The sequence below is a fragment of the Mycolicibacterium sp. P4_G11 genome (assembly GCF_056555145.1).
The window spans coordinates 1-57,671 of record NZ_JBFUJW010000013.1 but is presented as its reverse complement, the minus strand read 5'-3'; the positions used below and the strand labels follow the sequence as shown (position 1 = coordinate 57,671).

At 66.8% G+C, this 57,671-nt stretch carries 46 protein-coding genes and 1 pseudogene (1 of these 47 running past the window's edge); 23 read left to right on the top strand and 24 right to left on the bottom strand.

Features of this window, described 5'->3' with window-relative positions:
• The 4 genes in view from AC1U2B_RS24910 to AC1U2B_RS24895 are tightly spaced (at most 41 nt apart) and all read left to right on the top strand, a layout consistent with a single transcriptional unit that may run on beyond the window.
• Positions 1–161: the final stretch of a FadR/GntR family transcriptional regulator gene (locus AC1U2B_RS24910; RefSeq protein ID WP_480218899.1), read on the top strand. Its footprint begins 610 nt before the window's first position; the window shows 161 of its 771 coding nt (coding positions 611–771); its start codon lies beyond the left edge, outside the window; the stop codon is at positions 159–161.
• Between the two features lie 41 nt (positions 162–202).
• Positions 203–1,825, top strand: a complete 1,623-nt coding sequence (locus AC1U2B_RS24905) for a class I adenylate-forming enzyme family protein (protein WP_480218898.1) — start codon at positions 203–205, stop codon at positions 1,823–1,825.
• On the top strand, positions 1,812–2,588 hold the full coding sequence (locus AC1U2B_RS24900) for a class II aldolase/adducin family protein (protein ID WP_480218897.1): 777 nt from the start codon (positions 1,812–1,814) through the stop codon (positions 2,586–2,588). Before AC1U2B_RS24905 ends, AC1U2B_RS24900 begins: the two co-directional genes overlap by 14 nt.
• 15 nt (positions 2,589–2,603) lie before the next feature.
• Entirely contained in the window at positions 2,604–3,872 is a 1,269-nt protein-coding gene (locus AC1U2B_RS24895; RefSeq protein WP_480218896.1) for an amidohydrolase family protein, read from the top strand.
• Here AC1U2B_RS24895 and AC1U2B_RS24890 read toward each other — a convergent pair.
• Positions 3,848–5,194: a dipeptidase gene (locus AC1U2B_RS24890; RefSeq protein ID WP_480218895.1), complete on the bottom strand. Its 1,347-nt coding sequence runs from the start codon at positions 5,192–5,194 to the stop codon at positions 3,848–3,850. The genes AC1U2B_RS24895 and AC1U2B_RS24890 overlap by 25 nt on opposite strands.
• 48 nt (positions 5,195–5,242) lie before the next feature.
• Here AC1U2B_RS24890 and AC1U2B_RS24885 point away from each other — a divergent pair, with 48 nt between their 5' ends.
• On the top strand, positions 5,243–5,881 hold the full coding sequence (locus AC1U2B_RS24885; RefSeq protein ID WP_480218894.1) for a LysE family translocator: 639 nt from the start codon (positions 5,243–5,245) through the stop codon (positions 5,879–5,881).
• Positions 5,882–5,968: 87 nt separating this feature from the next.
• On the opposite strand, the gene acpS is transcribed toward AC1U2B_RS24885, so the two are convergent.
• The 4 genes from acpS to AC1U2B_RS24865 all read right to left on the bottom strand — a co-directional run bounded on the left by acpS (position 5,969) and on the right by AC1U2B_RS24865 (position 18,223).
• Positions 5,969–6,361 carry a holo-ACP synthase AcpS gene (acpS, locus tag AC1U2B_RS24880; protein WP_020102278.1) on the bottom strand — a complete coding sequence of 131 codons (393 nt, stop codon included), beginning with the start codon at positions 6,359–6,361 and terminating at the stop codon, positions 5,969–5,971.
• Between the two features lie 43 nt (positions 6,362–6,404).
• Complete coding sequence (locus AC1U2B_RS24875) at positions 6,405–15,632, bottom strand: fatty acid synthase subunit beta domain-containing protein (protein WP_480218893.1); 9,228 nt, start codon at positions 15,630–15,632, stop codon at positions 6,405–6,407.
• A gap of 539 nt (positions 15,633–16,171) precedes the next feature.
• Positions 16,172–16,897, bottom strand: a complete 726-nt coding sequence (locus tag AC1U2B_RS24870; RefSeq protein WP_071289652.1) for a DUF1906 domain-containing protein — start codon at positions 16,895–16,897, stop codon at positions 16,172–16,174.
• Between the two features lie 123 nt (positions 16,898–17,020).
• The gene (locus AC1U2B_RS24865; protein ID WP_480219026.1) at positions 17,021–18,223 is read right to left on the bottom strand and encodes a low temperature requirement protein A; all 1,203 of its coding nucleotides are present in this window, start codon (positions 18,221–18,223) and stop codon (positions 17,021–17,023) included.
• A 158-nt stretch (positions 18,224–18,381) separates the two neighbouring features.
• Here AC1U2B_RS24865 and AC1U2B_RS24860 point away from each other — a divergent pair, with 158 nt between their 5' ends.
• Positions 18,382–19,083, top strand: coding sequence for an IspD/TarI family cytidylyltransferase (locus AC1U2B_RS24860; RefSeq protein ID WP_480218892.1), 702 nt, complete (start codon positions 18,382–18,384; stop codon positions 19,081–19,083).
• 183 nt (positions 19,084–19,266) lie between these two features.
• Here the strand turns inward: AC1U2B_RS24860 and AC1U2B_RS24855 are convergent, their stop codons facing one another.
• From AC1U2B_RS24855 to AC1U2B_RS24830, 6 genes are read right to left on the bottom strand one after another with little or no spacing between them, the layout of a single operon-like run.
• Positions 19,267–19,905: an IspD/TarI family cytidylyltransferase gene (locus AC1U2B_RS24855; protein ID WP_480218891.1), complete on the bottom strand. Its 639-nt coding sequence runs from the start codon at positions 19,903–19,905 to the stop codon at positions 19,267–19,269.
• A 9-nt stretch (positions 19,906–19,914) separates the two neighbouring features.
• On the bottom strand, positions 19,915–20,721 hold the full coding sequence (locus AC1U2B_RS24850; protein ID WP_480218890.1) for an ABC transporter permease: 807 nt from the start codon (positions 20,719–20,721) through the stop codon (positions 19,915–19,917).
• Positions 20,718–21,866 carry an ABC transporter substrate-binding protein gene (locus AC1U2B_RS24845; RefSeq protein ID WP_480218889.1) on the bottom strand — a complete coding sequence of 383 codons (1,149 nt, stop codon included), beginning with the start codon at positions 21,864–21,866 and terminating at the stop codon, positions 20,718–20,720. Before AC1U2B_RS24845 ends, AC1U2B_RS24850 begins: the two co-directional genes overlap by 4 nt.
• Positions 21,863–22,582: an ABC transporter ATP-binding protein gene (locus AC1U2B_RS24840; RefSeq protein ID WP_260940260.1), complete on the bottom strand. Its 720-nt coding sequence runs from the start codon at positions 22,580–22,582 to the stop codon at positions 21,863–21,865. Before AC1U2B_RS24840 ends, AC1U2B_RS24845 begins: the two co-directional genes overlap by 4 nt.
• The gene (locus AC1U2B_RS24835; protein ID WP_480218888.1) at positions 22,558–23,580 is read right to left on the bottom strand and encodes an acyl-CoA dehydrogenase family protein; all 1,023 of its coding nucleotides are present in this window, start codon (positions 23,578–23,580) and stop codon (positions 22,558–22,560) included. The genes AC1U2B_RS24840 and AC1U2B_RS24835 overlap by 25 nt, the downstream gene beginning before the upstream one ends.
• Complete coding sequence (locus tag AC1U2B_RS24830) at positions 23,577–24,101, bottom strand: DUF4242 domain-containing protein (protein WP_480218887.1); 525 nt, start codon at positions 24,099–24,101, stop codon at positions 23,577–23,579. Before AC1U2B_RS24830 ends, AC1U2B_RS24835 begins: the two co-directional genes overlap by 4 nt.
• Before the next feature lie 92 nt (positions 24,102–24,193).
• Here AC1U2B_RS24830 and AC1U2B_RS24825 point away from each other — a divergent pair, with 92 nt between their 5' ends.
• Entirely contained in the window at positions 24,194–24,799 is a 606-nt protein-coding gene (locus tag AC1U2B_RS24825) for a TetR/AcrR family transcriptional regulator (RefSeq protein WP_480218886.1), read from the top strand.
• A 7-nt stretch (positions 24,800–24,806) separates the two neighbouring features.
• On the opposite strand, the gene AC1U2B_RS24820 is transcribed toward AC1U2B_RS24825, so the two are convergent.
• A complete protein-coding gene (locus AC1U2B_RS24820; RefSeq protein ID WP_480218885.1) occupies positions 24,807–27,659 on the bottom strand; it encodes an MMPL/RND family transporter in 2,853 nt (950 codons plus the stop codon).
• A 195-nt stretch (positions 27,660–27,854) separates the two neighbouring features.
• On the opposite strand from AC1U2B_RS24820, the gene AC1U2B_RS24815 reads away from it, so the two are divergent.
• Together AC1U2B_RS24815 and AC1U2B_RS24810 are read left to right on the top strand one after the other, a co-directional pair.
• Positions 27,855–28,472 carry a hypothetical protein gene (locus tag AC1U2B_RS24815; RefSeq protein ID WP_480218884.1) on the top strand — a complete coding sequence of 206 codons (618 nt, stop codon included), beginning with the start codon at positions 27,855–27,857 and terminating at the stop codon, positions 28,470–28,472.
• 90 nt (positions 28,473–28,562) lie between these two features.
• Positions 28,563–29,864: an acyl-CoA dehydrogenase family protein gene (locus AC1U2B_RS24810; protein WP_480218883.1), complete on the top strand. Its 1,302-nt coding sequence runs from the start codon at positions 28,563–28,565 to the stop codon at positions 29,862–29,864.
• 15 nt (positions 29,865–29,879) lie between these two features.
• Here AC1U2B_RS24810 and AC1U2B_RS24805 read toward each other — a convergent pair whose 3' ends face one another.
• The 4 genes from AC1U2B_RS24805 to AC1U2B_RS24790 all read right to left on the bottom strand — a co-directional run bounded on the left by AC1U2B_RS24805 (position 29,880) and on the right by AC1U2B_RS24790 (position 34,345).
• Positions 29,880–30,911, bottom strand: coding sequence for an amidohydrolase family protein (locus AC1U2B_RS24805; protein WP_480218882.1), 1,032 nt, complete (start codon positions 30,909–30,911; stop codon positions 29,880–29,882).
• Positions 30,912–30,984: 73 nt separating this feature from the next.
• The gene (locus AC1U2B_RS24800) at positions 30,985–31,968 is read right to left on the bottom strand and encodes a VOC family protein (protein WP_480218881.1); all 984 of its coding nucleotides are present in this window, start codon (positions 31,966–31,968) and stop codon (positions 30,985–30,987) included.
• Positions 31,965–32,834, bottom strand: a complete 870-nt coding sequence (locus AC1U2B_RS24795; RefSeq protein ID WP_480218880.1) for an alpha/beta fold hydrolase — start codon at positions 32,832–32,834, stop codon at positions 31,965–31,967. The genes AC1U2B_RS24800 and AC1U2B_RS24795 overlap by 4 nt, the downstream gene beginning before the upstream one ends.
• Entirely contained in the window at positions 32,831–34,345 is a 1,515-nt protein-coding gene (locus AC1U2B_RS24790; RefSeq protein ID WP_480218879.1) for a bifunctional 3-(3-hydroxy-phenyl)propionate/3-hydroxycinnamic acid hydroxylase, read from the bottom strand. Before AC1U2B_RS24790 ends, AC1U2B_RS24795 begins: the two co-directional genes overlap by 4 nt.
• Positions 34,346–34,425: 80 nt before the next feature.
• Here AC1U2B_RS24790 and AC1U2B_RS24785 point away from each other — a divergent pair, with 80 nt between their 5' ends.
• The 4 genes from AC1U2B_RS24785 to dmpG are packed head-to-tail and all read left to right on the top strand — an operon-like array spanning position 34,426 to position 37,825.
• A complete protein-coding gene (locus AC1U2B_RS24785) occupies positions 34,426–35,052 on the top strand; it encodes a TetR/AcrR family transcriptional regulator (RefSeq protein WP_480218878.1) in 627 nt (208 codons plus the stop codon).
• A complete protein-coding gene (locus AC1U2B_RS24780) occupies positions 35,052–35,840 on the top strand; it encodes a 2-keto-4-pentenoate hydratase (protein ID WP_480218877.1) in 789 nt (262 codons plus the stop codon). Before AC1U2B_RS24785 ends, AC1U2B_RS24780 begins: the two co-directional genes overlap by 1 nt.
• A 15-nt stretch (positions 35,841–35,855) precedes the next feature.
• On the top strand, positions 35,856–36,812 hold the full coding sequence (locus tag AC1U2B_RS24775) for an acetaldehyde dehydrogenase (acetylating) (RefSeq protein ID WP_480218876.1): 957 nt from the start codon (positions 35,856–35,858) through the stop codon (positions 36,810–36,812).
• Positions 36,809–37,825: a 4-hydroxy-2-oxovalerate aldolase gene (dmpG, locus tag AC1U2B_RS24770; protein WP_480218875.1), complete on the top strand. Its 1,017-nt coding sequence runs from the start codon at positions 36,809–36,811 to the stop codon at positions 37,823–37,825. Before AC1U2B_RS24775 ends, dmpG begins: the two co-directional genes overlap by 4 nt.
• Here dmpG and AC1U2B_RS24765 read toward each other — a convergent pair.
• Genes AC1U2B_RS24765 through AC1U2B_RS24755 form a run of 3 tightly spaced genes read right to left on the bottom strand, consistent with a single transcriptional unit; the run spans position 37,822 to position 40,548 of the window.
• Positions 37,822–38,970, bottom strand: coding sequence for a thiolase family protein (locus AC1U2B_RS24765; protein WP_480218874.1), 1,149 nt, complete (start codon positions 38,968–38,970; stop codon positions 37,822–37,824). The two genes, dmpG and AC1U2B_RS24765, sit on opposite strands and share 4 nt — an antisense overlap.
• The gene (locus AC1U2B_RS24760; RefSeq protein WP_480218873.1) at positions 38,963–40,198 is read right to left on the bottom strand and encodes a CaiB/BaiF CoA transferase family protein; all 1,236 of its coding nucleotides are present in this window, start codon (positions 40,196–40,198) and stop codon (positions 38,963–38,965) included. Before AC1U2B_RS24760 ends, AC1U2B_RS24765 begins: the two co-directional genes overlap by 8 nt.
• A 50-nt stretch (positions 40,199–40,248) precedes the next feature.
• Positions 40,249–40,548 carry a hypothetical protein gene (locus tag AC1U2B_RS24755; RefSeq protein ID WP_480218872.1) on the bottom strand — a complete coding sequence of 100 codons (300 nt, stop codon included), beginning with the start codon at positions 40,546–40,548 and terminating at the stop codon, positions 40,249–40,251.
• 137 nt (positions 40,549–40,685) lie between these two features.
• Between AC1U2B_RS24755 and AC1U2B_RS24750 the strand changes: the two genes are divergently transcribed.
• Together AC1U2B_RS24750 and AC1U2B_RS24745 are read left to right on the top strand one after the other, a co-directional pair.
• Positions 40,686–41,420: a response regulator transcription factor gene (locus AC1U2B_RS24750; protein ID WP_480218871.1), complete on the top strand. Its 735-nt coding sequence runs from the start codon at positions 40,686–40,688 to the stop codon at positions 41,418–41,420.
• A complete protein-coding gene (locus AC1U2B_RS24745; RefSeq protein WP_480218870.1) occupies positions 41,420–42,559 on the top strand; it encodes a sensor histidine kinase in 1,140 nt (379 codons plus the stop codon). The genes AC1U2B_RS24750 and AC1U2B_RS24745 overlap by 1 nt, the downstream gene beginning before the upstream one ends.
• Positions 42,560–42,581: 22 nt before the next feature.
• Here the strand turns inward: AC1U2B_RS24745 and AC1U2B_RS24740 are convergent, their stop codons facing one another.
• A complete protein-coding gene (locus tag AC1U2B_RS24740) occupies positions 42,582–43,268 on the bottom strand; it encodes a hypothetical protein (protein ID WP_480218869.1) in 687 nt (228 codons plus the stop codon).
• A gap of 52 nt (positions 43,269–43,320) precedes the next feature.
• Positions 43,321–43,941, bottom strand: a complete 621-nt coding sequence (locus AC1U2B_RS24735) for a TetR/AcrR family transcriptional regulator (protein ID WP_480218868.1) — start codon at positions 43,939–43,941, stop codon at positions 43,321–43,323.
• A gap of 95 nt (positions 43,942–44,036) precedes the next feature.
• Between AC1U2B_RS24735 and AC1U2B_RS24730 the strand changes: the two genes are divergently transcribed.
• Together AC1U2B_RS24730 and AC1U2B_RS24725 are read left to right on the top strand one after the other, a co-directional pair.
• Entirely contained in the window at positions 44,037–45,194 is a 1,158-nt protein-coding gene (locus AC1U2B_RS24730; protein WP_480218867.1) for a serine hydrolase domain-containing protein, read from the top strand.
• 218 nt (positions 45,195–45,412) lie between these two features.
• A complete protein-coding gene (locus AC1U2B_RS24725) occupies positions 45,413–45,694 on the top strand; it encodes a hypothetical protein (protein WP_480218866.1) in 282 nt (93 codons plus the stop codon).
• 105 nt (positions 45,695–45,799) lie between these two features.
• Here the strand turns inward: AC1U2B_RS24725 and AC1U2B_RS24720 are convergent.
• Positions 45,800–45,925, bottom strand: a pseudogene (locus AC1U2B_RS24720) (SDR family oxidoreductase); the annotation flags it as partial.
• Positions 45,926–46,050: 125 nt separating this feature from the next.
• On the opposite strand from AC1U2B_RS24720, the gene AC1U2B_RS24715 reads away from it, so the two are divergent.
• Positions 46,051–48,393: a Nal1-like putative serine protease gene (locus tag AC1U2B_RS24715; RefSeq protein ID WP_480218865.1), complete on the top strand. Its 2,343-nt coding sequence runs from the start codon at positions 46,051–46,053 to the stop codon at positions 48,391–48,393.
• 154 nt (positions 48,394–48,547) lie between these two features.
• Here the strand turns inward: AC1U2B_RS24715 and AC1U2B_RS24710 are convergent, their stop codons facing one another.
• The gene (locus AC1U2B_RS24710) at positions 48,548–49,570 is read right to left on the bottom strand and encodes an alcohol dehydrogenase catalytic domain-containing protein (RefSeq protein ID WP_480218864.1); all 1,023 of its coding nucleotides are present in this window, start codon (positions 49,568–49,570) and stop codon (positions 48,548–48,550) included.
• Positions 49,571–50,020: 450 nt separating this feature from the next.
• Between AC1U2B_RS24710 and AC1U2B_RS24705 the strand changes: the two genes are divergently transcribed.
• The 3 genes from AC1U2B_RS24705 (at position 50,021) to AC1U2B_RS24695 (ending at position 52,476) form a co-directional block, all read left to right on the top strand.
• Entirely contained in the window at positions 50,021–50,725 is a 705-nt protein-coding gene (locus AC1U2B_RS24705) for a helix-turn-helix domain-containing protein (protein WP_480219025.1), read from the top strand.
• A gap of 126 nt (positions 50,726–50,851) precedes the next feature.
• The gene (locus AC1U2B_RS24700; protein WP_480218863.1) at positions 50,852–51,250 is read left to right on the top strand and encodes a hypothetical protein; all 399 of its coding nucleotides are present in this window, start codon (positions 50,852–50,854) and stop codon (positions 51,248–51,250) included.
• Between the two features lie 71 nt (positions 51,251–51,321).
• Positions 51,322–52,476 (top strand): hypothetical protein, encoded by a 1,155-nt coding sequence (locus AC1U2B_RS24695; protein WP_480218862.1) that lies wholly within the window; start codon positions 51,322–51,324, stop codon positions 52,474–52,476.
• A 34-nt stretch (positions 52,477–52,510) separates the two neighbouring features.
• Here the strand turns inward: AC1U2B_RS24695 and AC1U2B_RS24690 are convergent, their stop codons facing one another.
• Positions 52,511–53,248, bottom strand: a complete 738-nt coding sequence (locus tag AC1U2B_RS24690) for an SDR family NAD(P)-dependent oxidoreductase (protein WP_480218861.1) — start codon at positions 53,246–53,248, stop codon at positions 52,511–52,513.
• A gap of 132 nt (positions 53,249–53,380) precedes the next feature.
• Between AC1U2B_RS24690 and AC1U2B_RS24685 the strand changes: the two genes are divergently transcribed.
• Both AC1U2B_RS24685 and AC1U2B_RS24680 read left to right on the top strand, forming a co-directional pair.
• Positions 53,381–55,162: a penicillin-binding transpeptidase domain-containing protein gene (locus AC1U2B_RS24685; RefSeq protein ID WP_480218860.1), complete on the top strand. Its 1,782-nt coding sequence runs from the start codon at positions 53,381–53,383 to the stop codon at positions 55,160–55,162.
• 48 nt (positions 55,163–55,210) lie between these two features.
• Entirely contained in the window at positions 55,211–57,574 is a 2,364-nt protein-coding gene (locus AC1U2B_RS24680; RefSeq protein WP_480218859.1) for a lysylphosphatidylglycerol synthase domain-containing protein, read from the top strand.
• Positions 57,575–57,671: the final 97 nt, after the last annotated feature.

The window sequence follows — 57,671 nt, the reverse complement described above, 5'->3', positions numbered from 1 at the left end:
CCCTGGAAGACCACCGCAAGCTCATCGATGCCATCGAGGCCGGTGACGCCGAACGAGCCCGTGAACTCGCCGCGACCCACCTGCTGGATGCCCAGCACTATCCGGGTTCGGCCGGGGTGGTCGACCCCGCGATGGTGCGGACCCGCACCCGTTCTTCCTGAAACCTTGACAAGGTGCCCGCTTATTTTCATATGATTTGAAGATGCGGCCGACCGAGGCGACCATCACGGAGATGACACCGGTCACGAGTTCGCCCGCCTTCACCGCCGAGGACGTCGCACGCTTCCATGCCAACGGCTGGTGGACCGACACCACGATCTCGGATGCCGTGCGCGCCAACGTCACTCGCACCCCCGACCGCACCGCGTACGTGGATCACCCGGACCGGTCGCTGACCTGGCGCGAATTCGATTCCGCCGCAACCGCTTTGGCCGGGCAGCTCACCGGCGCGGGCGTCCGCCCCGGGGACCGGATCGCGGTGTGGCACGGCGACACCATGGCGATCCACGTGCTGTTCGTGGCGATCGAGCGGTGCGGCGCGGTGGTCGTCGGTGTCGGTGCGCGCGCCGGCATTCGCGAGGTGACGGCCATCCTGCAGAGTGCGCAGCCACGGCTGCTGGTCACCGATCCCCCGCGCCAGACTCAGGCCCACACCGTGGCCACTGCCATCGGTTGTCCGCTGCTGACATTGGACGAGTTGTCCGTCGGAACCGACCCGGCGGACCTGAGCCCCGATACACAACTCGGTCCCGACGACGTCTTCCTCATCAACTCGACGTCGGGCACCACCGGGCTGCCCAAGTGCGTGGTGCACACCCAGAACCGTTGGCATTACTTCCATCAACAGGCTGTCGCCAACGGCCTACTGACCTCCGATGACGTGTTCCTGCCAGTCATCCCGACCCCGTTCGGCTTCGGACTGTGGACCACCCACATCACCCCGATCCTCTTGGGCACCACCAACGTGCTGCTCGACCGCTTCACTGTCGCGGCGGCGTGCGCGGCCATCGAACGGCACAAGGTCACCGTGTTGTGTTGTGTCAGTACTCAATTGACCATGATCATGGCCGACCCGGTGGCCCGCGACTACGACCTGAGCTCACTGCGGGTGGTGTTCACCGGCGGTGAGGCGCTGCCGTACCGCCCCGCCCACGAGTTCGAAAAGCTCACCGGTGCGACGATTCTGCAGTTCTACGGCTCAAACGAGACGGGCCTGCTGAGCGGCACCACGGTGCACGACTCGCTCGAGCACCGGCTGCGCACCGGCGGCCGGATCGTCGCGGACATGGCCGTCCGCCTCTTCGACGGAGACACCGACGTCACCGACACCGGCCGGGGCCAGCCCGCGTGCCGCGGCCCGGCGACCAGTCTCGGCTACCTGGGTGGCACCGACCACGACAAGCTGTTCACCGCCGACGGCTGGATGCGGATGGGCGACATCTGTGAGATCGACACCGACGGCTACCTGCGGGTGACGGGCCGGACCTCCGACTTCATCGTGCGCGGCGGCAAGAACATCAGCGCCGCCCAGGTCGAGGACGTCGTCACCACCCATCCGGCAGTCGGGCTGGCCGCGGCGGTGGCCATGCCCGATCCGGTGTTCGGCGAAAAAGTCTGCATCTACGTCGAATTGATCGGCTCGGCGACTCTGGACCTCGACGAACTGTGCGCGCACCTGCTGGCCCAGGACGTCTCGAAGGAGCTGCTGCCCGAACGGTTGATCGCGGTCGACGAACTGCCCCGGTCCTCGGGCGGCAAGGTCGCCAAAGGCCAACTGCGCGAAGATATTCGAACCCGGATGGGAGACGGACATGACCGCAGCTGAAAAGCCGCGCCGCGGCGGACTCGAAGTTTGGGCGCCCTCGGTGACGCCGCAGATCGGTGTCGACCTCACTGACGAACAGGCCATGGCCATCGCGTTCCGGCACCTCGCGAGCATCGGTTTCGCCGAGAACCTGGCCGGGCACATCACCTTTCAGCCCGACAGCCAGACGGACATGTACGTCAACCCGTGGGGCCTGTGGTGGCAGGAGGTCTCCGCCTCCGACATCTGCGTCGTCGACGAGGACGCCCGCGTGCAGCGGGGCCGCTGGGACGTCACTCCCGCCATCCACATCCACACCGAGCTGCACCGCGCCCGCCCGGATGCGCGCGTGGTGATCCACAACCACCCCTACTACGTGTGTGTGCTCGCGGCGCTGGGGCGGCTGCCGGAGCTGGTGCACCAGACCGGATCGCTGTTCCTGGACGACCTCTGCCTGGTCGACGAGTACGACGGTGAGGTCGACAGCGCCTCGCGCGCAGCCGAATTGGCTGCCCGGATCGGAACTGCGAACGTGACCATCCTGGCCAACCACGGCGTCATCGCCACCGGCCGCAACCTGGCCGAGGCGGTGTACCGGGCGGCCTCCATCGAGCGGGTCTGCAAGCTGGCCTATGACGTCATGCTCACGGGCCTGAAGCCGACCGAGATGAAATGGTCCGACATGGTCGGGATGAAGGCCTCCCTGATCGAGCGCGCGGCCGACGTGTACTGGGCCGGCGCGGCCCGCATGACCATCAAATCCGATCCGTCCGTTCTGCAGTAAAGGTGTTGGTACGACATGAAATCCATTGACGATCTGGCCACCAACCTCGACTTCACCGTCGCCAAGACCGGCGAGGACCGCACCGTCACACTGCTGCCCGACCCGCCGCGCGCCCCGCGCCGGTACACCGTGATCTCGGTCGATGACCACATCGTCGAGCCACCCGACACGTTCACCGGACGGCTGCCGAGCAAGTTCGCCGACCGGGCGCCGCGGGTCGTGGACACCGCGGGCGGCGGCCAGACCTGGGTGTACGACGGCCAGGAACTGCCAAACGTCGGGTTCAACGCCGTGGTCGGCCGGCCGGTGTCCGAGTACGGTTTCGAGCCGGTCCGGTTCGACGAGATGCGCCGGGGCGCTTGGGATATCCACGAACGCGTCCGGGACATGGACCTCAACGGGGTGTACGCCTCGCTGAACTTCCCGTCCTTCCTGCCCGGGTTCGCCGGCCAGCGGCTCCAGCAGGTCACCACCGACCGCGACCTGGCGATGGCCTCGGTGCGGGCCTGGAACGACTGGCACTTCGACGTGTGGGCCGGCTCGTACCCGGACCGGATCATCCCCTGCCAGCTGCCGTGGCTGCTGGATCCCGAAGTGGGCGCCAAGATGATCTACGAGAACGCCGAACGCGGCTTCCACGCCATGACTTTCAGCGAGAACCCGGCGATGCTGGGGCTGCCGACCATCCATTCGGGCTACTGGGATCCGATGATGGCGGCCTGCGCCGACACCGGCACCGTCGTCAACCTGCACATCGGGTCGTCGGGCTCCTCCCCCTCCACCACCCCGGACGCGCCGCCGGACGTGCAGGGCGTGCTGTTCTTCGCCTACGCCATCTCAGCGGCAGTGGACTGGTTGTATTCCGGTCTGCCCAGCCGGTTCCCTGACCTCAAGATCTGTCTGTCCGAGGGCGGCATCGGCTGGGTCGCCGGACTGCTGGACCGGCTGGACCACATGCTCAGCTACCACTCGATGTACGGAACCTGGGAACGGCTCGGCGAAAAGCTCACGCCGGCCGAGGTTTTCACCCGCAACTTCTGGTTCTGCGCGGTGGAAGACCAGTCGTCGTTCGTGCAGCGGGACCGCATCGGCGTGGACAACATCATGCTCGAGGCCGACTACCCGCACTGCGACTCGACCTGGCCGCACACCCAGGCGACCATCCACGAGGAGATCGGCACCCTGCCTGCCGATGTGATCCGAAAGATCACCTGGGAGAACGCCTCACGGCTCTACCAGCACCCGGTGCCCGAGTCGGTTCAGTCCGACCCCGAGTCGTTCTGACCGAGCGCACCGAATAGCAGCGCCTCGGAGATCGCGGCTTTCTCCAGCACCCCGAGGTGCAGGCTCTCGTTGATGCTGTGCGCCTGCGTGCCGGGGTCCTCGACGCCGGTCACCAAAATCGTTGCGTCAGGGAATGTCTCGGCGAACTCGGCGATGAACGGGATCGAGCCACCCATGCCCATGTCGACCGGCACGGTCCCCCACGCCTGCGCGAACGCCGAGCGGGCCGCGTCGTACACCGGGCCGCTGGCCTCGATCGCGTAGGGCTGCCCGACGTCGCCGGGCGTCACGGTGACCTTGGCGCCCCAGGGGGCGTGGCTCTCCAGGTGACGGGTCAGGGCGGCCAAATGGGCCAGCGCGTCGCCGCCCGGGGCGACCCGCATGCTGACTTTCGCCCGGGCACATGGGATCAACGTGTTCGACGCCTTGGCGATCGAGGTGGTATCGATGCCGATGACGGTGATCGCCGGCTTGGCCCAAAGTCGCTGCACCACAGAGCCGGAACCGATCTGCTGCACGCCGTCGAGCAGACCGGTCTCGGTGGCCACCCAGTCCGGGCCACGGTCCACGTCGGCCGCGGTGCCCTCGTAGAGGCCCTCGACCGCGACGTTGCCGTCGTTGTCGTGCAACGTCGCCAACAACCGCACCAGCGCGCTCAGCGCGTCGGGCACTACCCCACCCCACAGCCCGGAGTGCAGGCCGTGGTCCAGCGTCGCGACCTCGACGACGCAGTCGGCCAGTCCCCGCAAGGACACCGTGAGCGCCGGGATTTCGGTGCTCCAGTTGTCCGAATCGGCGATGACGATGACGTCGGCGGCCAGCAGGTCCTTGTGCGCGCTCAACAATGCCCCGAGGGACGGCGAGCCCGATTCCTCTTCGCCCTCGACGAATACCGTCACGCCGACGGGCGGGTTGTTGCCGTGTGCTCGCATGGCGGCCAGGTGCACGGCGATGCCGGCTTTGTCGTCGGCGCTGCCGCGGCCATAGAGGCGGCCGTCGCGCTCGGTCGGTTCGAAGGGCGCCGAGTCCCACTGCGTGACGTCGCCTTCGGGCTGCACGTCGTGGTGCGCGTACAGCAGCACGGTCGGGGCGCCTTCCGGTGCCGGATGACGGGCGATCACCGCGGGAGCCCCACCCTCCTGGACGATGTGCACCTCACGGAAACCCGCATCGGACAACAGCTTTGCGGTCAGCGCGGCGCTACGATGCACCTCGCTGTGCCGAGCCGGGTCGGCCCATACCGACTGGATGCGGACCAGGTCCTCCAGGTCGGCACGCACCGACGGCAGCACCTCACGGACGCGGGCGACGAGATCAGCCATGACGTCGAGCGTAGTGCGCCCCATCGCCAAGCCGCGTATCGTCACCGCATGCCGTCGATGGGTCATCTGTTGGCGTTCGGGCTGATCTCGTTCTTGGTGATCGTCGTACCCGGCCCGAGCGTCCTGTTCACCGTTGGCCGGGCGCTGACGGTCGGACGACGCCAGGCGTTGCTGACAGTGGCCGGCAATGCGATGGGCGCCTATGTGCAGATCCTCGCCGTGGCTCTGGGCGCCGGTGCACTCATCTACGCTTCGGCGCTGGCCTTCGGCATGATCAAATCGATCGGCGTCGCCTACCTGATTTATCTTGGCGTCCAAGCCATCCGGCATCGGCACGCCCTCGGTGAGGCGCTCACCGGTGGCAAGTCCTCGATCAGGCCGCTCCGGGTGCTTGCCGACGGGTTCGTCGTCGGAATGACCAATCCCAAGACGATCGTGTTTTTCGTCGCGGCACTACCACAGGTGGTCGACCCCGCCGCCGGGCACGTATCGACTCAGATGCTCATTTTGGGTGTCGTGTTCCTCGCCATCGCGGTGACCTCCGACAGCATTTGGGCTTTGGCGGCCGGGCTGGCCCGAGACTGGTTCGCGCAGTCGCCGCGGCGCATCGCGGCCATCGGCGGTGCCGGCGGCCTGGCCATGGTCGGCCTCGGTGTCAGCCTTGCGGTCACGGGCCGCAAAGACTGACCGCCCGCTCCCGCTGGCGAGCAGACGCAAATGCCCCCGACACACCGAGGTGTCAGGGGCATTCACGTCTGCTCGCGCAGAGAAGAACTAGTCCTGCTCGAGGACCGCGACGGCGGCCGCGGTGTCGCCTTCGTGGGTCAGCGACACGTGGATGGCCACGCCCTTGAGGTGCTCGGCGATCTCGCCGGACAGCCGCACCTTGGGCCGGCCCCACATGTCGGTGACGACCTCGATGTCGCGGTGGATGCCCTCGGGCAGCACCGGACGCTTCGAGAACCGCGAGCCCGACCATGCCTTGATCACAGCCTCCTTGGCCGCCCAGCGGGCTGCCAGGTGCCGCGCCGCCGACGAGCTCTTGTCGGCGGCGTCACGGCGTTCACCTGGGGTGAATGTCTCCGCGAAGACGGTGCCCGGTTGGTCGACCTGCTCGGCGAAATCCGGAATCGAGACCAGGTCGATGCCCACACCCAGGATGCTCATGGGCAACAACCTAGCCGGTCGATTCCGCGCATTGCGCAATGGCTCACGAGCGGGCGTACCAACCGTCCTCACCGAGGCGCGCATCGGCGTTGAGCAGCATGTCGGCTTCCTGACGCTTCTCCGGCGCATCGTGGTTGAAGCGACGGTCGGCCGGCTTCTCGTACAGCGGACGCCCACCGGCGATCGCCGAGGCCAACCGGTGCTGACCAGCCAGCACCCGCTCACCCGAGCGGCGCAGGTAGTCCTCGCGCTCGGCCGGGTCGAGGGCTGCCACCAGCGCCTGCGGGTGGACCAGGGCGATCAGGCCCGACACGTGACCGAAGCCGAGGCTGGTCACCAGACCGGCCTTGAGCGGCAGGCGGTCGCCGAACTTCAGCGCCTCGCGCACCCACACGAAGTGCTGCGCGTTGGCCAGCTCGTCGTCCACACAGTCCAGGCTGCGGTTCGGCGGGATGACGCCGTCGCGCAGGACCTGGCACAGACCCAGCATCTGGAACGCCGCGGCGCCACCCTTGCTGTGTCCGGTCAGGCTCTTCTGGCTGACGATGAACAGCGGGTTGCCCGGGGACCGGCCCATCGAGGCGGCGAGCCGCTCGTGCAGCTCGGTCTCGTTGGGGTCGTTGGCCAGCGTCGAGGTGTCGTGCTTGGAGATCACCGCGATGTCGTCCGGGGTGACGCCCAGCTTGGCCAGGTCGCGCACCAGCTGCGACTGACGTCCACCGCGGCCGGCACCCAGCGCACCCAGGCCGGGGGCCGGGATCGAGGTGTGCACACCGTCACCGAACGACGACACGTAGGCGACGACGGCCTGGATGGGCAGGCCCATCTTCACCGCGAGGTCGCCACGGGCCAGCAGGACGGTGCCACCGCCCTGGCCTTCGACGAAGCCGAGACGACGACGGTCGTTGGCGCGCGAGAACTTCGAGTCGCTGATGCCACGGGCCCGCATCATCGCGGTCTCGGCGGTGGCCGACATGTCGCCGAAGCCGATGATGGCTTCCAGCGTCAGGTCGTCGTAACCACCGGCGACCACGAATTCGGCCTTGCCCAAACGGATCTTGTCGACACCTTCTTCGACGGACACCGCCGCGGTGGCGCACGCGCCGACCGGGTGGATCATCGCGCCGTAGCTACCGATGTACGACTGCACGACGTGACCGGCGAAGACGTTCGGCAGGACTTCCTGCAGGATGTCGTTCGGCTTGTTCCGGCCCAGCAGGTTGCCGTGGTACATGGTCTGCATCGAGGTCATGCCGCCCATACCGGTGCCCTGCGTGGAGGCCACGAGGCTCGGGTGCACCCAGCGCATCAGCTCTTCCGGGCTGAAGCCGGCGGACAGGAACGCGTCCACCGTGGTGACCAGGTTCCACAGCGCCAGGCGGTCGATCGAGCTGGTCATGTCCGGCGTGACGCCGTAGACCTGCGGGTCGAAGCCGGTCGGCACCTGGGCGCCGACGGTCCGAGACAGCTCGACCTTGCGCGGCACACGGATCTCGGTGCCGGCCTTGCGGGTGACCTGCCAGTCGCTGCTGTCCGGCACCGGCGCGATGACGGTGTGCTCCGGATCGAACTGGTGGAACGCCCGGGCGTCGGCCTCGGCGGACACGACGAAGGAGAAGTCCTTGTCGAGGAACACCGAAACCAGTAGCGGCGAAGCGTGATCGGAGCCGAGGGCGCCGTCGTCCACCCACTGGCGGATACCGACGCGCTCGAGCACGGTCTCGTGGTAGCGCTCGACCAGCTCGGACTCGTCGACCAGCTCACCTGTGGTGGTGTCGTACCAACCCGGCTTCGGGTCGTCTTCCCACTTGACCAGACCAGTGGTCCAGGCCAGCTCCAGGACGCCGGCGGCCGATAGCTCGCCGGAGACCTCCATCTCGAAGCGGGTGCGCGACGAGCCGTACGGGCCGAGTTCGGCACCGGAGACCAGCACGACCATGTCGGCCGGGTCGATGTCCAGGTCGGCCCACTCGGGAGCCGGCGCGGCCTGGTAGCCACGCGGCGGCGACGGCAGTGCCGAGATGGTGCCTTCGAGGTCCTCCTCGTCAACGACAGCCTCGGCCACCATCTCCTCGCGAGCCTTGGCGGCCAGTTCGGCCATGTCGAGCTCGATGTCACCGAGGCCACCGGTCAGGTCGACCTGGATGGGCTCACGGGATGCCGACACCTTGGCGTCGATGCTGCACAGGTTCAGCAGCATGGCAGCCATCTCTTCGGTGGTGTACGTGATGACACCGGCCTCTTCGACAGCACCGACGATGGCGTCGTTGTGGCCCATCAGGCCGGTGCCCTTGGTCCAGCCGATCAGCGCGTGCGCCAGCGAAACTCGCCCGGACCACGAAGTTTCCGCCTTCCAGCGGGCGACGACCGCGTCCAGCGCGGCCTTCGACTCGCCGTAGGCGCCGTCGCCACCGAACATGCCGCGGTTCGGCGAACCGGGCAGCACGACGTGCAGACGCGAGGCGATGTCGCGGTCGGAACCGATGCGCGAGAGCCCGCCGATGAGCCGCTGCACGGCCCACAGCAGAACCTTCATCTCCATCTCGGCGCGGGCGCCGGCCTCCGACAGGTCGCCCGCCACGCGCGGCGCGGCGAACGGGAACAGCAGCGTCGGGGTCTGCGCGTCCTTGAGGTGGATGGCCTTGGGGCCCAGGTTCTCGACCTGCTCGGTACCGACCCACTCGACCAGCGCGTCAATATCGTTGTAGGAGGCCATGTTTGCCGGCACAACCCACAACTGCGCATCGAACCGGGCGTGGTCGCGGTACAGCGTCCGGTAGAACGCCAACCGGTCGTCGTCCAGCTTGGACGTGGTCGCGATGACCGACGCGCCACCGGCGAGCAGCTGGCCCACCACGGACGCCGCGATCGAGCCCTTGGAGGCACCCGTGACGACCGCGACCTCGTTGGCGTAGCGGCCCTTGCCGGGGTTCTCCGCACCGGCGGCCGCGCGGCCGTACAGCGCGGCGTGCAGGGTGCGGCCGGCGGCGAGGGCCTTGCCCTGCCACCAGCTGGCCTGCGTGGCCACGACGTGCCCGGCACCTTCGAAGCTCTCGGAGAGCTTGGCCCAGTCGGCGTTGACGGCGTCCTCTTCGAGCAGCCAGATGCGCGCCAGGTCCTCACGGGCGCTGGCCCAGCGGTCGTCGAACAGCACAGCCTTGCGGCCGTCGAACGACGGAGCCACCAAACGCGGCCAGTCCGAACCCAATTCGGCGGTCACGAGGTCGATCAGCTCGGAGTCGGTGGCCTCGGGCGCCGATACGGGGGTCTGCAGACCCAGCTCGCCCAGGATCAGCCGGGCGGCGCCGGCCAGCACACCGTTGGGGCCGGTGACCTTCTCGGCGAACTCGTTGAGCGCTGCCGAGTCGACGACGCCGCCACCGGCACCACCGGCGGACGGCAGCGACACGGCGATGCCCTTACGAGCGCCGACCGCGGTGACCGCGGCATCGATGACCTTGTCGACGGCGTTGGCGTCGGCCAGTGCACCGGTGTGCAGGCCGCCCATGTCACCGCCACGGACGCTGCTGCCCTCGCGGGTGCCCAGCGCCACCTCGGCGGTGACGTGCTTGGCCCAGCCGGGGCCCAGTTCCCAGGCCTTGCTGACGCGCTCGGCGATGTACGCCGGACGCTTGCCCGAGGGCCCGAGCACCGTGCGCAGCTGGTCGTTGATCGCGTCGGAGAGGACGGGACCGAACGGCTTGTAGGTACGGGCCAGCTTGGTGACCTGTCCCTTCAGACCCGACAGGTCGGCTTCCGCGGCACCGTCGATGGCGCCGAGGTTCAGCTCCGAACCCAGGTCGACGAGCAGCTGGTTGCGTCGCGACGAAGCACCGTCGGTGATCGACTCGATGGAGTCCAGCGGCTCGATCTGGTCGATGCGCATCTTGGCCGACAGCGCGATGAGCGCCATGGTGGCGTCGGCGGCGTTGTAGGTGATGTCGTCCGGACGCGGGCCACCGGCGGCGGCCACCGGAGCGGCGGCCGGAACCGGTGCTGCCGCAACGGCTTCCGCCGGCGCCTCAGCAGCGGCAGCAGGAGCCGCAGCGTCGGCAGGATCGGAATCGGGCTCGGGATCGGTGTCGGTAGCGAACAGCACCGCGGCGTCGCGCTCGACGTTGAGGATCTCGGTGGTGTTGTGCGAGTACTCCGGCAGCTTCAGCGTGTTGGTGGCCAGGCCGGCAACCGTCGGCATGGTCTTCACGCCGACCTCGACGAACCGCTCGACACCGAGGCCGCCGGCGGCTTCCTCGATGAACAGCAGGTCCTGCGTCTCGATCCAGCGCACCGGGCTGGCGAACTGCCAGGCCAGCAGCTCCATGACGACCTTGCGCATCAGCTCGGACGGCTTCTCGTTCCGCCAAGTGTCGTAGTCGGCGAGGATCTCGTCGAGCGGCTCGGCCGGCACCAGGTCGCGGATCTCCTGGATGAAGTCCTTGTCCAGGGTGAACGGCCGCGGCACCAGGTTCGGGATGTACTTGCCGACCAGGATCGACGGGTCCTGCCCGTGCGGCATGACGCGATCGAGCGCGCGGCGGAAGTCGTTGACGCCGACCCGCAGCACCTCGGAGTGGAACGGCACGTCGATGCCGGGCACCAGGATGAATGACCGCTTGCCACCGGTGATTTCGCGGCGACGCTCGATCTCGGCCTCGAGGGCGTCTAGGCCGCGGACGGTACCGGCGATCGCGTACTGCGAACCACGCAGGTTGAAGTTCACGATCTGCAGGAATTCGCCGGTCTCTTCGGCGATCCGGGCGACGAAGTCGGTGACGTCATCGTCGTCGAGGTCGATCTGCGACGGCCGGATGGCGGCCAGCCGGTAGTCGGAGCGGCCCTTGGCGTCACGCGGGACGATGTCGTGCATCTTGCTGCCGCGGTGGAACACCACCTCGAGCAGCGCCTCCAGCTCGTACACGCCGGATACGCAGGCCAGCGCGGTGTACTCACCGACGGAGTGGCCGCAGGCGATGGCGCCCTCGACGAAGGCACCCTGCTCACGCATCTCGGCCACCTGGGCGGCCGCGACGGTGGCCATGGCCACCTGGGTGAACTGCGTCAGGAACAGCACGCCGTCCGGGTGGTGGTAGTGCACACCGCTGGCGATGATGCTGGTCGGGTTGTCGCGCACCAGGTGCAGCACCGAGAAGCCCAGGACGTCGCGGGTGAACTTGTCCGCGGAATCCCAGATCTTGCGGGCGGCCTTGGAGCGGGCACGGACCTCCATGCCCATGCCCTTGTGCTGGATGCCCTGGCCCGGGAAGGCGTAGACGGTCTTGGGCGCGGCCAGCTGAGCGGACGCGGCCATCACCAGTTCGCCGCCGACCTTCGCGGTGACCTCGATGATCTCGGCGCCGCGGTCGATGCCGACGCGGTCGACGCGGAACTCGATCTCGTCGCCCGGCAGCACCATGCCCAGGAAGCGCGAGGTCCAGCCGACCAGGCGCGCCGGCGGGGTGGCCCGGCCGTCGGTGGCGGTGACCACGTGCTGCGCGGCGGCGGACAGCCACATGCCGTGCACGATGGGCGATTTCAGCCCGGCCAGCAGTGCGGCGGCGCGGTCGGTGTGGATCGGGTTGTGGTCACCGGACACCACGGCGAAGGCGCTCATGTCGACCGGCGCGGTGACGGTGACGTCGCGGCGACGACGACGCGGGGTCTCGGTGGCGTTGTCGGTGATCGCACCGCCGGCGCGGACCGGGTCGGTCAGCTCGGCGGCACCGCTGCGGCCACGGATGGCGAAACGCTCTTCCAAGCGGGCCAGTTCCGTGCCCTCGGCGTCGGTGATGCTGACAGTGACGGGGACGACGCGGCCGACCTCGGTGTCGTACGCCGCGGAAGCCGTTGCGGTGACGGTCAATTCGGCGCGCTCGGCCGGCATCGGGGCCAGCAGCTGCGCGGCGTGGTCCAGGTGGACCAGGCTCAGCAGACCTTCGACGACCGGGATGCCGTCGTCGGTGACGGCAGCGCCGATGACCGAGAACACGGCCGGCCAGCAGCGGCCGACGAGGGCGTCGGGCACCAGGGTCAGGCCCGGCGCCAGCGGGGCGCCGAAGGTGGCGGTGACGCCGGTGTGGTCGGCGACCTCTTCCGGGTCCCAGTCGGCGGTGACGGTGGCGACGTTGTCGGCGACGACCGGCAGCGAGTCCACGCCGTCGGCGCCGGCGGCGATGGCGAGCACGGCACGCATCGCGGCCGAGGCGTCGTCGGTGGTGACGACCGGCATACCGCCGTCGACGGTGGCAGCGGGCAGCGTGAAGTGGATCGCGATCCAGACACCGGACAGCGGCACGTTCAGGGTGACGGAATCACCGTCGAGCTCGAGCCGGGCACCGGTGGACGGGTGTGTGGCCGAACGGTTTTCGTTGACCTGCCACTCGCTCGGCGCGCCGATGCGGTGCACCGGGTTGATCGCGGTGCGACCGGCCCACAGCACGTCGGGCGAGTCGAGGACGACGGCCAGCGGGCCGGTGATGTCGGCGCGGGCCTGACGGCGGGACACCGCCGGAACCGGCTTGACGCCGGCGGCCAGCACCTCGTCGATGGCGGCCTGCTCGAAGCGGTCCAGCAGGTCACCGACGGGCTCGTCGACGCGGGTGATGCCGGCGACGGCAGCGGTGCCGGGGATGACGCAGACCTGGTCGGCGTCGTAGCGGGCGTCGTGGGCCTGCCACAGCGAGTCGCTGCGCCACCAGCGGCGCACGTCCTTGTCGATGACCGGGACGAAGTTGACGGGCTTGCCGAGGGTCTTGCACAGCGTGGTGAAGAACGGGATGTCCGCCGGGTGCAGGCGCAGGGTCTGCGCCTCGGGGTACCGGGCCAGCAGCTCGGCGATGGCGCGCTGCGGATCCTCAAGCAGCGCTTCGCCTTCCGCGGTGGCCGGGAACAGCGTGTCGATGGGGCCGGCGTCGGCCGGGTTCAGGCGAGCCTCGGCGCGCTGCAGCATCTCCTCGAAGCGGTCGCGCCAGGAGATGTCGAGCCACTGCGAGTGGTCGCGCTTGGTGTCGGCGGTGCTGCTGCCGTCGCCGATCGCGAGCTCGACGTAGCGCTGCAGCCACTGCTGGTAGGTCATGTCCGCGACGTCACCGAAGTACGGCTTGGCGGTGTTGGCCATGGCGGCGATGATCTCGTCGCGGCGCTCGGCGACGGCCTCGGCGTCACCGGCGACCTCGTCGAGCAGGCGGCCGCAACGCGACGCGGTGTTGTCGATCTCGTGGATGTCCGCACCCAGCTGGCTGCGGCCAGAAGCCATGCCGCCCTGGGCCTTACCGGCGCCGACCCAGTGATCGGTGCCCTTGGTGTCGACCAGCAGCTGCTTGACCTGCGGCGAGGTGGTGGCCTCCAGGGTGGCCATGGCGGCGGTGCCGACCAGGATGCCGTCGACCGGCATCAGCGGGAAGCCGTAGGTCTCGGCCCAGCGGCCGGACAGGTACTCGGCGGCGCGCTCGGGCGTGCCGATGCCACCACCGACGCAGATGGTCAGGTTGGCCTGCTTGCGCAGGTCCGAGTACGTGCTGACGAGCAGGTCGTCGAGGTCCTCCCACGAGTGGTGGCCACCGGCGCGGCCGCCCTCGACGTGGACGATGATCTCGCGGCCCGGGACCTCTTCGGCGATCTTGATGACCGACTTGATCTGGTCCAAGGTGCCCGGCTTGAACACCACGTTGGTGATGCCGATTTCGTGCAGTTCCTCGATCAGCGCGACGGCTTCCTCGAGCTCGGGGATGCCGGCGGTGACAATGACGCCGTCGATCGGGGCACCCGACTGGCGGGCCTTCTGCACGATGCGCTTGCCACCCAGCTGCAGCTTCCACAGGTACGGGTCCAGGAACAGCGAGTTGAACTGGATGGCGCGGCCCGGCTCGAGCAGCTGGGTCAGCTCGGAGACGCGGTTCTCGAAGATCTCTTCGGTGACCTGACCGCCACCGGCGAGCTCGGCCCAGTGGCCGGCGTTGGCGGCCGCGGCGACGATCTTGGCGTCGACGGTGGTCGGGGTCATGCCTGCCAGCAGGATCGGCGAACGGCCGGTCAGACGGGTGAACTTGGTGGACAGCTTGACGTCACCATTGGGCAGCTCGACAGCCGTCGGCGCGAAGCTGGACCACGCGGGCTGCACGACCGGGGCGGCGCCGACGGTGAACAGCGATCGCTGGCCGGCGCGGGTGGCGGCGGGCACGATGCCCACGCCGAGGCCGCGGATGATCGGCGAGGTCAGTCGGGTGACGGTGTCGCTCGGCCCGAGGTCGATGATCCAGCGGGCACCGGCCTCGTGCATGCGCTCGACCTCGGCGACCCAGTCGATGGGCTTGACGAAGATGGCCTCGGTCATCGCGTGGGCCAGTTCGGTGTCGATGCCGCACTTGGCGGCCCAGCGGTCGACGACCTCGATGCCGTCGGCCAGGCGCGGGGTGTGGAAACCGACCTCGACCTGGACGCCCTGGAAGACAGGGCTGAAGACGGCGCCGCCGCGCAGCTTGTTCTTGCGCTCGGCCTCGTCCTTCTCGGTGATCTTGCTGCAGTACAGCTCGAAGCGGGCCAGCTGCTCCGGGGTGCCGGTGATGACGACGCTGCGACGGCCGTTACGGATCGACAGGACCGGCGGCAGCACGGTGCGCACGTCCTGCGAGAAGTCTTCGAGCAGCTCGGCGATGCGCTCGGGGTCGACGTTGGTGACCGACACCATCGGCGACTTGTCGCCCCGGCCGACCATGCCGCGACGACGCGACACGAGGGAGCCGGCGGCACCAATGAGCTGGAGGAGCGCGAGGAGCTCGGCGTCGCGGGTGCCGTTGGCCTTGAGCGCCTCGGCGGCGATGATGCCCTGCGAGTGTCCGGCGACCGCGACCGGCGGGGTGCCGGCCAGGTCCAGGCCCTGACGCTGCACGGCGCGGATGGCGGCCATCTGGGCCAGCAGGATGCCGGGGCCGGAGATGGCGGCGGTCGTCAGCTGCTTGGCCGACGGCAGCGGCTCGTCGGCGGCGAGGGCGCGCACCCACTGCATGGGTTCGAAGCCGATGGGCCGCACGACGACGAGCTCGCGCGCGACGGGCTCGAGCAGCAGGGCCGCTTCGCCGACGATCTCGCTGAGCTCAGATTCGATACCGGCCGAGCTGACGAGCTCTTCGAGGTTCTCCAGCCAGGAGGCACCCTGGCCGCCGAACGCGACGGCATACGGTTCGCCGGCATTGAGCAGGTCCACCAGAGCGTGGGCGCTCGCCGCCACTGCCTCGGTGTTGCCACTGGTCACTTTGCGGTGCTCGTTGATCGTCACTTCGTCTCTCCCTCGTTGCCGCGCGAACCGTCAGATGCTGCATGGTCTTGGTAGTCGGCCCTGGGGCGACGCGATGCGACGTCGGATCACGTGAGGCCCGTGCTACGTCTGGCGCCCGAGTTTTTCGGGTGCCTGAGAGCCGGGCCGACTGCACTAAGAGTGTCATAAGATTCGCGGCGCTTTTCGGCCGGAAATGGTTACCAACGAGTTCTACGGATCGGTAACCACCCGGCTGGGTAACACCGCGTCCTGGGACCGCCTGTACCCAACAGGACAAACGTCCTGTTGGCGGGTGGTTACGGTCGAGTAGCAACAACATCGCTGATCAAAGCGGTATTGTTATCAAATCGTTACCGCGTTTGCGACGGCGCCGAACCTTACTAATGAGTAGGAAAAGACCCGGTCCAGAAAACACTCGACATTGACGGTCTGTGTGTCTATACGCGCGGTAAGTTACCGCGCGGCCATTTGCTGGGCTTGTTTGCCGTTTTCTTAGAGCTGAGCGCCAGCTAACTACTGAGCAGTAATCTGCGCGACCGTCAGTCCCACTGCCCGAAGCGGGGCTTGAGGATGTGGTTGAGGTCGACCCCGACTCCTCCGACGTGTTGCTTGTCGATCTCCACCTGATGCAGAGCCGCCGCCGGATGCGCGGCCCCGCCGGGCGAGCCCCAGTTGTGCTGCCAGAAGTACGAACCCAGGCCGTCCTGCACGGCCCACTCGATGGTCTTGGAGTTGGCGTACACCCCGACCCGCTGGTGGCCCAACACCGATTCCCAGCCGCGGAGATAGGGCGCAACCTGCGCTTTGTACTGCGCCGGAGTCGGATCGTCGTCGATGGATGCGTAGATCGGCGCACCGACCGGGCCGCCCGCCGCGGTGTGCAACTGGAATCCGCGCTGGGCGTGCTGCACGCCGGCGGCGTGGCCCCCGAGCCAGTCGGCGGTGGATTCCTTGCCGTACTGATAGCAGGAGACGATCTTCAAGCCGCCTTTGTAGAGGTCCCGCGCCTCGGGCAGCAGGATCGGCTTGCCCAGCATCCACTGCCCACCCGGTCGCCGGTCCGAGACATAACGGATGGCTCCCAGCGCCCCCGCCGACCGGATATCGGCCGCGCTGAGCACCCCCGCCGCGTAGTCCAGCAACACTCCGTGCGGGGCCGCTGAGGCGGTCGTCGCGCCGAGCACCGATTGCAACCCGGCCCCTAGGCCGAGTGCCGCTGGGGCGGCTGCAGCGTATTTCAGCAGGTCACGACGCGAAATTGCCACGAGTCTCAGGATATGACAGCTACCCCTTCTGAACCGTTAGCCACACCCGTGCACTCTTGCCCCAGTCGCACCCGCCCAACGCGAAGAAAGTCGCCACATTCGTGCGATTTCTCGCCATCTCCTTCACGCTCCACGCGCAACCGCATCGGCGACGTGCCGGTGCCCGATGATCTCGAACCCGGCCACGCTCACCATCGGCGCCAGGCTCGCCACCAACAGGCAGAAGGTCATGGGCACCCCGACGGCCGCGAGCACGACCGTCGCCACCAGCACCACCGCGGTCAGCACCAACAGCAGCAGGTGAAAGGCGTCCACCGTCCTCAGCATCATCGCGTACAGCACGTAGACCAACGCGATGTAGATGCCGACCGGGATCACCACGCTCAGCACCGTCGCCACCGACCCCAGCGCCGAGTGGTGCTGGATGAAGTACGCGGCCGTGTGCAGACCGGCGCCGGTCGCGACGATGGCGCCGTACAGCGGCATGTGCAGGTAGGCGAACCAGAATCCCCGTTCGCGGTGCGCGTGCAGGACGTCGGCCCCCGGCACCGTGAAGTACACCCACCACATGCCGAAGGTCAGCGCCGTACCCGAGATCGCCAGGAGGACCGCGTCAGCGGACCAGCCATGCTCCCCGACGACAGCCGAGAGCGAGGCGACGGTCCCGACGACGCCCTCCCCGAGCGCGATGATCGCCAGCAGCCCGTAGCGTTCGGCGATGTGATGGGCGTGCCACGGGGTGCCGCCGCGCCGTATCTCGGCGACCATCGGACCGCCCAGTTCGATGAGTCCCAGCAATACCCAGATGCTCAGCGTCACCGGCACATTCGTCGGCAGGAACACCGTCCCGATCCAGCCCACCTGGACCACCGACACGATCGACACGTACGTCATCGCCGCTGACCGGCGTGCCGGGTCCTGCCGTGCCGCACGTAACCACTGCCCCACCAAGGCAATTCGCATCACCACGTAGCCGGCGACCAGCACCGCGTTGTCGACGTGGTGGCCGTGCTCGATCGACGCGTAGAACGCCGGCAGACCGAGCGCCAGGACCAGCACGCCGACCATCTCGACCATGGTCATCAACCGGAACACCCAGTCGTCGGTGTCGTACGCCGAGGCGAACCAGGTGAAGTTGATCCACGCCAGGATGATCGCGAAGGTGGCGAAGACGAATGCCGTGATGCCGGCACCGACGTGACCCGCGGCCAGCATGTGCGCCAGTTCCGATGCCGCCACCCCGAACGCGACGACGAAGGTCAGGTCGAACAGCAGCTCCAGCGGCGTCGCCACCCGGTGCTGCTCGTGCGGGTCGCGTCCCCGCATCGGCGTCAGCCGATGGGCCCGCACCGCGCTGTGTGGGTCAGGAGCGTGCTGCTGCACCCCGTCCATGCCATGTCCCTTCAGCAAATCCTGGCGGCGTCCGGGCCGCGTCACGGTAAGCCTGCCGCAGATCCCCGCTCCCGTCCCACTACCGTGAAGACGTGTCCGCCCCCCCGATCGCCGTCGGCGTGGTTCTCGCCGCCGGTATCGGATCGCGGGTCGGGGCCGACGGCAACAAGGCCTACCTGAAATTGGCCGGCCGCAGCATGGTGGCGTGGTCGGTCGCGGCGGTGGCTGCCAGCCCGGAGGTCGCCCGCACCATCCTGGTGTTCCGGCGCGGCGAACGCGACCAGGTCGTGCAACTCATGGCCGACGAACTCCCCGGCACCACAGTCGAATTCGTCGAGGGCGGTGATTCCCGGCACGGCTCGGAACACAACGTGCTGAGCTACCTGGCCGCGGACATCGATGCCGGGACGGTCGACGTGGTGCTGATCCACGACGCCGCCCGCCCACTCGCCGGTGCCGACTTGATGGACACCGCCGTCACCACCGCGCGGGCGCAGGGCGGCGCCATTCCGGTGCTGCCGTCGGGTGACGTGCTGCGGATGACGGCCGACGGCCTCAGTGCCATCGACCAATCCCTGGTCCGGGTGCAGACGCCGCAGGCGTTCCTGGCCACGCCGCTGTGGCGGGCCTACCAGGACGCGGCCGCCGCCGGCTTCGAAGGCACGGACACGTCGTCATGCGTGGAGCGCTTCACCGACATCGAGGTCCACGCGATCGCCGGGTCGGCCCAGAATTTCAAGGTGACGTTCGCGCACGACGTGCAAGTCGCCGAGCGGCTGCTCAGCCGGCGGTGACACCGAGGGCGGCTCTCGAACCGTCTCAGGTACCCACATTGCCACGGGCTCCTATGCCGAACGTGACGGCTAACGGTGACAACACACCGAGCGGCTCCGCGGTAAGCCGCACATTCGACGTAGGAACCGGCACCACACCTCACTACTCAAAGGTCGTCCCGCTGAACCGCGGCGAACGCCTGCTCAGCCGGCGGTGACGATCGCCTCCAGCAGTCGCCGATCCTGCGCGAGGTCGACGGCGAATGCGTTCGGGTCCCCGTCAACGGTGCCGACCCGCAGTCCGGCGGAGGTCAGCACGGCGAGGTCATCGGTCCGCGGGAGTCGGGCCAGGGCCGTTGCCGAGAACGCCCGCGGGTACTGCGCGGCGACGAGCTCCGACCGGTCCACGTTGCCGAGCACAATGTCGTGCGCCGCAATGCTTTTCACGCTGTCGGTCATCGGCAGGACCGGCAGTACGACGTCGTGGTCCGCCAGCCCCGCCGCTACGCGGACCGCCAGATCAGCGGGAGCGAGCGGATACCGCACGTCGTGCAGCAGAACCCCGTCCCCGACGCCGAGCGGCCACCTGTCGCACGCTCTTTCGCCAATTTCGTGCCATAACTGGCCATTCGGCGCCGCGATGACACGCACGTCGCTGAGGTCGTGCGCCGCAAGGCATTCGGTGGCGGCGTCCGCCAACTCGTCAGCGGCCACCACCCTCACCGGCGCCACGTCGCGCACCGCCCGGACTGCCCGGACCAGGGCCGGTTCACCGGCGATCGGCGCGGTGAAGTCGGCCGGCGCCAAGCCGGCCGGCACGATGACGATCGCCGACACACTCACCGCCACACCCTAACTCCGGTTGGGCGGCAGCCCTCGCCTGTCCGACGAAGTGAGCCGGCGCGCGATCAAGTCCAGTACGAAGCCCAGCGCGCCGATCACCACGATCACCGCCACCACCTGGTCGTAGGCCAGCTGGTCGCGGGCGTTGAGCACCTGATAGCCCAGACCCGAACGCACACCCAGCATTTCCGCCGGGACCAACACCACCCAGGCAATGCCCAGCGCGACGCGGATGCCCGTCTGCAACTGCCCCCGGATCGCCGGCAGCACCACGGCCGTCACCAGTTCCCACCGCGTGGCATGGAACGACCGCGCCACATCCAGATAGCCCGGCTCGACGGCGCGCACGCCGGCCACGGTGTTGATCAGCACCGGCCACACGGCCGCCACCGCGATGAGGAAGATCACCGGCTCGTTGCCGATGCCGAACACCGCCACGGCGATCGGGGCCCATGACAGCGGCGAGATCATGCGGACGAACTGGACGATCGGCGCCGTGGCTCGCTCGGCCGTGGCGCTGAGTCCGAGCAGCAATCCGGCCGGAATCCCGATGACCACCGCCACCGCCAGCCCGATCACCAACCGCCACAGGCTGATCCCGATGTCCGGCAGCAGGACACCTCGGGAGAACAGGTCAACGATCGCGGGCGCGACGCGCTGTGGCGCGGCCTGGCGCAGCAGCGAGTGCGGGGCGCTCAACACGGTGGTCGCCAGCCACCAGAGACCGATCGCGAGGGCGACGGCAGCCACCGGCGGAGTCCAACGGCGTACCGCCGCCGGTGGATCGATCACCACGCGGACGGGTGTTGTGGTCATAACAGCTCCAATTGCTCGGCTCGGGTGTAATCGCTGAGGCCGAATGCGGCCGGACCGCCATGAGCCTGAATGGAATTACGGACGAAGGTGTCATCGACAAGGTCGTCGTGCACGGTGGCGAGGTCCAGCCGCTCCAGGAAGCTCCGGTCGCCATCGACGACGGTGCTGTGCATGGCCGCGACAAGTGCCGTGGTGAAGCTCGGGAACGGGAACGGCTGAAAGCCGAGCCGCTGCGGCTGCCACCCCGGGTGATGCAGCGGGTAGGGCGCCGTGGGATAGGTCATCGCCAGCGCGACCGCCGGCACCGGCTGGGGCAGATAGCGACCACCGCCGAGTTTCGCGGCCGCTGACTTCCGGTCGTTCGACAGTACGAGTTGTGCTGCCACCACCGCGTCCGTGAGCTGCTGAACAGCGGCCGGACGGCTGCTGATCACGTCGTCCCGGGTCACCAGGGCGCAGCACGCATGGTCGCGCCACACGTCACCGAGGAAGGTGTGGATGCGCCCGATCTTCTTGGTCTGCGCCATCGCGTTGAACGGGTCGGCGACCACGTAGCCGCCGATGGTGCCGGTGGCCAATGCCGGCACCATGTCCGACGGACTCATGACGACGAGCTCCACGGTGCGCTCGGACCGCGACGCCGAACGGCGGATCACTGGTTGCAATCCGTTGGCCCGCAACATCTTCTGCAGGACGATGTTGTGGATGGACCACCAGAACGGAATCGCTACCTGCGCTCCCGCCAGGTCCGACAATTCGCGGATGTGTGGGGCGACGGTGAGTGCCGAGCCGTTGGTGTGGTTCCAGCCGAGTACCCGGACCCCACCACCGAGCGCGTACCGCAACTGCACCGCCATCGGCATCAGCAGATGCACGACGTCGAGCTGCCGGTTCAGGAACGCCTCGCCCAGGGCCGCCCAACTCCGGAACAGCACGGGCTTGCCCACACCGGCCGGATACAGACCCGCGGAGTGCGCCATCAACAACGGTGCCGCGTCGGTGATCGGTAGATAGCCCACCCGCAGCGGCCCGGCCGCCGCGGAATCCGTTGTGGCACTGTGCGCCAGGTCGGCCAGGCCGAACGCCCCGCCGGCAGCCGCTGCCGCGGCTATCAGGGCCCGCCGCCGCGAGATCAGCAGGCTCATGCCACCCACAGTTCGGAAACCCGGTAATGGCTGAGGATTTCGTCACGCAGCCCCGATCGGTCCGCTTCACCCAGGTGCCATTGGCGACGGATGCGGCCGCCGTCCGCCAGCAGGACGACGCGCTGCGCGAGGGCCAGCGCCTCCTCGACGTCATGGGTGACCAGCAGCACCGTGACACCCAATTCGGTTGTGAGCGTGGTCAACCACTGTTGCAGGTCAGCACGTGTCGCGGGGTCCAGCGCGCTGAACGGTTCATCGAGCAGGAGCAACTGAGGCCGGGTCGCCACCGCGCGCAGGATGGCCACGCGTTGGGCCTGCCCGCCGGAGAGCTGGTCGGGATAGCGGTCGGCGAGCTCATCGACGCCGAAGCGTCGCATCAGTTCGGCGGCATAGTCCGCGTCGAATCCACTGCGCCGGCGTGCGAATCGTCGCGCATAGGAGACGTTGCCCAGCACCGTCAGCCATGGCATCAGCAGCGCGTCCTGGAAAACCACCCCGATGTGCGGCTGCTCGCCGCTGGCGGGCCAACTGACGGTTCCCGAGCTCAGCGATTCCAGGCCGGCCAGCACCCGCAGCAGCGTCGATTTCCCGCTGCCGCTGCGCCCGAGCACGGCGACGAACTCCCCCGCTTCGACGGCCAGATCGATGCCGTCGAGCACCACGCTGTCGCCAAATCTCTTGCTGCCCGCTGTTATTCGTACTGCTTCAGTTCCCACCTCAGTTGTCCTTCCGATGGTGATTGCACGGGCAGAAAAGCTGCTTCGCGGAACCGGCGATTGGCCGCCGTCCCGGCGCGATAGCCCCGTCCACCAGCCAGGGCCGATTCCAGACGGGTCGCCGCCACCGCAACGTTGGCGGCGTCCAGCCGGAGCCGGATCACGTCGGACAGTTCGGCTTCTCCTGGCGCCGAAGCGAATTCGTAGAGGCGGCGACGGTTGCGTTGGGCTTGCGCCTGCAGATCGGCGAGGTCACCGTCGAACTGGGCGGCCAGCGCGTCGGTCGCACTACCGGCCGCGGTCAGTGCCGCACCGGTGACCCCGACGCAGAATGCGGTCTGCAGCAGCAAGAACGTCGGCTTGATCCCGCGGACGAACCCGGTGAGGTCGGCGCTGATGATGCGGTCCGCGTTCACCTCGACCTCTTCCAGGCGCAGCGACGTCGACCCGGTGCTACCCAAGGCCATCAGCGCGGGCGCCGGATCGACCACCACGCCGACCGCGCTCACGTCGACCGCGACGACGTACAGGCGGCCCGTGACCGTCCGTGCCGGCAGGACGATCAATGCGTCGTCAAAGACGTTGGACGCCCAGCGGATTGGTCCACTGAGCCGCAGTCCACGACGCGTCTCCCCGGCGAAGATCGGAAGCTGCCCGAGGCCCGCCACGTGCTTGAGCCCGGCTGCCATGGCGGTCACGCCGGGGCGGCGTGCGGTGAGCAACGCCTCCGACAGGTCCGGCCGGTCGGCGAGGTAGTGAATCGCCATCTGATGCGCCCAAGCCGAGAACCCGGCGGCGAGGCTCACCGCCGACACCTGCTCGATCACCCGCACGGAGTCGGGCAGGTCCCGAAGCCCGAACAATCCGGCAGCGCCGAGGGCACGCAGATCGTCACGGACGTCGGTGCGCCCCGCGTCCAGGTCACCGGCCCGGGCGTCCACCCCGGTCGTGACATGCGCCAACCTGGTCGCGACGTCGTCGGACACCAGAGTCGTCATTGCCCACCACTTTCCAGTCCGTACAACCGATCGATCGGGGTCTGCACGGCCACGCGCGCCCGCCGCACCGCGTCCTCGTCCGGCGCGTCGTAGAAACACAGGCACTTGTCCATGTCGACCCGCACGTAGGTGCGCAGGAAGCTGACCTCGGGCACCTCCGCGTATTTCGGCGCATTGGCCTTCTTGCGGCTCAGGTAGCTCTCCATGTCCAGGTCGGCGGGCAGGTCCCACTCGACCAGGTATCCGGCTGTCGGGCGGACGGCTTTCAGCTGGTCCAGTTCGGCACCGACCAGTCGCACTTCGTGTGGACCGGTGAGTTCTGCGGCCCCAACCGACGGCGCGTCGATCGCCAGCGGGCCATCAGTGAGTTCAGCCACCACGAACAGCCGGTGCTGTCCGGTCACCTGAGCCTCGATGAGTTCGCCGCCGGCCCGGTGCACTTCGGCGTCGAGCGTCTTGATCGCCTGATCGACGTCGGCCCGGCCGGTCAGTCCGGCGATTTCGTAGAGGTACAGAGTCACGGTGTCTTCCTGTTCGTCGGTGGCGATGACATCACGACGCTCGCATGAACAGACCGGTCTGTCTATCTACGTTCCTCGGCTATGGTGCAGATATGAGCGCGACTCGCACCCACCGCCCGGACCGGCCGGCGCCCCGCACCGACCCCGCCGGGCCGGCTCAGCGACTCCTCACCACGGCGTCGAATCTCTTTGCCGCACAGGGCATTCGCGCCGTCGGCATCGATACGATCCTGCGCGAGGCGGGGGTGGCCAAGGCCAGCCTGTACAGCTCGTACGGGTCGAAGGACGCGTTGGTCATCGCGTACCTGAATGAATTGGATCAGGCTGATCGCAAGCGCTGGAATACGAAGACATCCGGGCTCGAGGACCCGGTGGACAAGCTGCTGACGTTCTTCGACCTCGCGGCCGCCGCGGCACGCAAACGCCAGTTCCGCGGCTGCCTCTACGCCAATGCGGCCACCGAGTTCCCGGGCGACACCCTCGACCCGGTACGGGCGCACCGGCTATGGATGCGCGAGCAGCTGAGCGCCCTCCTACGGGACGCCGCAGTGCCGAATGCCGCCACGACCGCTCAGCGCATTCAGCTCATCTACGACGGCGCCCTCACCGCGTCCAAGCTCGACCGGTCGACCGCCCCGATCACCCTGGCCCGCCAGATGACCGCCGAGCTGGTCGCGTCCCTCCGCGAGCAGACGTGACAGCCAGTTACTTGCCGGCTGCGGCCGGCTGAATCCCGATGGCCGCCAACCGCCGCTCGGATGCCTCCGGGCGAACGAACTTCGGCCACCAGAACCACCGCCCCAGCATCGCCGCGATGGCCGGTGTCATGAAGGACCGGACGATCAGGGTGTCGAACAGCAGACCCAGCGCGATGGTCGTACCGACCTGCGCCATGACCTTCAGGTCGCTGAAGGCGAACGACGCCATGGTGGCGGCGAACACCAGACCAGCTGAGGTGACCACCGATCCGGTGCCGGCCATCGAGCGGATGATGCCGGTCTTCAGACCGCCCGACAGCTCTTCCTTGAATCGCGACACCAGGAGCAGGTTGTAGTCGGAGCCCACCGCCAGCAGCAGGATGACCGACATGGGCAGCACCATCCAGTGCAGCTCGAGGCCGATCAGGTGCTGCCACAACAGAACTGACATACCGAACGACGCACCCAGCGACAGCAGCACGGTGCCGACGATCACGCCCGCCGCGACCATGCTTCGGGTGATGAGCAGCATGATGATGAAAATCAGTGACACCGCGGCGATTCCGGCGATCATCAGGTCGTACTGCGCGCCGTCGTGCATGTCCTTGTAGGTGGCCGCGGTGCCGGCCAGATAGATCTTGGAGCCCTCCAGTGGCGTGCCCTTGATGGCTTCCTTGGCAGCCTGCTTGATCGGGTCGACGTGGGCGATGCCGTCGGGCGTCGCCGGGTCGCCTTCGTGCTGAATGATGAAGCGCACCGACTTGCCGTCCGGCGAGATGAAGTTCTTCATGCCGCGCTTGAAGTCCTTGTTGTCGAAGGCTTCCGGTGGCAGGTAGAAGGAATCGTCGTTCAGCGAGACGTCGAACGCCTCGCCCATCGCCGCCGCGTTGTCCGACGACGCCGCACGCTGATCCACCTGACCCTTCTGGGTCTGGTACATGCTCAGCATGTACTGCTTCATGTTCTTCATGACCTCGATCTGCGGCGGCATCACCGTGACCATCTCGGCCGTCAGCTTGTCCATCTTCATCAGATCCGGCACCAGCGACTGAATGTCGTCGGTCATGACGTCGATGCCGTCGAGGGTGTCGAACAGCGCCCGCGTCGACCAGCACATCGGAATGTCGTAGCAATGCGGTTCCCAGTACAGGTAGTTACGGATCGGCCGCAGGAAATCGTCGAAATCGGAGATGTGGTCGCGCAGGTCGGCGACGTCGAGCGCCATGTTGGCCGTCTTCATCGACATGTCGTGCGTGGTGGCGGCCATCTGCGTGGTGATGGACTGCATCTTGGTCATCGTGTCGATGCTGACCTGCATGTCGTTGGCCTGTTGCAGCATGTTGGCCATCGAATCCAGCTGGTACTTCTCCGTCATCTTCGAGGTGACGGCCTGCATGCCCATGATGAACGGAATCGTCGTGTGCTTGATGGGTTTTCCGTCGGGGCGGGTGATCGTCTGCACCCGCGCGACACCCTGGGTGTGCACGATGGCCTTGGCGATCTTGTTGATCACCAGGAAGTCGGCCGAGTTCCGCAGATCGTGATCGCTCTGCACCATCAGCAGTTCGGGATTCATCCGGGACGCGCTGAAATGCCGTTCGGCCGCGGCGTATCCGACGTTGGCCGTCAGCTCGGCCGGCACGTAGCGGCGGGCGTCGTAGTTGGTCTTGTACCCGGGCAGCGTCACGAGTCCGACAAGGGCGAGCGCCAGCGTGGCGACGAGCACCGGGCCCGGCCAGCGCACCACCAGGACGCCGACGCGACGCCAGCCGCGGGACTGGATCGGGCGCTTCGGTTCGAAGCGGCCGAACCGGCTACCGATCTTGATGACGGCGGGGCCGAGCGTCAGGGCCGCGACGACGGCCACGAGGGTGCCGATCGCACAGGGCACGCCCATGGTCTGGAAGTAGGGCAGCCGGGTGAAGCTCAGGCACAGCATGGCGCCGGCGATCGTCAACCCGGATCCCAGGACCACGTGCGCCGTCCCGCGGAACATGGTGTCGTAGGCCTGCACGCGGTCTTCTTTGTCTCCGCGCGCTTCCTGGTAGCGCCCGATGGCGAAGATGGCGTAGTCGGTGCCCGCCGCGATCACCATCAGCGTCAGCAGGTTGACCGCGAACGTCGACAGGCCGATGACGTTCGCGTTGGCCAGGAACGCGACGACACCGCGGGCGGCGCCGAGTTCGAGGAACACCATCAGCAGGATCAGGATCATCGTCATGATCGACCGGTAGACGACCAGCAGCATCACGGCGATCACCAGCAAGGTGATGGCGGTGACCTTGGCGACGCTCTTGTCGCCGGCGTGGTGCTGGTCGGACACCAGCGGCGCGCCGCCGGTGACGAACACGTGGAGCCCGGCCGGCGGCTTGGAGTCGGCGACGACCTGCCGAACCGAGGCGACGGAGTCGTTGGCCTTCGTCTCGCCCTGGTTGCCACGCAGGTAGACCTGGACGTACGCGGCCTTGCCGTCGGCGCTCTGCGAGCCGACCGCGGTCAGCGGGTCACTCCAGAAGTCCGCGACGTGCTCGACATGCTCGGTGTTGGCAGTCAGCTTCGCGACGAGACCGTCGTAGTAGTGGTGTGCCTCGGCGCCGAGCGGCTGGTCCCCCTCCAGCACGATCATCGCGTTGCTGTCGGAATCGAACTCCTGGAAGTTGGCGCCGATCTGCTTCATCGCGATCATCGCCGGGCCGTCCTTGGCGCTCAGCCCGACGGTGTGTGCCTCACCGACCTTCTCCAGCGGCGGGACCAGCGTGTTGGTGGCGACGTTGAGCGCGAACCAGCCGATCACGATCGGTATCGCCAGCACCCAGATCAGGTGGCCGATCTTGGATCGTTCGGTGTTGGTGGCACTCACGCGGGGCACCCTTCCATCAGGCCCGACAGGTCCATGGAAATGGAGCTCGGCGGCGTTACACAATCACTGTCGCGCGAAATATACCTAGCTCACCAAACTTTTATCCATAGCAACCACACAAAATGCCCCTCTACCTCCCACGAAATGGGACAAATCGGGGTCTTCTGCCGCGATTTCGGCCGTAGCGTTGACGGGATGGACAATTCTCCGGCCGATACGTTCGGCAAGCGCTACGGCGAAGTTCTGCTGGTCTCCCAGACACCGACCGGGCCCCAGGTCGCGGTGTTCAACACCTTCCCGCTCAATGACTGCCCACAGGACGCCTGGTCGGCGCTCAACCCCCAGGGCCTCGCCGGTGAGAACGGGGTCGCCGCCGCTTTGCTCAACGGACCCCGGTACTGGCTGATGAGCGAGATCGTGAAGACCCGTGCGGACGTCGGCGAACAGAAGACGTTCGGCGGCATCGAGATGCTGCAGCAGGCGACGGTGCAACTGTCGTCGATGAACCCGGCGCCCTACAGCGTGAACAAGGTCAGCCGCCGCACGGTGTTCGTGTTCGGGGCCGGGCGGCCGGTCTTCGAACTGCTCGATCCGCAGGGGCAGCGCTGGGTCATGCAGTCCTGGAGCCAGACCGTCGACCCGACGCTGGCGCTGTCGGACCTGCCGGAGCTCGGTGCCCGACTGCAGCTGCCCGACGGCTGGAGCTATCGGACGTCGACCCTGACCAGCCCGCTGAGTATCGACACCACCATCGACGACGCCCATGTCACCCAGGACAACCTCGGCAACACCTACTCGTTGGCGCCGGCCTGATTCTGCTGGGCGTTCCCAAACCCGTTCGGGTGCGTTACAAACAGAGGCGGGGTTGTTCCTGACGCGGTGGGCTGAACTGAAGGAGGCCGTATGGCTTGGGATTTCGAAACCGATCCGGAGTTCCAGGAACTCCTGGACTGGGCCGACGCCTTCGTGCGCGACGAAGTCGAGCCGCTCGACCTGATCTGGCCGCACCTGCAGTACACCGCGCTCGACGAGACCCGGCGCCGGGTCGTCGACCCGCTCAAGGAACAGGTGCGCCGAAAAGGCTTGTGGGCCACCCACCTTGGCCCCGAACTCGGCGGCCAGGGTTTCGGCCAACTGAAACTGGCGCTGCTCAACGAGATTCTGGGGCGCAGCCAGTGGGCGCCGATCATCTTCGGCTGTCAGGCCCCGGACACCGGCAACGCGGAGATCATCGCGCACTACGGCACCCCGGAGCAGAAGGAGCAGTACCTACGGCCGCTGCTCAACGGCGAGGTCTTCTCGTGTTATTCGATGACCGAGCCACAGGGCGGCGCCGACCCGACGCAGTTCACCACCTCCGCCGTGCGCGACGGCGACGACTGGGTTATCAACGGCTACAAGTTCTTCTCCTCCAACGCGTCCACCTCGACGTTCCTGATCGTCATGGTGGTGACCAACCCGGACGTCAGCCCATACCAGGGCATGTCGATGTTCCTCGTCCCCACTGACACGCCGGGCGTCAACATCATCCGCAACTCGGCGATCTACGGGGAATCCGACGGCCACGGCTCGCACGCCCTGATCCATTACGACAATGTGCGCGTGCCGAATTCGGCTGTGCTCGGCGGTGAGGGCCAGGCTTTCGTCATCGCGCAGACGCGCCTCGGCGGCGGCCGCATCCACCACGCGATGCGCACCATCGGGCTCTCGCAGAAGGCGCTCGACATGATGTGCGAGCGGGCGTTGTCGCGGCACACCGCGGGCAGCCTGCTGGCCGACAAACAGGCCGTGCAGGGCTTCATCGCCGACTCCTGGGCGCAGCTGCAGCAGTTCCGGCTGTTCGTGCTGCACACCGCGTGGAAGATCGACAAGTACAACGACTACAAGTTGGTCCGTAAGGACATCGCCGCGGTCAAGGTCGTCATGCCGACGGTGCTGCACGACATCGCCTGGCGCGCAATGCAAGTGCACGGCGCGCTCGGGGTCACCAATGAGGTGCCGTTCCTGGGCATGGTTGCCGGCGCCGCGGTGATGGGGTTGGCCGACGGACCGACCGAGGTGCACAAGGTCACGGTCGCCAAGCAGGTGCTGCGCGACTACACCGGCACCGACGAGCTGTGGCCGACCGAGTGGCTGCCGGGCAAACGTGAAGCGGCACAAGCGAAGTATGCCGAGTACCTGGAACTGGAAGTGGGCAATCTGTAGGCGGAGTTCTCGCCTCTACCGCGCCAGCAACCGGGTCACACCCCGCATCACCGCCCTACTCGCCGCATGCCGGGCCTGGTCAACCAACGACGGCGCCGGCGGCGGCGGCGCGGCCGCACCCAGCCGCGGGAAGAGCGCCAGCGCGTTGGTGCGGTCGATCTCACGCCGCCCGGCGTCGTCCAATCCCCCGTATGACTCCAGCCCGGCCGCGAACAGCTGACTGACCTCTACAGGCGCGAATGGGAAATCCGAACCGAAGGTGACGTGGCCCGGCTTCGCGAAAGCCAACAGCGACGGCAGCGCGGCCGCCGTGGACGACAGTGCGGTGTCGAAGTAGAAGCCCGCGAAGTCGTCGAGGTGATCGGCCGGGCTGCCGCCGACATCACTCGTGATGCCCATGGCCATGCGGTAGGACGCATACGGGACGAACCCGCCGGCATGGCTGAGGATGAACCGGATGTTCGGGTAGCGGCGGCGAATACCGTTGCGCACCAGCAGGTACGCCGCCCGGCTGGTGTCCAGCAGGAAGTCGGCAGCGAACGGCAGCACTCCGTCGATCGTGGGGCCCGGAAGCTCGGCGGGGTGGATGAACACCACGGCCGACCGCGCGTCGAGCTCCGCGAACAACGCGTCCTGGCCCGTCGCACCTACATAGGTCCCGACGCTGTTGGCGAGCAGGAACACCCCGTCGGCACCCAATTCGTCGAGCGCACGCACCGACTCAGCGACGGAGGCATCCAGGTGCGGCATCGGCAGCGTGGCGAAGAACCCGAACCGATCCGGCTGGGCGGCAGCCAGTTCTGCGCTGTAGTCGTTGAGGTCGCGAGCCAATGCCGCCGCGTCGGCCGCGGCCGGCAACATCGTCGTGCCCGGCGCGGAGACCGACAGGATGGCGGTCGCGACACCGAGTTTCGCCATTGCGTCAAGCGACGCTTCCGGAGTCCAGCCCGGCATCGCCCGGCCGCCGGCATCGCCGATACCGGCGCGATCCAACACCTTTCGGTATTCCGGCGGGACCATGTGGTGGTGGGTATCAATACGGTTCATGATGTTTCCTCCTCCGGTGATTTGTGCACGATATTCCGCGCGCACCGCGGAAAATCGTGCACAAATCGCGGGACTAGTCGGGGATTCCCACCCCGGCGAGCGCGGGAACGGTGTCTTCGCGGTGCAGCAACGACCGGGCCGCGGCCGCGAGCTGCCCGAGCTTGTCGACGCTGGCCTGCATCTCGTGGCCCCAGATGCTGATGCCCTGGTGAGTCGTCGGCTTCCACGTCGATTCGTCGACGATCAGCGGATTCCAGCCGACCTCCCATTCGAAACCCGATGGCGTGACGGCATAGAACGACAGCTCGCGGTCGTTGGTGTGCTGACCGATGCCCAGCGCCATGTCGAATCCCAGGGCCCGCACGCGCTGGTAGCTGTCCGTCAGATCGTCGAGCTCGGCGACCTGAATGTTGAGGTGTTGCACACGGGTCCGAATCGGGTTGATGGGCAGCCGATTCACCGCTGCGATGGCCACGGAGTGGTGGCGCCGGTTGACCCGGAGAAACCGGATTTTGACCTTCACCCCGCTCATCGTCTCATCGATGAAGTCACTGAGCCGCGCATCGAGCAAGGTGTTGTAGTAGCCGCGCACCTCGTGCGGCCTGGTGCTCGTCACGGCCACGTGACCCAGTCCGAATTCGCCGGTGACGAAACCTTTTCCGGCGACGGACAGGTGGTCGCCGACGTGCGCCCGCGTGTACAGCTCCTGCGCCAGCCCGTTTGGGCCGGGTATCCGCACCAGGCGCTCGGCGCCGCGCAGCGCGGCTTCCTCGTCGCTCCCGACAGTGACCGGCACGCCGCAGCGGTGCACGCGCCCGAGAATCTCGTCGAAGGTCTCGTGATCGTCGACCTGCCAGCCGAGCGCGGTGACGTCCTCGGCCGGTCCGCGCCGCAGCAGGAACCGGCATTGTTGTTCGTCGAGCCGGAATCGGATGGCGCCGGTGTCGAGGTCATCGAGGTGCATGCCGATCGCGTCGCGGCCGAACCGCCGCCAGTCGGCGAACCGCTCCGTCTCGACCGCCAGGTAACCGAGCGACACATGACCGAACACGCTCATGGCTGGAATACCGTGTTGTCCGAGAGGAATTCGTCGACCAGTTGATTGAACAGGTCGGCGCGTTCCCACTGCATCCAGTGTCCGGTGCGGCTGGTCATGACCAGTTCGGCGTTGGGCATGATGTTCTGCAGCATGGGTCCGCCCGAGGGCCGGTTCACCTTGTCGTCGCGGCCCCACAAGATCAGCGTCGGCGTCTGCAGCGATGCCAGCCGCGAGTCGCGGGTCAGGTCCATGCGCCACAGTGTTCGCAGGGCAAACGGTCCGGACGGCCGGCTCAGCGGCGGATCGGCCACCACCTCGGGATCGATCGACGCGGCGTAGCGCAGATCGATCAGCTCGGCGGGCACCGAATCACCCTCGTAGACGAGGTAATTGCGGATGAACTCGGCCAGCTTCTCCCGGCTGGGGCCGGTGCCGCCGTAGTACGCCAGCAGGCTGTTCAGTCCGGCGGTCGGTAGGCCGCGCGTGGTGCCGATACCACCGGGTCCCATCAGCACGAGCTTGCCGACGCGGCCCGGGGTGTCCAGCGCCAACCGCAGTGCCGCGGCTCCGCCGTAGGAGTTGCCGATCAGATGTGCTGTGCTGATGCTCAATTCGTCGAGCAGTCCCCGCATCGTGTCCGCCAGGCAGCCGAAGGGATCGGACTTGTCGATGCCCTTCGATGAGCGCCCGTAGCCGGGCATGTCGGGGACGAGGACGCGGTGACGCTTGGCGAGCGCGTCGATGTTGCGGGAGTAGTTGCTCACGCCGGAGGCGCCGGGGCCGCCGCCGTGCAGCAGCATCACCGCCGGGCCCGAACCGGCCTCGGCGACAAAGATCTTCCGATTGCCGACGGTGACGGTGTGTTCGGTGAGGGTGGTGGTCATGCGTGCGCTCCTGTCAAGGTGGTGAGGTTCAGTCCGGCCGGCGGAGCCGGGAGTCGTTGTCCGGAAGAGGTTGCGGCGTAGATGAATCCGTCCGGCCGGAGTACGACGGCGTCGGCTTTGTGGTCAGCCAGCCACCGCACGAGGCCAGGTTCGGTCATCTGCAGAGCCGACGCGCCGGCCGCCGTCCAGGCCGCCGCCCCGACCGGCACGGCGCCGGTGTGCAGCAGCGTCCAGCGGCCGCCCAGCAGATCGTCCAGGGGCACACCGTCCACGGTGGGTTGCGGGATCTGCCAGCCCACCGCCGGATGCCCGCCCGCCAAGAAGCCGTCGTCGTAGTGGGCGTCCGGAATCCACCAGAACTTCTGACCCGCGGCGTTGGCGCCGGGAATCCTGGTCAGCGCCCGCACGACGTGGTTGCGGATGGCAGCCAGCCAGGGCCGCCGCTCGGTAATGACCCGGCCGACCAGAACCGCGCGCCGGGTGACCTCTGTGACGTGCGGCTTGCGTTCTGCGGCATAGGAATCCAGCAACGAGTCCGGCGCCTGGCCACGTAGGACGGCCGCTAGTTTCCAGCACAGGTTGGCGGCATCGCGTACGCCCGCGGACATGCCCTGGCCGATCCACGGCGGCATGGCGTGCGCGGCATCACCGGCCAGGAACACGCGGCCGACCCGCCAGCGATCCGCCACGCGCACGTGATGGCTGTAGACGACAGCGCGCAAGATCTCGACATGGTCGGGCGTGACGCCCTGCTCCCGCAACACCTTCCAGACGGTTTCGTCGCTGGTGAGGTACTTCTCGTCCTCCCCGCCCCTGGCGGGGTACTCCCACCGGTGATGCCCCAGCGGGGTCGGGCAGTCGACGGTCGGCCGCGCGGGATTGCAGTGAAACCGCAAACGGTCGTGGGCATCCCATTCCTTGATCACCTTGGTGTCGATGACGACCCAGCGCTCGCCGTAGGTGCGTCCGCTGTACCCGATGCCGAGCACCCCGCGCGTCGCCGACGAGCCACCGTCCGAGGCGATGACATAGCGGGCGGTCACCCGCTTGAACGTGTCGGTACGCAGGTCGGCGAGCAGCAGTTCAACATCGTCGGTCCGGTTGGCCACCCGCAGGCATTCGTGTTCCAGGAGGACCTCGACGTTGGCGAAACGCGCTACCCCTTCGCGAAGTACCGAGTCGACCGCCGGTTGGTACAGGAACTGCTGCGACGGGTGGCCGCACCCGCGGCCGTAGATGACCGTTTCGATGAACGGGCGGCCGTCGGCATCGACAAAGGCAACGGGGCGGCCCGGCAGCATGTCGCGCTGGAGTCGCTCCGCCAGCCCGACCGACTGCCACACCCGCAGCACCTCTTCGTCGGTGGAGATCGCCCGCGCCCGGCTGTAGATGTCCGGATCACGCTCGAGCACCAGGACCTTCAGGCCGAGCTGCCCCAGCAGGTTGGCGGCGGTGGCGCCGGTGGGGCCATACCCGATGACGGCGACGTCGTAGGTGTCTTCACTGCTCATTAGAGGCCTCCAGGGCTTGTTCTGTAGTGATCGTTACGGTAATGTAGTGATCGCTACAGAGTCAAGAGTCGGGAGCGAAAATGACCGAAGCACCCAAGGCGCGCCGGAAACGAGCCGACGGCGAACAGTCCCGTGAGCGAATCCTGGACGCCGCCAACGAGATTGCCTCCGAACGCGGTTACGAGGGCACAAGCATCGCCCTGGTCAGCAAGAAGTGCGGGCTCCCCGCCAGCTCCATCTACTGGCACTTCAAGGACAAGGACGACCTGCTGGCCGCAGTCATCGACCGCAGCTTCGAGACCTGGCTGCGCGTCTGGGAACTCCCCTCCGACGGCGAGCCGCGCGAACGCGTCATCGGCCTGGCCAAGCAGCTCGCGAAAGGTCTGCTCGACCATCCGGACTTCCTGCGCCTCGGGTTGATGCTCGCACTGGAGCGCCGGCCGGTGGAACCGCGAGCCCGTGCACAGTTCCTTCAGGCGCGATCGCAGGCCTCCGCGTCGCTCACCGAAGCACTCGGCGAGCTGGCCCCCGGCCTCACCGACGCCCAGGTCCGGCTGCTGGTGAACTACTCGATCGCCGGCGCTGACGGCCTGTTCATCGCCAAGGAACTGGGGGGTGATTCGGTGGACCTGCTCGAGTTGTTCGAGATGCACGCCAACGCCATGTACGACACGGCGATCCGGATGCTCGCCGAGAACGCAAGCTGATGTCGCTCACGGCCGATGACCTGCGCGCCGCAGCAGACCTGCTCGACACCGCACGCCTCAACCGGGTCCCGATCGCGCCGCTGACCGCGCGGTATCCCGCGCTGAGCGTCGACAACGCCTATGCCATCCAGAAGATCAACCTCGACCGACGGCTGCGCGTCGGCCACACCGTGGTCGGACACAAGATCGGCCTGACGTCCGAACCGATGCAAACGCTGCTCGGCGTCGATGAGCCAGACTTCGGTTACGTCCTCGATGACATGGTCGCTCCGGATGGAGGCAGGATCACGGTCGATCGGTTCTGCGCACCACGCGTCGAACCCGAGATCGCTTTCCTGTTGCACACGGCACTGCGCGGACCCGCTGTCACCGCCGACGATGTACGCGCGGCCACCGAAGCGGTGGCGGTGGCTCTGGAGATCGTCGACAGCCGCGTCGCCGATTGGCAGATCACCCTGCCCGACACCGTCGCAGACAACGCCAGTTCGGGAGCTGTGGTGCTCGGCGAATGGGTGCCCTTCTCCGCCGAGCTCGATCTGCCGAATGCCCGGGCGTCGTTGCGGCTCAACGACACCGAGATCGACACCGGCCTCGGGTCCGCGGTGCTCGGCGATCCGGCCACCGCGGTGGCATGGCTCGCCAATGCCCTTGCGCCCTACGACATCGAAATCGCCGCCGGCCAGTTCGTCATGTCGGGTTCGTTCACCTCGGCGGCATTCATTCGCCCCGGCGATCGGGCCGATGCCACCATCACGGGCCTCGGCACCGTGTCCCTCCACATCGACTAGAGGACCGGAAAACCCATGCAGCACAACCCAACCTGGCCGGTTGCCATCATCGGATCCGGCAACATCGGCACCGACCTGATGATCAAGATCCTGCGCAGCGACGGCCCACTGCGACTCGCGGCGATGGTCGGTATCGATCCCGACTCCGACGGCTTGGCCCGCGCCGCGCGGATGGGAGTGCCTACCACCGCGGAGGGCGTCGATGGCCTCCTGAAGATGCCGAACTTCAGGGACATCAAGCTCGTCTTCGACGCGACGTCCGCCGGCGCCCACCGCGCCAACTGGGCGCGACTGCAGCCAATGGGCGTGCGCATGCTCGACCTCACCCCTGCGGCGATCGGGCCGTACTGCGTGCCGGTGGTCAACCTCGACGAGCATCTCCACGAGCAGAACCTGAACATGGTCACCTGCGGCGGACAGGCCACCGTGCCGATCGTCGCGGCGGTCTCAGAATGCGGCATCGTGTCCTACGCCGAAATCGTCTCCTCCATCTCGGCGAAATCGGCCGGGCCGGGCACCCGGGCCAACATCGATGAGTTCATCGAAACAACCTGCGCGGCAATCCAATCGGTCGGTGGCGCGCAGCGCAGCAAGGCCGTGATGATCCTCAACCCCGCCGACCCGCCGCTACTGATGCGCAACACGGTGTACTGCCTGGTCGAAGGCGACGTTGACCGGGCCGCCGTCGAGCAACACATCGAGGCCATGGTGGCACGCGTCAACGCCTACGTCCCGGGCTACCGCCTCAAACAGCGCGTCCAGTTCGAGTCCTTCACGAGCGAAAACCCGCTCTACATCCCGGAAACCGGCAAGTTCTCCGGCGTCCGCGTCACCGCCATGCTCGAAGTCGCAGGCGCCGCCCATTATCTGCCCGCCTACGCCGGAAATCTCGACATCATGACCTCTGCCGCGAAGGCCACGGCAGAGACGATCGCCCATCACATTTGCGAAACTGCGGGAGCCACAACATGAGTCACGACCTGTACATCAGCGACGTCACCCTGCGGGACGGCATGCACGCCGTCCGCCACCAGTACAGCATCGCGCAGGCCGTCGCCATCGCCGGCGCCCTCGATGAGGCGGGCGTCGATTCCATCGAGGTTGCCCACGGCGACGGGCTTTCGGGCTCCAGCTGCATTTACGGCTTCGGCGCCCACACCGACATCGAATGGATCGAGGCCGTGGCCGCGGTGGTGCGTCACGCCCGGGTGGCAACCCTCGTGTTGCCCGGCATCGGCACGGTGCGCCAGCTCAAGGAGGCGAATCGAGCCGGCGCCACGGTAGTGCGAGTTGCCACCCACTGCACCGAGGCCGATATCTCCGCCCACCACATCGCGGCCGCCCGCGAACTCGGCATGGACACCGTCGGCTTTCTGATGATGAGTCACATGACCGACCCGCAATCGCTCGCAGATCAAGCCAAACTCATGGAAGGCTACGGAGCCACCTGCGTCTACGTCGTCGACTCCGGTGGTGCGATGACGATGCGGGACGTCGCCGACCGTGTCGACGCGCTACGCCAAACCATCAACCCGGCAACAGAAATCGGCATCCACGCGCACCACAACCTGTCGCTGGGTGTCGCCAACTCGTTGACCGCCGTCGAACACGGTGCGACCCGCGTCGACGCGTCACTGGCCGGGATGGGTGCCGGCGCCGGGAACGCGCCGCTGGAAGTCTTCATCGCGGCGGCCACCAAGCTGGGCTGGGAGCACGGCTGCGATCTGCATGCGCTGCAGGACGCCGCTGACGATCTGGTGCGACCGCTGCAAGAGCGGCCGGTCCGCGTCGACCGGGAAACCCTGACGCTCGGCTACGCGGGCGTGTACTCGAGTTTCCTGCGGCACGCGGAGATCACCGCCGAGCGCTTCGACGTCGACGCACGAACCCTGCTGGAAGAAGCAGGGCGACGCGGACTCGTCGGTGGGCAAGAGGACATGTTGGTGGACATCGCGCTGGACCTCACGCGCGCCGAAATCGCCTAGGCGACCAGCTCGACCAGCGTCGCGTTGGCGGTACCGCCACCCTCGCACATGGTCTGCAGACCGTAGCGAATCCCGTTGTCCCGCATGTGATTGATCATGCGCGTCATCAGCACCGCGCCGGACGCGCCGAGCGGGTGCCCCAGCGCAATCGCGCCACCTAGCGGATTCAGCGCCGCTTCCGATGCGCCGGTCTCCGCCAGCCAGGCCAGCGGTACCGGGGCGAACGCCTCGTTCACCTCGAACGCCCCGATCTCGTCGATGCGTACGCCCGTCTTGCGCAGCACCTTCTGCGTCGCCGGGATCGGGCCGGTCAGCATCAGCACCGGATCGGCGCCCGTCACCGCGCCGCCGACGTACCGCACCAGCGGGGTGAGGTCGAGCTGCAGCGCATTCTCCAGAGTCATCACCAAAAGTGCTGCCGCACCGTCGGAAATCTGCGAGGAGTTGCCGGCGTGGATCACGCCGTCGTCCTGGAACGCCGGCTTGAGACCGCCGAGCTTCTCGACGGTCGTCCCTCGCCGAATGCCCTCGTCCTCGTGCACCACACCACCGTCGTCGGTGAACACCGGAACGATCTGCGTGACGAACGCGCCCGAATCCTGTGCGGCCGCGGCGAGTTCATGCGACCGCGCGGAGTATTCGTCCAGCCGCGCCCGTGACAGTCCCCATTTCCTCGCAATCATCTCGGCCGAGATGCCCTGATTGAAATTGAAACCGTCATACCGGGCCAGCGCTTTCGGCCCGTACGGCTCCCCCGTCTGGCGGGCCGCGCCGAGCGGCACCCGGCTCATCACCTCGACGCCACCGGCCACCACGATGTCCTGCTGCCCCGACATCACCGCCTGTACCGCGAAATCCAGTGCCTGCTGGGATGATCCGCAGGCCCGGTTGACCGTCGTCCCCGGAATCGACTCGGGCCAGCCGGCCGCCAGCACCGACCAGCGGGCGATATTGCTGGACTGGTCGCCGACCTGCGAGACGCAGCCCCAGACGACGTCGTCGACGAGATCCGGTGCCACCCCGGATCGTTCCATCAGTTCATTGAGCACCACCGCGGACAGGTCGGCGGCATGCTGGCCGGCCAATCCTCCGTTGCGCTTGCCGACGGCGGTCCGCACGGCCTCCACAATGACGACTTCACGCATGGTCGCTCCCTGCTCCGTAGACATCTCCGATGGCACCGTCGGCTCGTAGGCCGGCAATATCTTCAGCGCTGTAACCCAATTCGCCGAGTATCACATCTGTGTGCTCGCCGAGGCCTGGAATTGCACCCATGCTCAGTTCGAGTCCGCTGATCACCGGTGGCGGCAACAAGGCCTCGATGGGGCCGTTGGGCGTGCTGACCTGACGCCACCGATCACGGGCCTGCAGGTGCGGATGCGCGATCACTTCACTGGGCCGGTTGTACCGCGAGTTGCCGATCCCGGCCTGGTCGGCGATCCGCTGAATATCCTCGAGATCGCGCTCTGCGCACCAGGATCCGATGGCTGAATGGAGCTCGTCGCGGTGCGCGCAGCGATCCGAGTTGCTTGCGAAGCGGGGATCCGCGGCGAGGTCGGGCCGGCCGATGATCTCCAGTGCCAGCCGCTGCCATTCCCTGTCATTCGTGGTGCCGAGCACCACGGTCTGACCATCCCGGGTTCCGAAGGCGCCATATGGCGCAACGGCCGGCGACGCCATGCCGAGCGGCTGCTGGTTCACGCCGGAATGCTGGGTGTAGGTCAGCGGGTAACCCATGATGTCGGTCATCGTGTCGAACAGGCTCACGGCGACCGACGGTGCCGGGCCGACCGACACGCCGCGGGCGCGGCCCAACAGCAGCGCCATGATCGACAGCGCCGAGTAGAGGCCCGTGCTGATGTCGGCGACGGGTGGACCGGGTTTGGCGGGCATCTCCGGAAAGCCGGTGGCGGCGCACGATCCCGACTCCGCTTGCACCAGAAGGTCGTACGCGCGTTTCTGGGAAAGGGGACCACCCGGGCCGTAGCCGTCGATTTCGACGGGGATCACCTGCGGGTGCCGCTTGCCGAGTTCCTCGGGGGACAAACCCAATCGCGCGGTGGCGCCGGGCGCCAGGTTGGAGACGAACGCGTCAGCGCCCTCGATCAGTTGGTGCAGGACCGCAATGCCTCTGTCGGACTTGAGGTTCAGGGTGATCGACTGCTTGCCCCGGTTGGCCCAGACGAAATGTGCGGCCTGGCCCAGCACCACGTCGTCGTAGTCGCGGGCGAAGTCGCCGCCCTGGGGATTCTCGACCTTGATCACCCGGGCGCCGAAGTCGGCCAGCACGCGCGTGCACATCGGCGCGGACACCGCCTGCTCCATCGCGACGACGGTGATCCCGGCCAGCGGCAGCGACGACGCTTCGGTCACACCCTCACATAACCATGCCGCCGCCGGCCGGCGCGCTGCGGGCCGCCCACTCAGGAGTCCGACGCACAGGTCACATCGACGTAGACGTTGTTGATCATGCGGGTGTCAGCGCGCTGGGTCGGGTCCGCCGCATTCGGCAGGCCATGCACGTCGGTCACCGTGCACGCCGACAGCGGTGCGCTCGGCGCGCCATCGACCTGCACGTTGTAACCCTCGCTGCGCAGTGTGGACACGACGTCGGCGCCGTTGTTCCCGGACACGCTGGAGGCCTGCGCCGGGCCGGCGGCCGTCAGGGCGGCGACTGCCAGAGCTGCGGCGGTGGTGGAGATCAGTGCGATCTTCCTGGTCATCTCGGTTCCCTTCAAGTTGAGGTTCTGACGGCTTCCAGCCTCGAATCGGCCGACAAGGGTTCCCCGGAGGAACGATGAAGATTCGTTAAAGAACCCGCCGCCGACCAGGCCAACCGGTCGACCAGGCCGCCACGCGGGTGCACCATGAGCAGGTGAACGGCACCGAACCCACGCCGAGCCTGCGCGCGCTGGTCGTCGACGACGAGACGGCGCTGGCCGACGTCGTGGCCAGCTATCTCAAGCGCGAGCAGTTCGAGGTGCGCGTCGCCGCCGACGGCCCGTCGGCCCTGGTCGCGGCCCGCGAACTCGACCCCGACGTGGTGATCCTCGACATCGGTCTGCCCGGGCTCGACGGCATCGAGGTATGCCGCCAGCTGCGGGTGTTCTCCGACGCGTACGTGGTCATGCTCACCGCCCGCGATACCGAGATCGACACCATCGTCGGACTGTCGGTCGGCGCGGACGACTACGTCACCAAACCGTTCAGTCCCCGCGAGCTGGTGGCACGGATCCGCGCCATGTTGCGACGCCCCCGGCGCAATCCCGATTCCGTGCCGGCGACAGGAACACCGCCCCGCGTCTTCGGGGATCTGCACATCGACACCGACAGCCGCCAGACCTTGCTCGGTGGCGCGCCAATCATGCTGACCCGCACCGAGTTCGATGTGCTGGCGGCCCTGTCGTCACGTCCACGTCAAGTGTGGACGCGGCACCAACTGTTGGAAGCCGTGTGGGGCGAGTCGTGGTTCGGCAACGACAACGTCGTCGACGTCCACGTCGGGCATCTGCGGCGCAAGCTCGGCGACAACTCGGCCGAGCCGCGGTATGTCACCACGGTGCGCGGTGTCGGTTATCGAATGGGAGAAGGCTGATGGCCCAGAATCATCCGCGCAGCAAGCACGGAATCCGGAGCCGCCTGCTCGTCACCAATGCGGTGGTGGTTGTCGCGGCGATCGCCACCACGACCACCGTCGCCCTGATCATCGGCCCGCCGATGTTCCGGCAGGTGATGCAGGACGTGCTGGTTCCCGGCCGCACCGGCCCGCACCCCTACGAGCATGTGTTCCGGCAGGCGACCGCCGTCTCGGTGGGCATGTCGCTCGCCGTGGCCGCGACCACCGCGCTGGCGCTGAGCTGGTATTTGAGCCGACGGATGCACCGGTCGACTGCCGAGCTCGCCGCCGCGGCGACCGCCGTGGCCGACGGGAACTACGACATCCGAGTCTCCCCGCCGCATCTGGGCACTGAATTCGACGCCATCGCAGACGCTTTCAACACGATGGCCGAGCAGCTGGGCTCCGTCGAGACGACCCGTCGCCAGCTGTTGGCCGATCTCGCCCACGAGCTCCGCACGCCTGTCTCCGTCATCGACGCCTATCTCGAGTCGATCGAAGACGGCATCCATCCTCTGGATGCGACCACCATCGGCGTGCTGCGCGACCAGACCCGACGGCTCACCCGACTCAGCTCAGACGTGCGGGCACTGTCCGATGCCGAGCGCGACATGGCGCTCGTCGACACCGAGTCCGTCGCCCCGGCGACGGTGATCGCTGCTGCCGTCGACGCGTTCGCAGCTCCGTATCGCGCCAAAGGCGTTGCACTGACGTCGGATATCGCTCCGCGCTTGCCGGACCTCTGGGCCGACCCGCAGCGGCTCGACCAGGTGCTGGCCAATCTGCTGACCAACGCGTTGCGACACACTCAAGCCGGCGGCACGGTGCGGGTGACGGCAACATCGGTTGGCGGATCGGTGCAGATCAAGGTCTGCGACGACGGCGACGGCATCGCCGCCGAGCATCTGCCGCGGCTGTTCGAGCGGTTCTACCGGGCCGACTCGGCGCGCGACCGGGCACATGGCGGCTCTGGCATCGGGCTGGCGATCGCCAAGGCGCTGGTCGACGCCCACCATGGCCGCATCACGGCGACCAGTACCGGCGTCGGCACCGGCGCGACCTTCACCGTCGAATTGCCGAGCCGCGCAACGTCGTTCGCCGGTTCACGCGAGTCCTGATCCCGACGCCTCTGTACGACAACTAGCCCGGATAGTTCGGGTAGTTGGGGTGCGGCGGGTAGCCCTGGTTGGGATATCCAGGCGGTGGGTAGCCCGGGTACCCGGGCGCCGGGTAACCCGGATAACCCTGCTGTGGGTAGCCGGGGTAACCCTGTTGCGGCGGCATGGGATACGACGGCCCTGGCCCGGCGCTCTGACCGCGGCCGTTCTTACTGCCTCGGCGGCGGCGCAACGTCACAACGATGAACACCACGAGGCACGCCACCCCGAGCACGACGAAGACGACGATGGGCCACGACCAGCCATTGGGCGGCGCACTCACCCGGATGTTGTTCACGCCGGGGCATCGAACGGTCACCGGCCCGCGGTCGCGCGGCAGCTCTCCCACCACGCGGTAAGTCTTGCCCCTGGAGAAGAAAAGGCGCCGCTTGCCACCGAATTTCTTCTCGGGATGCGCGCCGGCGAAGGGCGCCAACGACTGCGTCTTCCCATCAGATGTCGTTGCCGTACAACGAATGTTCGATTGCGATTTTTCGAGATACACGACGTAGCTGCTGTCGGTGGGCGTCACCACGCCACCTGATCTGATCGATACCCCCGGCTCGCTCTTGGAGCCCAGAAAGACCATCACCGCCAGTGCCAACATCCCGAACCCGAACAGCGTCCCGATCACTCTGCCGATCGGGCTACGTCCCCCTGTACTCCCCATGCCCCGATTCTCACACGCGCCCAACGCCCGGGCGGCAGGAGTTCGTCAGCGTTCATTGCGGCTGATCTTCTGCTGCACGCCGGTCAATCATTTCGATCAGCGTCTCGATCGCCCGATTCGCACGACGCCGGTCGCCGGTCAGCAGCAGATCGATCTGCAGGCCACGCACCTGCGCCAACAACACGGTCGCGAGGGTGTCGGCATCTTTGGGCGAATAGCCGATTCGCAGCAGCTGTGCCGAAATGACGTTGAGCCAATCGTGGATGCTCGCCTGCGCCAATTCGGCAAGGCGACCGCCATCTCGACTTGCGCGACCTACGACCTCGAAGAGCAGGGCGAACTGCCGCTGCTCGGCCGGGTCGCATAGCCGTTTCCACGTCGTGCGCAATAGCTGCGAGGCCGGACGGCCGGGACGCAGCTGGTCATCGCGTGAAAGCTGATCGGCGAAGTCCGACCTGATCTTGGCGATGACCTGCAACAGCAGATCCTCCTTCGACGCGAAGTGTCGCAGCAACGTGGCGTGCGTGACCCCCAGTGCGCGGGCCATGTCGCGCAGCGACAAGTCACCGATTCCGTTGTCGAGTACGTACTCGGTAGCGGCAGCCAGTAGTTCAGGCCGTCGGTGCTGATAGCGGAGCGTGCGTCCGTCCACTCGACCTTCGTCCGCCTCCATGCCAGGGCCTCGCTTTCAGATAGCCGTACCAAATGGTTGTCCTAACCAGTTGGTACGGCTATGTTAGTCCCACCGACGCCAAATGAGAGGTTGACATGGCCGACCACACTCCGTCCTCGCTCATCGAGCTGGGCTTGTTCACCGGAATTCCGCAGCACGACAACTTTTCACGGGTGCCCGAACTACTTCCCACCAGCAAGATGTCGCCGTCATCGGCTCCATACGATTGGCCGGCAACGGATCCGATCGAGCTTCCAGAGTGGTACGTGCTCAACGGAGAACGTAGGTCGGTACAGGACTTCCTCACCCAAACGGACACCGCTGCGCTGTTGATTCTTCACGACGGCGCCATCGCACATGAGTGGTACGGACTGACCGGTGGACCAAACGTCCCGTGGATTTCGATGTCTGTGGCCAAGAGCGTCATCTCGGCCCTCGTCGGGATTGCGGTTGAGGACGGCCACATCTCGAGTATCGATCGACCCATCGGTGACTACATCCGCGTGACGCCCGGCTCTGCGTACGACGGCGTCTCGATCAAGGACGTGCTTCAGATGTCTTCGGGCGCAAGGTGGAACGAAGACTACAACGATGCAGAGTCTGACATCTTCCGGTTGGCCGCCGCGATGAGCGAAGGCGGAACACTCGAGGAATTCGTCGCAACCATGGTGCGCGACAACGAACCCGGGAACATCTGTCGCTACAACTCCGGCGATACCCAGGCGCTCGGAGCACTGGTAGTCAGTGCGACCGGCCGTTCGATCACCGACTACATGCAGGAGAAGCTCGTCGAGCCGCTCGGAATCAGTTCGCCCACATACTGGTTGGTCGACTCGACGGGCATGGAGGTGGCATTCGCGGGCCTCGTCATGACCGCGCGAGACTACGCGAAATTCGGTGAGCTGTATCGCAATGGCGGCCGATGGCGAGGTCAGCAGGTAGTTCCCGCGTCATGGGTGGCGGCGTCACTGACGGCCGATGCCGCACATCTTCAGCCGGGACGTCCGATCATCGGCAGCCATCCGCTCAACTTGGGTTACGGCTACCAATGGTGGCTGCCTGCCGGGGATTCCGGCGAGTTCAGCGCAATCGGCGTGTACAACCAATTCGTCTACGTCGACCCGATCAAGAAGACCGTCATCGTCAAGCTGTCCGCGAACCGCAGGTACGGCACGAGCGACGACGAGTCCACCAACCGCGAACTCGAGACCGTCGCATTCCTCCGCGCACTCATTGGCGCACCAGCGCACTGACCCAAATCGAGACGGCCAACCGCACCTGGCAATGTCTGAAAAGGCTATGAATCAATTATGAAATTGACATGGCGAACATTATGCGTCGCGTATGAGTATCTCGACGCGCGTTCGATCCTGGCTAGAATTGAATTTGAGATAAAGGCAGATAAACGGTTTTAAATGCTCGAGAGGAAATTGAAGTGTTGGGCGGCAGTATTGCCAAGAGCGTCGTGGTTGTGTCCGTAGCGATCGCGTTGAGTGTGGGCTCGGGGGCGCCGGCACTGGCTGCGCCCGAGGTGCAGGCATCGGCCCAGGCCACGATCAGCGATCTGGAAGCACGAGGACTGCGGCCGATACTCAACAAGGTCGGTAACGCACCCATCGAGCAATGTACGGTCATCGCGGTGCGGGAGGGCACTGCTGTCAAGCACTCCTGGATACAGCGCGGCCCGACCGGGAACGTCGGCAATCTCATTCGCTATAAGACTGCGTACGTTGATCTCATGTGCAATCGATAAATGATGCCGACGGAGTATCTGAGCCACAATTTGCAGGTAAATAGTTGAATCAACGGTCCGGTGATTGCCGCGCGGCCCCTGAGCCTGCCGCGACGTCACTCCCCCGTCGACCACGATCTGCGTCCCGGCGAATGACGCCTTGGGCGACACGAGGAACGCGACGGCCGCCCCGATCTCGTCGGGTTGCCCCAGCCGGCCCGGTGGCGCTGCCTCATCGGCGCGCGGAGACATCCCATTACGCCGCGGTGTCAGGATAGAAAACAGGTAGCGATCTACTCAGTCCTGATCACCCCGGAAGGCGCATCCTGATTACGGCCACCATCTGATCAGCGCCGAGCGTCGCGGGAGACAAGCCCATGAGTCACGCCACACATGCAGCGTCATCAGACCGCGAGCGGCTGACCGCCAGTGACTTTCAGTCGCTCGGTATCCGCGATCTGCTGGATGCCCGCGACCAGTTTCACGTACACCTCGCGCACAAACCGAACGTCTTCTCCACCGCGATCGGGCGCTACCTGATTCGTGACACCGACCCTGACGTACATGAAACGAGCTGCGGTCCGCTCGACGCTCGCGCGCGCAAAGCGCCAGAGCGCACCCTCCTCAACTCCACAACTCGGGATTGGTCGTGGCCATGCGTCCTGGTGTTCGTGAAGCGGTGGCAGACCCTCGACGATCTGATCGATCATCCCGAGGATGTGGTGCCCCCGTTCATTTACCTGCCAGATGGGCGCATTGTTCCGGTGTGTGTGGTCCTCGCCGAATCCACCGCTCTTCCATCCCCCGAGCTCGACCCGAGTCGACTCGCGGCTGAATCGCTCGGCGTCGGCTCACCCATCTACGTCGATGCACAGGGCATGCGGCGCTTGGGCACCGCCGCCTGCCTGGTTTCGGATGGCAGCGACGTCTACGTCCTCACCAACACGCACCTCGCCGGGGTGGTGGGGCGGCCCGTGAGAGCTTTGTTGCGAGGTGCTCCCGTCACCGTCGGAAGCACCCTGGGTGCGCCCCATCTGGCGGAGCGCACCTTCTCGGACATCTACCCGAGCCTGCCGGGCCGGGACGCTGTCGTGAACATCGATGCCGCGATCGTCCGGCTCGACGATGCCGGAATCTGGGAGACAGACGCCCTCACTCAGCCGATCGGCGACGTGACGGACTTCAGCGCGAGCACCGCCGCGCTCTCCTGGATCGGGCGACCGGTGGTCGGCCAGGGTGCTGCCAGCGGCGAAATGCGCGGAGAGATCAAGGCCCTCTTCTATCGATACAAGTCGATCGGCGGGCGCGACTACATCGCCGACTTCGTCATCGGTGCGCGATCCGACGACTCGGGCCCGCTGGTCACACAGCCCGGTGATTCGGGGTCACTTTGGTGCCTCGACGGAGTCGTGGAGCCTGGCGTGCGCTCGCCGTTCGGGCTGGAGTGGGGTGGTCAGCGGATCGGCGCGGATCCCGCCGCCGGCGACTTCCTCCAGTTCTCGCTGGCGACGTCCATGGCGGTGATCCTGCGGGAGCTCAATCTCGATCTGGTCGCCGGACCCACCACGCAACGCATCCAGTACTGGGGGCCGGTGGGGCACTTCAAGATTGGCCAACAGGCCTGCTTCCTGGTCGGAAACCCGGCGTTGCGGAAGTTCTTCACGGCCAACATCAACAACCTCAGTTTCCGTAGCGACGACCAACTCAAACTCGCGACGCATCTGCAGGCCACGAAGTTCGTCCCGCTCAGCGATGTGCCGGACGTGGTGTGGAAGACGAACATCAACCGGGCCAAGCCAGAAGTCGCACGGGCGATGGAGAATTGGAACCACTATGCCGATGTCGACCTCCCCGGAGCCGACGGCAACTCGTTGATGGCGAGCTATGCGGCCGACGAGGACTCGCTGAACTACAGCAACTGGCTGAGCTTCTACCAAGACGCGCCGGTGCCCAGCGCATCGACGGCGCATTCCAATAACCAAGGGGCGCTGCCGTTCCGGGTCTGGCAGATCGTCGCTCAGATGGTGAAATTCGCGAAGAACGATGCCGGCGCCAGTTTTCTCGCTGCGGCCGGCTGCCTGGCGCACTATGTGGGCGACGCGTGCCAGCCCTTGCATTCCTCGCAGCATTCCGACGGATTGAACGGGGCTTCGACCGGCGTGCATGCCACCTACGAGGACAACATGGTGGACGCTCATGCCGACGACATCGCGAATGAGATCGGCAACGTCATCAAGAACCTGAAGTTCACTCCACGCGCGATCCACAGTCCGCGCGACGCAGCCAAGGCCACCATGGATTTGATGATCTTCGCGCAGACCACACTGCCGCCTCAGACGATCTGCCAGACCTACAACCACGTGCATCCAGGAGCTACCCACGACACCAGCAACCCGGCGGTGTTGAACGCACTCTGGGCGAAGTGTGGAGACCGGACCATCGAAGTCATCGCGGCGGGCGCGGTGACGCTTGGCGCACTCTGGTCCGCCGCATGGAAGCTATCCGGCGCGCCCAAGGACTCGCCTTGGCTGACAAAGGTTTACGACGGCACCAAGGACTTGATGCCGGTCTATGAAGACAAGAACTTCCTGCGGTCCCTGCACCTCAAATATCTGGGGCAGGACGATCTGCCGGGATCCGACGCTCCGAAGAATCCGCCCCCGCCGCCCGGCAGTCCTGCCAAGAAAGCTGCGAAGAAGGTTGCCAAGAAGGCCCGTTGACTCACCCTGCCGCGCTCTCCCCACCACTTCGCGCTGGGAGCTGTCATCATGCGCTGACACTGTCAACGCATGATGACAGCTCCGGATCGCACACACCTTAGGTAGAGCCGACACGCCCGGATTGCTGCAACCGACACCATCGGATCAGGCCGAGTCAGCTCCGTGAGGGTGTGAATACGCCACGGAAGCGCATGTCCCCAGAGACGAGGCGGTCGTATGCGTGGGTCGCTTCATCGAGAGCGAAGGTCTCCACGATGGGTTTGACTTTGCCGGTCGCAGCGAGTTTCAGGACTTCACTGAGCATGTGCAAACCACCGTGAGTGGACCCGATGACTCGCTGTCGCATCATGTGGAAGGGCACCCCCTGCGAGGAGATGCTGAACGGGTGGTTGAAATCCAACCCACTCAGCACGACCCGCCCATCCACACGCAGGCCCGTCATCGCATCTTGGGCGGCAGCAAAGGAATTGGTCGTGACCAACAAGACGTCCGCACCGCCGCGGGCACGCAGTTCTGTTCCGTTCGCCACGACGTCGTCGGCACCCAGCTGCACGGCCAGATCGTGTTTGTCGGCAGAGTGTGTGACAGCGATAGTTTCGAACCCGCTGGCTTTGGCCAGTTGCAGCGCAACATGTCCCAGGCCCCCGATGCCGACCACGGCGATGCGCTCGTGCGGTTGCGGCGCGGCGTCGCGCAGCCCGCTCCATGTTGTGTACCCAGCACACATCATGGGCGCCGCAGCTTCGTACGACAGCCCGTCAGGCAGTAGCACGGTTCCCTCAGCAGATAGCGCCACGTATTCGGCGTGACCGCCCTGGGCGGAGAAGCCCGACGTACGCGGGGCTACACAGTTCATTGCCGTCTGTCCGGTCAGCGGCCGGCATTCGAGGCAATACTCGCAGCGGCCGCACGCTGACTGAACCCAGGTGGCACCGACGCGGTCGCCGATCTGCCGTGTTCGCACGCCAGCGCCAACCGCAACGACCTCGCCGACAATTTCGTGCCCGGGCGTTTGAGGGTAGATATCGCCGCCGAAACCCTGCGTGGCCCACGCATCGGTGAAGCACATCCCTGATGCGTGCACCCGCACCAGGATCTGGCCGGGTTCCGCTTCGGGTGTCGGAACGTCTCGAACCACCCACGGCTGGTTCTCACCGGTCATCACGACAGCCTTCAATGCATGCTCCTTACGTTGCGAATCCAAACTGAACGAACGAGTCACCGCTGGTCAGCGCAGGTAGTACCGGCAATCCTCACTGCAGGCAACCCACCGCACCCCGACAACCACAGCGCTGAAAGCTATGCGGCCAACCGCATGCATCGCCTTCGAATTCTCACTGGGTTGCGAAATGCACACGGCCGACAGATCGGCCGGACGTGTCACCATCGGACGACGCGTGATGCCCTCCATGACGTGGTTTTGACCTGGTTGCCGACCCATCGCTAGGTTGGCTGCGTTTGGGACGGTGTCCTAGATCGATGGACACCCGCGATCGCGAAGTTCCAGCTATCGCAATACACGTGGGTCTGGGAGGCTTGATCCATGGCGAGTGTTGAATTCGCGTTTGTCAGTCAGCATCTGAGTGGATCAGCTGACTGCGAATTTCATCAACCGCACCACGTGGTCATGGTCTACCGCCATGGACACGTCCTCGCCAAGGAGTACGAGGTCGAGGACATGGGCGGGCGCCGCGTCGAGACGCCGACCGCCGGCAGCACATGGGTATTGCCTGCCGAACGACGCGGCGCCGCAATGGCCCGCGGCAACTCCGAAGCACACTATTGCCAGTTGACCGTTCCGACGTCCGCCTTGGGACCCAGTCCTTTGCAGCCGACCGTCGGGCCCGATCCTCTCCTCTACGCGCTCGTTCAGCGCATCCATGAGGTGAGTGGTCGGACCGACGTGGCTGCCCGGTTGTTGCACGAATCATTAACTGAGACAGTGCGGTTACACCTTCGGGATCAATACACGGCGTCCCCTGCGGTCCAGATCACCGACTCTCCCAGGGAACTAGACCAGGCAGCAGTCACCGCGCTGCGCGAATACCTCAATGACAGCCTCGACTCCACGCTCAGCCTTCAGGCGCTGGCGCAGCTCGTCAATATGCCGATCAACCGGTTCACCGCAGCTTTCAGCGACGCCTTCCACACCACCCCACACCAATACCTCATCACTCAACGCATTTCGCGAGCCAAGAAACTACTCACCACCAGTACCCTGACAGTCACCGAAATCAGTGCAGCCCTTGGATTCTCGACACCGAGCCACTTCGCCACCACGTTCAAAGACCGGGTGGGAATCACCCCGACCCAATACCGTCAATATGGGTGACGGTCTCCGACGCCCTGACCACCCCGGAAGCCCCGTAGACCTGCCGAGATTTGCTGTCGGAAACCCGCCCATATCCCCGATAAACTCTGCTGCGGGGGCACTACTTCATCGCAACGGGGGAATTTCGTGGCAGGTCCTTTCGGGTCGTCGCACGGCCAGGCGCAGCCAGCAAGCGCCGGGCCGAGCCACTATCAGCAGCAGCCACAGCCGCAACACACGTATCCACCTCCGCAGCAGGTCCCGATCTTCCAGGTGACCACCATGCGGCACACCGGGGCGTTGGTCTTCTGGTTCAACCAGCGCTACGTGATCACCGGCACGTACGCCCAATGCCAGGCGGCCTTGCGCAGCGCGCAGATCCACAACGTGGCCTTCGGCTGGTGGAGCCTCCTGTCGATCCTGATGATGAATTGGATTGCGATCAGCAGTAATTTGATCGCCCGCAAGAAGCTCAACTCCGACGCGCAGCAAGCGCAGGCATACGCCCAGTGGTGGTACCAGTACATCGGCCCCGGCCGCGCCTGAAACGCGCCTGGGATGCAACTTCCGGGACCAAGCCACCACCAACACTGAACTGACGCAAGCACGAGGGAACAGTGGCAAAACGATCAGCGGTCAAGAAAGCGTGGGACGACGCACTGGCGCCGGCGTGCCGCGCTCGCGGGATGCGTTTCGTCAGCGCAGCAGGATTCGTCGTCGACGACGTCTACATCACCGAATTGTTCTACCCGCAGGTCTTCCATCCCGACAAAGACCTCAACATGGTGCGGATTACCTGGACGGTCGAGATCAAGCCGCTGGCGGTCGACGAAATCCTCTGGGCAGCATTCCTTCCCGACGTCCCGATGGGCCCGCGGATGCGGATCAACCGTCGCATCAATGGGGCCTTCAAGGTGCAGCCGCTACGCATTGGTCAGGGCTCGCGTGACGTCCCAGCCGACCAACAGCCGGATTGGGATCCGGTGCTCGATGAGTTCGGCCGCCTCCGCTCCGAGTTCATTGCCGCGCATCCTTCGCCGGCGGACTACGCATCGGCATTGGCCCAGGGCGACGGTATCGCCCCGAACCGAGCCCTCACCCGTACGGTGACCGCACTGATCGCGGCCGGCCGCAGCGACGATGCGGCACAGATCGCCGAGGAGGCGATCGCCCGCGGCGAAAGTGGCGGAATGTCCTCGACGGTCGATGTCCTCAAATACCTGGCTGCCTACGCGAAAGGCCCGGAGCCATATGCGGCGTTCACCGACAGCCTCACACCTACCCACGACTACCAGGTCGTGTGCGAGTCGCAGCGCACCATCTCCAGCGATCTGATCCGCGGGCATCATCGGGGCAGAATCAGTCACCACTTGTCGAGCATGAATGGCTCCGATCCATGGGCGGTGGTCCTCAGCGCACGGCCGCCCACCGGCGTGCCGGCGGACTTCTCGACGTCTCGGTACGTGCAGGCCGCAGGCACCGCTGACGCGATGAAGATCGAATATTGCCAGCCTGGCGGCGCCGAGATCGGTGCAGTATCAGTGCGTTCGGTGGTCGGTCACCCACATTCCGACCCCGCAGCACTCGATGTTGACATCGTGCTCCCGCGCAGTGTCGAAACCGTCACCCGCCATGAGGTCTTCACCGCACGGGAAGCAGCCGAGATGTTCGAGAGGTTCTACCGGACCGACACCATCGGCGACGGCTACGTGCTGCGGGCGGTCGAGGGGTATACCGCTGACGGCGGACACATCGACCTGCAGTCGCGATGAAGCTGTGTCGTCGCGGGGAGGTAGCCAAACGCCGCTAGGCGTGCCGCGAGGTCACTCCCCCGTCGACCACGATCTGTGTTCCGGTGATGAACGACGCCTTGGGCGACATGAGGAATGCGACGGCCGCCCCGATCTCCTCGGGCTGCCCCAGCCTGCCCAGCGGCGCCGCCGACACGAATGCGGTTTTGACCTCGGGAACCGCCAGCGCGTCGGCCAGCATCGGGGTTTCGATGAAGCCCGGGCACACGGCGTTGACGCGAATTCCCAACGGCCCCAACTGGCCTGCCATCGACCGGGTCAGCCCCAACAGCCCGGCCTTGGACGCGCAGTACGCCGGAATGAACGGATTGCCGACCAGTCCCTCGATGCTCGAAATCCCCACGATCGCCGGCGAAGCACCGGCGGCCAGTGCCTTCTCGAAATGCGGCAGCAGCAACTGAGACAACAGCGCCTGTGCGCGCAGATTCACGTCGACGACGGCGTCCCAGGACTCCACGGTGAACATCCCAACCGGTTCCGGCAGCACGCGGCCGGCGGCGTGGACCAGGCCGTCGATGCCGTCCATCGCCGCGGCGGCCTGCTCGACAGCGGCGGCCATGGAGCCGGTGTCACTCACGTCGACGACGACGCCGTGTGCCCCAAGAGATTCAGCCACCGCCACCACCCGCGGCGAAATGTCGAACAGCGATACCGCGCGTCCGTCGGCGATCAACGCCTTGGCCGACGCCAGGCCGATACCCGATGCACCACCGGTAACCACCACACCACTCATGTCAGACCTCATTCACTCAATACGCTCCACTGCGTAGCGGAATAACCGCCGTCCCGGACACTACGCGATACCGCCCCGCGCCAGCGTTTCAAATCCCGAATTCATAGCCACTCATGGTTGGCTCGAAGGGTCATGACGAAACGTATTGCGCTGCTACTGACCTGCACGCTGTTCCTCGGCACCACCGGATGCTCGATGTTCGACAGCCCCGAGCCCGAGGACGCCTTCAACGCGTTTGCTGATGCGTTGCACCGCAAGGACTCCAGCGCTGCAGCCAAGGACACCACCGACGCCGCCGCATCCGAACCCGCCATCAAGTCGATGTTCGATGGCATGGGCAAAAACGCCACGCTCGACGTCAAGGCCACTGCCGGCGAGGGCGACAACAAGTCGACCGCCAAACTCGCCTACACCTGGTCCTTCGGACCTGGTCGCGAATTCCGTTACGACACAACGGCAATCGCCACGAAGGTCGGCGAGGACTGGAAAATCCGCTGGGCCCCGGCACTTTTGCACGCCAAACTCCGGCAGGGCGGCACATTCCAGTTCAGCGAAGACAAAGCGCTGCTGACGCCCGTCGTCGACCGCAACGGCCAGCCGCTGCTCAACTGGCAGACCGTCGGCGTCATCACCCTCAGCCGCGACCACCTCGACTCCGCCGCGGCACTGGCTCCGGTGGTTGCCCGGTTCGACGGCACCATCACCGCCGAGTCGATCGCAGGCGAGTTCAACGGGAATCAGGACGACCGCGTCACCGTCGTCAAACTCCGCGAGGCCGACCTCGCCCAGGTCGCCGACGAGCTCACCCAGATCCCCGGCGTCACCGTCACCAAGCAGGGCGCGCTGCTGACCGCCGACCCGAACCTGCACTCGCCCGCCATCAGCGGACTGCCCGAGGTCTGGCAGAAGACCATCGACGCGACCGCCGGCTGGTCGGTCGACCTGGTCGACGATCAGGGCCAGCCCACCGACGAACTCGCGAACAACGGCCCCGCCGACACCAAACCCGTCCGCACCACCCTGGACCCGCGCCTGCAGCTCCTCGCGCAGCATGCGGTGGCCATCGATCCCCGCCCGACGGTCCTCGTCGCCATCGCACCCAGCACCGGCGCGATCCTCGCCGCGGCCCAGAACGACGCCGCCAACGCGCAGGGGCCCATCGCCTTCACCGGCCTGTACCCGCCGGGGTCGACGTTCAAGACCGTCACCACCGCGGCCGCCCTGGAGAAAGGGCTCGCGACCGCCGACACCCCCGAGCCCTGCCCGGGCACCGTGACCATCGAGAACCGGACCATCCCCAACGAGGACAAGTTCGACCTCGGCACCGTCCCGCTGGCGCAGGCGTTCGCGCACTCGTGCAACACCACCATGGGCGCGCTCGCTGACAAACTCCCTGCCGACGCGCTGCCCAACACCGCCAAGACCCTCGGTATCGGCGTCGACTTCGTCGTCCCCGGCATCACCACGGTGACCGGCAAGGTGCCCAATGCCGACACGCCCGCCCAGCGCGTCGAGAACGGCATCGGCCAGGGCACCGTCACCGTCAGCCCGTTCGGGTTGGCGGTCGCTGAGGCCAGCCTGGCGCACGGCTCGACCATCACGCCCACGCTGCTGCCCGGCGAGCAGACCACGGCCAGCACTCCGTCGGCACCGGTCGACAAGCCGACCGCCGACGCCCTGCGCGCCATGATGCGGCTGACCGTCACCGAGGGCACCGCGACCGCCCTCAAGGACATCGACGGCCTGGGCGGCAAGACCGGGACCGCCGAATTCGGCGACAACACCCACTCGCACGGCTGGTTCGCGGGGATCGACGGGGACCTCGCATTCGCGACGCTGGTGGTCGGCGGAGATTCGTCAGCGCCCGCGGTGGCCGTCAGCGGGGACTTTCTGCGTGCCGCGCTGGCCGGATAACGGCGTGCCAATTTCACCAACCGGCCCGGTACTTGGGATTCTGGGCTGATGCGGGTTGACGGACGCGAGGTCGCGGTCTCGGGCAGCCTGCTGCAACCGATCACCCGCCGGACCAACGACATCCTGCGACTGGTGGCGGCGTCGGCCTTCCTGGTCACCGTCGTCACCAGCTCGCTGATCACCCGCAACGACTGGGTCCGGCTGGAACGGTCGGTGTCGCGGATCGTCGGCGTCCTGACGCCGACCCAGTCGAACCTGGTCTACATCGCCTACGCCATCGCGATCCTGGCGCTGCCCTTCGTCATCCTGCTGAGCCTGCTGGTGACAAAACAGTGGAAACTGCTGGGCCCCTATGCCGCCGCCGGGCTGATCGCGGTGCTGTCACTGTCCATCAACTCCAACGGCATCGCCGCGCCGAACTGGCACTTCGACCTCTCCGACCGCCTCAACACCGTCTTCTCCCAGTTCCTCGACGACCCGCGCTGGATTGCACTGCTGGCCGCGGTGCTGACGGTGTCGGGTCCCTGGCAGCCGGCCCGGCTGCGCCGCTGGTGGTGGACGCTGCTGCTGGCGTTCGTGCCGATCCACCTGGTGGTCAGCGCCATCGTGCCAGCCCGGTCGCTGCTCGGCCTGGCCGTCGGGTGGTTCGTCGGCGCGCTGGTGGTTCTGGTCAGCGGCACCCCGGCGCTGGAAGTTCCACTGGCCGGCGGGGTCCAGGCGCTGGCCCGCCGCCAGTTCGAGGTGTCGGCGCTGACGGTCATCCGGCCGGCCGGCACCGGGCCGCTGGTCCTCAGCGCCGATTCGGCCGACGGCACCCGCGCCGTCGTCGAGCTGTACGGGCCGAACCAACGCGTGGGTGGTGCCATGAGCCAGCTCTGGCGCAAGATCACGCTGCGCAACGACGAGACCGCTCCCCTGCAGACCTCGATGCGCCGCGCCGTCGAACACCGCGCGCTGATGACCATCGCGGTCGGCGACCTCGAGCTCGCGAACACCCGGACCGTGGCGCTCGCGGCGCTCGACCGCGGCTGGACGATGTTCGCGCACACCCCGGCGTGCGGGGTGCCGCTGACCAACGAGACGCCCGTCGCCGACGTGTGGCAGGCGCTCAACGCGCTGCACCACCACCAGATCTCGCACGGCGACCTACGAGCCTCCGAGATCACCGTCGACGACCGCACGGTGGTGTTCGGCGGGTTGGGCAACGCCGAGTACGGGGCCTCGGATGTGCAGCTGCAATCCGACATGGCGCAACTGCTGGTGACGACGACCGCCATGTACGGCGCCGAGCCCGCGGTGGCGGCGGCCATCGAGCAGTTCGGCGAGGACACCGTGCTGACCGCGTCGCGCCGGCTGACGAAGTCGGCGATGCCGCTGCGGCTACGGGAGTCGCTGCCCGATTCGCGCGCCGTGATCACCGCGGCGCGCGACGAGGTGAAGCACCAGACCGGCGCCGACCGCATCCAGACCGAAACCATCACCCGCTTCACCCGCAACCAGGTCATCCAGCTGGTGTTGATGATCGCCCTGGTCTACGTGGCCTACCCGTTCATCAGCACGGTGCCGACGTTCTTCTCCGAGCTGCGGTCCGCCAACTGGTGGTGGGCGCTGCTCGGGCTGGCGGTGTCGGCGCTGACGTACGTCGGGGCGGCGGCGGCGTTGTGGGCCAGCGCGTCGGAAGCCGTGAGCTTCAAGAATTTGACCATCATGCAGGTGGCCAACACCTTTGCGGCGACGACGACGCCCGCCGGCGTCGGCGGCCTGGCGTTGAGCACCCGGTTCCTGACGAAGGCCGGGCTCGGCGCGTTGCGGGCGACGGCGGCGGTGGCGCTACAGCAGTCGGTGCAGGTGCTCACCCACGTGGCGCTGCTGATCTTCTTCAGCGCGGCCGCGGGCGCGTCGGCCGATCTGTCGCATTTCGTCCCGTCGTCGACGGTCCTCTATCTGCTCGCCGGTGCGGCGCTCGGTGTGGTGGGCACGTTCATGCTCGTGCCGCGAGCGCGGCATTGGCTCGGTACGTCGGTGCGCCCCCGCCTGACCGAGGTGTGGGCCGACCTGGTCGCACTGGCCCGCCAACCCCGGCGCCTTGGGTTGATCATATTGGGTTGTGCCGCAACGACTCTGGGTGCGGCGCTGGCCCTGTGGGCGAGCGTCGAGGCCTTCGGCGGCTCGACGTCGTTCGTGACGGTGTGCGTCGTGACGATGATCGGTGGGACGCTCGCGTCCGCGGCGCCGACACCCGGCGGTGTGGGCGCCGTGGAGGCCGCACTGATCGGTGGCCTGGCCGCGTTCGGGCTACCCGCGGCCGTCGCGGTGCCGTCGGTGCTGCTCTACCGGGTGCTGACGTGCTGGCTGCCGGTGTTCATCGGCTGGCCCGTCATGCGCTGGCTGACCGAGAAGGACATGATCTAGGACGCCTGTCGCCGGCGTGTCGTCGTCGGGCGTGTCGTCCTGCCTTGTGAGACATACGATCTGGAAGCGTCAACTTTCCCTGACGCGTCAGGGAAAG

Bases quoted from the DNA above. Each gene is read 5' to 3' on its own strand.
- AC1U2B_RS24905 (WP_480218898.1), top strand. From the start codon at position 203: ATGCGGCCGACCGAGGCGACCATCACGGAGATGACACCGGTCACGAGT.
- AC1U2B_RS24900 (WP_480218897.1), top strand. From the start codon at position 1,812: ATGACCGCAGCTGAAAAGCCGCGCCGCGGCGGACTCGAAGTTTGGGCG.
- AC1U2B_RS24895 (WP_480218896.1), top strand. From the start codon at position 2,604: ATGAAATCCATTGACGATCTGGCCACCAACCTCGACTTCACCGTCGCC.
- AC1U2B_RS24890 (WP_480218895.1), bottom strand. From the start codon at position 5,194: ATGGCTGATCTCGTCGCCCGCGTCCGTGAGGTGCTGCCGTCGGTGCGT.
- AC1U2B_RS24885 (WP_480218894.1), top strand. From the start codon at position 5,243: ATGCCGTCGATGGGTCATCTGTTGGCGTTCGGGCTGATCTCGTTCTTG.
- acpS (WP_020102278.1), bottom strand. From the start codon at position 6,361: ATGAGCATCCTGGGTGTGGGCATCGACCTGGTCTCGATTCCGGATTTC.
- AC1U2B_RS24865 (WP_480219026.1), bottom strand. From the start codon at position 18,223: ATGCGGGGACGCGACCCGCACGAGCAGCACCGGGTGGCGACGCCGCTG.
- AC1U2B_RS24850 (WP_480218890.1), bottom strand. From the start codon at position 20,721: ATGACCACAACACCCGTCCGCGTGGTGATCGATCCACCGGCGGCGGTA.
- AC1U2B_RS24845 (WP_480218889.1), bottom strand. From the start codon at position 21,866: ATGAGCCTGCTGATCTCGCGGCGGCGGGCCCTGATAGCCGCGGCAGCG.
- AC1U2B_RS24835 (WP_480218888.1), bottom strand. From the start codon at position 23,580: ATGACGACTCTGGTGTCCGACGACGTCGCGACCAGGTTGGCGCATGTC.
- AC1U2B_RS24825 (WP_480218886.1), top strand. From the start codon at position 24,194: ATGAGCGCGACTCGCACCCACCGCCCGGACCGGCCGGCGCCCCGCACC.
- AC1U2B_RS24815 (WP_480218884.1), top strand. From the start codon at position 27,855: ATGGACAATTCTCCGGCCGATACGTTCGGCAAGCGCTACGGCGAAGTT.
- AC1U2B_RS24810 (WP_480218883.1), top strand. From the start codon at position 28,563: ATGGCTTGGGATTTCGAAACCGATCCGGAGTTCCAGGAACTCCTGGAC.
- AC1U2B_RS24805 (WP_480218882.1), bottom strand. From the start codon at position 30,911: ATGAACCGTATTGATACCCACCACCACATGGTCCCGCCGGAATACCGA.
- AC1U2B_RS24800 (WP_480218881.1), bottom strand. From the start codon at position 31,968: ATGAGCGTGTTCGGTCATGTGTCGCTCGGTTACCTGGCGGTCGAGACG.
- AC1U2B_RS24795 (WP_480218880.1), bottom strand. From the start codon at position 32,834: ATGACCACCACCCTCACCGAACACACCGTCACCGTCGGCAATCGGAAG.
- AC1U2B_RS24790 (WP_480218879.1), bottom strand. From the start codon at position 34,345: ATGAGCAGTGAAGACACCTACGACGTCGCCGTCATCGGGTATGGCCCC.
- AC1U2B_RS24785 (WP_480218878.1), top strand. From the start codon at position 34,426: ATGACCGAAGCACCCAAGGCGCGCCGGAAACGAGCCGACGGCGAACAG.
- AC1U2B_RS24780 (WP_480218877.1), top strand. From the start codon at position 35,052: ATGTCGCTCACGGCCGATGACCTGCGCGCCGCAGCAGACCTGCTCGAC.
- AC1U2B_RS24775 (WP_480218876.1), top strand. From the start codon at position 35,856: ATGCAGCACAACCCAACCTGGCCGGTTGCCATCATCGGATCCGGCAAC.
- dmpG (WP_480218875.1), top strand. From the start codon at position 36,809: ATGAGTCACGACCTGTACATCAGCGACGTCACCCTGCGGGACGGCATG.
- AC1U2B_RS24765 (WP_480218874.1), bottom strand. From the start codon at position 38,970: ATGCGTGAAGTCGTCATTGTGGAGGCCGTGCGGACCGCCGTCGGCAAG.
- AC1U2B_RS24755 (WP_480218872.1), bottom strand. From the start codon at position 40,548: ATGACCAGGAAGATCGCACTGATCTCCACCACCGCCGCAGCTCTGGCA.
- AC1U2B_RS24745 (WP_480218870.1), top strand. From the start codon at position 41,420: ATGGCCCAGAATCATCCGCGCAGCAAGCACGGAATCCGGAGCCGCCTG.
- AC1U2B_RS24740 (WP_480218869.1), bottom strand. From the start codon at position 43,268: ATGGGGAGTACAGGGGGACGTAGCCCGATCGGCAGAGTGATCGGGACG.
- AC1U2B_RS24735 (WP_480218868.1), bottom strand. From the start codon at position 43,941: ATGGAGGCGGACGAAGGTCGAGTGGACGGACGCACGCTCCGCTATCAG.
- AC1U2B_RS24730 (WP_480218867.1), top strand. From the start codon at position 44,037: ATGGCCGACCACACTCCGTCCTCGCTCATCGAGCTGGGCTTGTTCACC.
- AC1U2B_RS24715 (WP_480218865.1), top strand. From the start codon at position 46,051: ATGAGTCACGCCACACATGCAGCGTCATCAGACCGCGAGCGGCTGACC.
- AC1U2B_RS24705 (WP_480219025.1), top strand. From the start codon at position 50,021: ATGGTCTACCGCCATGGACACGTCCTCGCCAAGGAGTACGAGGTCGAG.
- AC1U2B_RS24690 (WP_480218861.1), bottom strand. From the start codon at position 53,248: ATGAGTGGTGTGGTGGTTACCGGTGGTGCATCGGGTATCGGCCTGGCG.
- AC1U2B_RS24685 (WP_480218860.1), top strand. From the start codon at position 53,381: ATGACGAAACGTATTGCGCTGCTACTGACCTGCACGCTGTTCCTCGGC.
- AC1U2B_RS24680 (WP_480218859.1), top strand. From the start codon at position 55,211: ATGCGGGTTGACGGACGCGAGGTCGCGGTCTCGGGCAGCCTGCTGCAA.